Source organism: Desulfofustis glycolicus DSM 9705 (assembly GCF_900130015.1).
Classification (GTDB): domain Bacteria; phylum Desulfobacterota; class Desulfobulbia; order Desulfobulbales; family Desulfocapsaceae; genus Desulfofustis; species Desulfofustis glycolicus.
The window spans coordinates 1-41369 of the sequence record NZ_FQXS01000035.1 but is presented as its reverse complement, the minus strand read 5'-3'; the positions used below and the strand labels follow the sequence as shown (position 1 = coordinate 41369).

The window sequence follows — 41369 nt, the reverse complement described above, 5'->3', positions numbered from 1 at the left end:
ATGATTTGCACGCTTTTTTCCTGCTCGGCATCGAGGACTCGCTGCGCTCCGTGTCGGCGGCCTCGCTTGCCCGGTTTGATCGCATCTATGCCTCCTCGCAGATACTTCTGCCAGATCGTACTGGCATGAGAGGCAGAGATACCGACCAATTCGGCGGTTTCTTTGGTGGACAAACCACGTTTGCGCAAGCGGACAACCTGCTTGCGCAACTCATACTGAGTCTGCTGATTATGTGTTCGGGCATCTATCTTTTCCATGCCCAGAATTATACTCGAAAGTGCATCATTAAGGTATAAAAATATTAACTATTTACACACCGCGGCAATAAGGTCGATCACCTTGGGCGACACCGTCTGCCGGCGAGCAAAAGCCAATAATTGTCCGGTCAGATTGGCCGAGCGCTGCGCCGCTTTCTCAATCTCCCGCAGCGCAGGATACAACGGCTGGTGTTCATCAACCTGATCGAGAATCATCTCCGTATAACCGAGAATGACCCCGAGCATATTGTTGAAATCGTGGGCCACCCCGCCGGCCAACCGGCCTACCGATTCCATCTTCTGGGCGTGCAGCAGTTGTTTTTCCAGGGCAACCCGCTCACTGATGTCACGAATATTGCCGATAATTTTTTCGGGTCGTCCCCGGGAATCGCGCTGAATTTTTGCCGAAACCGAACAGATGACGATAGCCCCGTCACGGTTTTTCAGGGTGATCTGATACTCCGCAACGCTGCCGTCTTTCTGAAGGTCCGCGAGAAATCGCTCGTGCTCGGTCGGATCGGCGTAAAAGTCGAACAGAGATCTGCCGATCAGTTCCTCCCGGTGATATTGCCCTTTTGAAATTTCCCGTATCGACGGACTGATATCGACAATGCGGCCATCCATGGTTACCGAATAAACGGCATCCTGGACGTTCTCAAACATCGTGCGATAGTTCTCTTCACTCGTCTTGAGTGCATCCTCGACCTTACACCTCTCGGTAATATCGCTGCAAAGAACGGCAAACTGACCCTTGTCCGGCGAAAAAGCCCAGACATCGAAATATCGGCCGACTTCTCGTGAATAATTCTGGTATGACATCGGCGTGCCGGTCAACGCCACCGTTCCGTAGGCCTCTATCCAGTAGTGCTCGGTCTCGGGCATGACCTCGCTGACCGTTCGGCCGATCAGGTTTTCGGCCCGGGTTCCTGTCAACTGTTCAAAAGCCGGATTCACCTCTATATAGCGATAATCGACGGGGCGGCCGTCCCGGTCGTATATCATCTCGTGCAGGGCGAAGCCCACCGTCAGGTTTTCAAAGAGCAGGCGGTACTTTCTCTCCGACTGCTGCAACCGGTGCTCCGCAACTTTTTTCTTGCTCACATCGGAAAAGGAGATAATGACCGCATACGGGGTTGAGGCCCCGGTGGCAAAGAGCGGCCGGGTATTGACCTCGATCCAGGTCGCCTCCTGACCAGCCCTGACAATCCCCATGACAAGGCCGCTACACGGCTCACCGGTTCGCAGGGTATGCAGCGAAGGATGGTTCTCGGGTGGGAAAGGCGTTCCGTCCTCATGGATGGTATGCCAATCGCGGCCCACCGCCGGCCGACCGACAACCTCCTCGGAACCGAGGCCGAATATCGCGGCAGCCGTCCGATTCCACAACAGGATCCGCTCCGACGCGTCCTGGAGAATTACCCCTTCCCCGATGCTCTCGATCAATTCCTCCAAGCGCTCCTCGCTTTCCCGCAACGAGTTGTGCGAGCGCATCAGCCACTGCCGCGAAAGCCAGATGACCACCATCCCGACCATGCCGATCAAGGCATGGGACACCGCGAGGAAGGTTTTTTGCCGCTGCTCGATCTCGAGATACGGCGTAAACGGAACCGAAACGCTGATGCCGCCGCGGATATCGCCTTTCCGATATCCCTGCTCGGCGTGGCATTTCAGGCAGCCGCTCTCGGTTATCATCGGTCGCATGAACCGCACCACATGTTCGCCGTCGACCACTTCCAGTGAGCTGACCTCTTTGACCCCGGCGGTAAAGGACTGCAACGCTCCGGTTTCCCAGGCATCGGCAGCATTTGCCGGCCGCAGGGGCGTCAGACTGGTGATATGCCCCTTGATCCCGTAGGATTCCTGTCCCAGTTCATGTACCTGACGGGTCATGTAGGCGGGATTGACCAGTGTCAAACGATCGCCGTCGGCCGTGACCACATCTCGTTTCGGAATCCCCGACAAATAGGGGTTGGGTGGGGTATTATCGGAAACCGGCACGTACACGCCGCCATGCATGGTCGCCCAACGCCGATACACCAGATCCTTGGCAAAACTCGCCCGCGCCTCGACAACCGCCAGGGAAAAAGAGGTATTCCGCACATGCTGCCAGGCAAAGGACAGGGAAACCAGGATCAGACTTACCCACAACAGGCCGATGAGGAAAAATATGGCGTCCGGTCGGTGCAGCCAGCCGGCACGTCGGCCTCCGGAGTGGAGGAAAGCGTCGACTGACGGTTGGGCAACAGGCTTGTGCATCGAACTCACCAGATTGTACATTAGGATATCGAACCACCAGACATCCGGACGATTTACACGCTCAGTATACCGCAGAGTCGCATAGAAAGGAAATGACCAGGCAAAAAGCGACCAGCCGTCGCTGCATAATCGTTCGGCAGAGCGCGGCAGGCGGTGCGACAGCGATCAGAAATAACTGCTGCCGTCCCAGCAATGGGTGCAGAGCTGCTCCCGGGGCAGGCCGATGGCGGCAACTAGATCGTCGAGGCGCTGGTAGATCAGCGAACTCAAATGCAGCTGCTCCCGAATGTGTTCTATCATCTCGAGGTTTTTGGCCGACCCGGCCCGCGCGTAGTCGTCAAGGTTTCTGTCTTCCGCTCCTTCCAGCTTCTTGATGATCTTGCGCCCTGCCAGGTCAAGAGTCGAGCGGGAAGAGGAGAAATTGAGGAACTCGCAGGGAAAGATCAACGTCGGGCAGGCCAGTCGCATGTGCACCTGGCAGGCGCCGCAATCGAAGAGGACCTGGACATTCTCGCGGAGCTGGGTGCCGCGCACGATCGAGTCGTCGCAAAACAGCAGGCGGCGCCCCTCGATCAACCGGCGCACCGGGATCAGTTTCATCCGCGCGACTAGATCGCGCATCTCCTGGTTCTGCGGCATGAAGCTGCGCGGCCAGGTCGGGGTATATTTGACGAACGGGCGCCGGTAGGGCAGCTTGCGCTCACCGGCATACCCGAGGGCATGGCCGATCCCCGAATCCGGGATGCCGGCGACAAAATCGGCCTGGACATCATCGCGACGAGCCAGCGCGGCACCGCAGCGGTAGCGCACCTCCTCGACGTTGATGCCCTCATATTCCGAGGCCGGATACCCGTAATAGACCCAGAGAAAGGAACAGATCTGCATGCGTGGTCCCGGAGCGCACCGCTGCTCATAACCGTCGGCGGTCAACCGCAGGATCTCACCGGGTCCCAGGAAATAATCGACACCAAACCCCAGATTGGGAAACGCAGAGGACTCCGACGTCACCGCGAAGGCGCCCGGCCGTCGACCCACCACCAACGGCGTCCGTCCGAGCCGATCGCGGGCCGCATAGATACCCTTCTCGGTCAGCAATATTAGTGAACACGAGCCCCGGATGGCCTCCTGGGCGGCCTCGATACCGGCCTCGAAACTGTCCTGCTGGCAGATCAGTTTGGCCACCATTTCAGTCGGGTTGGCGATGCCATCCGAGGTCCCCGAGAAATTTCCTTTGCGGGCGAAGGCCTGATCGACAAGTTCGTCCAGATTGTTGATTCGACCGACGGTAACGATGCCGAAGGTTCCCAGATGGGAGCCGATGATCAGAGGCTGCGGATCGGTATCGCTGATCACCCCGATGCCTTGTCGGCCATGGAAGCTGGCCAGTTCCGCTTCGAACTTCGTCCGGAAATAACTGTTTTCGATATTGTGGATGGCACGGTGGAAAACGTGCGCGTTGCGCACCGCCATGCCGCCGCGTTTGGTCCCGAGGTGGGAATGATAGTCGGTGCCGTAATATAAATCCGCCACGCAATCCGTCTGCGAGACGATGCCAAAAAGACCACCCATAGTGCCCCCTAGAGTGATGAACCTTTATCTACGAAAATCATATACCCGGGCTGACCGGTCCGTCCGACCATGACGCCGATTTTAATCCTCCGTTGTACCCGCCAGGCTGTGGCATCAGCCCGTTGCCGCCTTGCTTGTTGCCTTGCGGCCGCGCGTTTCAGTCCTGCTGCGGAGCACGACGCAACTCCCGATGATAGCTCTGCAGGGGATACACCCTGGCCTCTCCTTCACGAATGGCCGCAATTCCCTTGGCCGCGGCAATGGCCGCCGCGGTGGTGGTAATGTAGGGGATTTTATATCTGATCGCCGTCTTGCGAATATTCGAGCTGTCCGCTGCGCCTTTCCTGCCGCTCGGGGTGTTGATCAAGAGCTGTATCTGGCCGCTTTTCATCGCATCCACCAGGTTCGGCCGCGCCAGCCCCAGCTTGGAGACGACAGTGGTCTCGATGCCTTTGCCGCGCAGAAAGCGATGAGTGCCTTCGGTGGCCACCAGCGTGAATCCCAGTTCACGAAAGCGCCGCGCCGGTTCCAGGGCCGCTTCCTTGTCACGATCGGCGATGGTGAACAGCACCGTTCCCTGCAGCGGCAGGCCCGCCTGCGCGCCATCCTGGGCCTTGAAGAAGGCCCGGCCGAACGAGCGCCCGAGGCCGAGCACCTCCCCGGTGGAACGCATCTCCGGTCCGAGCAGCGGATCGACCTCGGGGAACATGTTGAATGGAAAGACCGCCTCTTTCACCCCGAAATAGGGGATCTGCATATCGTGCAGGTCAAGGTCCCCGATGCTCTTGCCGAGGATGACCTGGGTAGCGAGACGGGCCATGGACAGACCGCACACCTTGGAGACGATGGGTACGGTGCGCGAGGCCCGCGGGTTGGCCTCCAGCACGTAGACGGTATTGTCCTGGATGGCGTACTGGATGTTCATCAGCCCTTTCACACCCAGTTCGATGGCGATGCGCCTGGTGTACTCGCGTATCGTGTCGATATGTTTGGGCGCAATGCTGATCGGCGGAATGACGCAGGCCGAATCGCCGGAATGGACGCCGGCCAGCTCGATATGCTCCATGACCGCCGGTACGAAGGCATCGACGCCGTCGGCAATGGCGTCAGCCTCGACCTCGATGGCGTTGTCGAGGAACCTATCGATTAACACCGGCCGCTCCGGCGTCACCTCCTCCACGGCCACGGTGAGATAGCGCTGCAGCATTTGGTCGTCATGGACGATCTCCATGCCGCGCCCGCCGAGAACGTAGGAAGGCCGCACCATCAGCGGATAACCGATGTTGGCGGCAATCTGCAGTGCCTCACCGGCGCTGGCCGCCATGCCCGACTCCGGCTGCGGGATGCCGAGACGACGCATGATTTGGTTGAAGTGGTCGCGATCTTCGGCCAGATCGATGGTCTGCGGCGAGGTGCCGAGAATCTTCACGCCCGCTTCGGCCAGTTCCCGGGCAAGGTTGAGCGGCGTCTGCCCGCCGAACTGAACGATCACGCCCTCCGGCTGCTCCTTCTCGTAGATACTGAGCACGTCCTCCAGGGTCAACGGCTCGAAGTAGAGCTTATCCGAGGTATCGTAATCAGTAGAGACCGTTTCCGGATTGCAGTTGACCATGATCGACTCGAAACCCGCCTCGCGAATGGCCATCGCCGCGTGGACACAGCAATAATCGAACTCGATACCCTGGCCGATGCGGTTCGGCCCGCCGCCGAGCACCATGATCTTGGGCCTCTCGCTCACCTTCACCTGGTCTGCTTCGTGATAGGTCGAGTAATAGTAGGCCGCATCGGCGACACCGCTGACCGGCACCGGCTGCCAGCCCTGCACGACGCCCAGACGCGTCCGCTGCTCACGAATGCTGCTCTCTGCAACACCGAGCAACATGGCCAGATAGCGGTCGGCAAAACCGTCCAACTTGGCCTGGCGCAGGAGTTCATCCGGCAATTCGGCACCCCGGCACTCGCGAATCTGCTCCTCCAGCATCACCAATTCACGCATCTGCTCGATAAACCAGGGTTTGATATGCGTCAATTCGTGCAATCGCTCGATGGTGGCTCCCTTGCGCAGTGCCTCATACATCAGGAATTGCCGCTCGCTGGTGGCCACGCTGAGGCGCTCGAGCAAGGTTGCCAGCGGGAGCTTGTTGAAGTCCTTGGCAAAACCGATTCCATAGCGATTGATTTCCAGGCTGCGAATCGCCTTGTGCAGGGCCTCTTTGTAGGTCCTGCCGATACTCATCGCCTCCCCGACGGCGCGCATCTGGGTGCCAAGCCGATCCTCGATTCCGGGAAATTTCTCAAACGCCCAGCGGGCGAACTTGACGACCACATAGTCGCCCGACGGCGTGTAGCGTTCCAGGCTGCCGTCGCGCCAATAGGGCATTTCATCCATGGTCAGGCCGCCGGCCAGCAGGGTGGAAACCCGGGCGATCGGCAAACCGGTGGCCTTTGAGGCCAGCGCCGAAGAGCGCGACGTACGCGGGTTGATCTCGATGACCACCAGCCGCCCGCTGTGCGGGTCGTGGGCGAACTGGACATTGGTGCCGCCGATTACCTCGATCGCTTCAACGATCGCGTAGGCGGCGTCCTGCAGCCGTTTCTGCAAGGCCTGGTCGATGGTCAGCATCGGCGCGGTGCAAAAACTGTCACCGGTATGCACGCCCATGGCATCGACATTTTCGATGAAACAGACGGTGATCATCTGGTTTTTCGCGTCGCGCACCACTTCCAGTTCCAACTCTTCCCAGCCCAGTACCGACTCCTCGACCAGTACCTGGTTGATCAGACTGGCCTTCAGGCCGCGCGGTACGATGGTACGCAATTCTTCGAGATTGAAGACCAGGCCACCGCCGGTGCCGCCCATCGTGTAGGCCGGCCGAATGACTACCGGATAGCCAAGTTCGACGGCCACCTGTTCCGCCGCTTCCAATGTTGTCACGGCGGTGCTGCGCGGCATCTCGATCCCGAGCCGATCCATGGTCTGCTTGAAGGCGGTACGGTCCTCGCCGCGTTCGATAGCCTCGATATTGACGCCAATTACCGTGACGTTGTATTTATCAAGAATTCCGGCACGATACAGCTCCGAGGAGAGGTTGAGACCCGATTGCCCGCCCAGGTTGGGCAGGAGCGCATCCGGCCGCTCCGCGGCGATGATCTTCTCCAGCGTCCTGACGTTCAGTGGTTCGATATAGGTCGCATCGGCCGTTCCCGGGTCGGTCATGATCGTTGCCGGGTTGGAGTTGACCAGCACCACTTCGTAGCCCAAAGAGCGCAGAGCCTTGCACGCCTGGGTGCCGGAGTAGTCGAATTCGCAGGCCTGCCCGATAACGATCGGGCCGGAACCGATGATCAGAACTTTATGGATGTCATCTCGTTTGGGCATAGCTGCTCCGTCACGTTGAAAATGATGCCGGTCAACCGGCTCCTCAAGCCAATTTTGCGAGCGGTTATTGTAACAGCGTTGAGCCACCTGGTCCATGAACTTTATCCACCAAGTAAAGCCACGCTAAACTGGTGGTCCCGGACCCCAAACCGTCGTACCGTCATTCGGCCGTAACTACTGGGAACCTTGAAAAATTGTCATTTCGCCCAATCTCATCGTTGCGCAATCAAATTTTATCCTCGGAATATCATATCTATGCCTGCGGTAAAATTTTCTTGCACGCCTCGATCTTGAACAAAATTCCGAATTTTTCAAGCTCCCCTACGGTGTGGTGCGTAAGAACTACCCATGGCAGTGATCCCTCTGCTCACTTTCTTTGCACCTGCCGTCCCGGCGTTGGTGGCGATGGACATCCGGCCCCGGCGGCAATCGTCACGGAATTCCTACCACTACTGATCTTTTCAGGATCAACCCGTTGATAGCATTTATCGGCACAACGCTTGCACAAAGGAAGAGAAAGACCTGCCGTTCGACCGCCCTCACGTTTACAGTTGTGACCGGTACCGGGAAGGTGTAATCATTTTCTTCAGGAGGAACTGTCATGGCCCTGGTTGAAGCCCGCGATCTGCACAAAAGCTATCAAGACGGCACCACCGTCGTGCATGCGGTCGACGGGGTCAGTTTTGCCATCGAGCCGGGCTCTCTCGTTTCCTTTGTCGGTCCGTCCGGCAGCGGCAAGAGTACCTTGCTCAATATGATCGGCTGTCTCGACCGGCCGTCAAGCGGCAGCCTGACCGTCGCCGGCCAGGACGTCAGCAGGCTGACGCCGCGGGAGTCGGCCCGCTTTCGCGGCCAGCATATCGGTTTTATCTTTCAAGACTTCAACCTGATCCCGATACTGACGGTCTACGAAAATATCGAATATCCACTGCTGATGGTACAGAACTGGGCGCCGGAACGGCGGCGCCGGCAGGTGGAAACGGTCCTGGCAGCGGTGGGCATGGCCGATCAGGGACACAAGTATCCGCAGCAGATTTCCGGCGGCCAGAAACAGCGAGTCGCCGTCGCCCGGGCCCTGGTGTCCCAGGCGCAGCTGGTGCTGGCCGACGAACCGACCGCCAACCTGGACAAGGCCACGGCCCTGCAGATCATCGCCCTGATGAAACGGATGCGCGATGACTTCGGGACCACCTTTATCTTTTCGACCCACGACCCGAAAATCGTCGGTACCGCCGAAATCATTTTGACCCTGGAAGACGGCCGGCTGGTATCTGCCGAAGGGCATGGAGGGACGCCATGAAGAAGATCCTGACCATCGCCTTTCGCAACCTGCGCCGCTACCGACGCCGCACCCTGCTCACCGCCTCCCTGGTCATGCTCGGCGTGCTGTCGGTCTTGCTGTTCACCTCGGTAACCGGCTCATTCAAACAAATGATGATCGGCCAGATCACCGATGCGATGCTCGGCCACATCCAAATACACCAGAAAGGATTCCTGGCCGCCATCGACACGCTGCCGCTCAACCGCAACCTCAAGGATACCCAGGTCGACAAGGTTCGCGCCGTGCTGGATAACAGTGATGCGGTCGCCGCCTACTCGACGCGGCTCAAATTCGGAGCCATGTTCAGCACCTTCGCCGAAACCACCAACATCCGGCTCAACGGGGTCGATCCCGATCGGGAACTTCAGACCGTGCCGTTGTTGGGTGATCGGATCAGCGGCAGAGACAAACCCGGCTTACTGGCAAAAGGCGAGATCCTGGTGCCGAAACTGCTGGCAACCGGGATGAAAGTCGGCGTCGGGGATACCGTCGTGCTGGTCGCCACCAACAAGGACGGTTCGGTCAACGGCCAGAATTTCGTCATCGGCGGCATCGTCGAAGCCTTGAGTGGCCCCGGCGGCCGCGACGGCTACATCCACATAGAAGATGCCCGGTCATTGCTGCGCATCGAGACCGACGAGGTCAGTGAAGTGGCCGTCCGCCTCAGCGATATCGGACTCCTGAAGAATACGACCGCAACCCTTGCAAAAGAGCTCGCCACACTACGCGGCAAAGAAGACAAACCACTCTTTGAAATCCACAGCTGGCAGGAGCTGACCCCGTTTTTCAACATCGTCAAGATGATCGACGTGATGACCTTTTTCATCAAGATCATGCTCGTGGCCATCGTGCTGGTCAGCATCATGAACGTGATGGTCATGGCGGTGTATGAACGGATCAACGAAATCGGCACCATTGCCGCGATCGGCACCGGACCGGGCAAGATCATGGCCTTGTTTCTCAGCGAGGGACTGCTGCTCGGCATCATCGGCGCCGCGCTCGGCATTGTCGTCTTCCTGGCGGCGGTTGCCGTGCTCAACGTGGTGCCGATCAGCTTTGATTTCGGCCAGCAAAAGGGATTGCTGCTCGAACCGGCGATCAGTTTTGCCGAAATCGTCTCGATCAGCCTGATCGTCGTCGCCATTTCCGTGCTCGGTAGCCTACAACCGGCCTGGAAAGCGGCGACCATGGACCCGATAACCGCACTTCGTCACGTTTAGGAGGTTTGTATGAAACCCCTGTTTTCTCTTCTACTCGGTTTACTGGTGGTGCTGACCGGTACTGCTGCCGGGGCGCTGGACGGCAATGCACTGCTGCTCCAGGTGGATCGCAAGATGAACCCGGAATCCTACGAGATGTATCGGAAATTGATCAATGTCGAGCCGGACGGCAGCAGCAAGGAGTTCGTTCTCTACACGGCCAAGAAAGGTCAGGACAAAATGGTCGCCCTGTTTCTCTCGCCCGCCAGCGAACAGGGACGTGCGACACTGCGGCTCGGGGACAACATGTGGCTCTATATCCCCAACGTCGGCAAACCGATCCGGATCACCAGCCTGCAATCGGTGATCGGCGGCGTCTTCAACAACTCGGATATCCTGCGCCTTGATTACTCCACCGAATATTCGGTCAGCAAGGCCGAGGAAACGGCGGACCGGTACCTGCTCCAGCTCAAGGCCAAGACCCCAACCGTCGCCTACGACACACTGAAAATGGAGGTCGACCGGGAGACCCTGCTGCCGCTGACCATCGAGGCCTACGCCGCCAGCGGCATGCTGATCAAGACCCTGCGCTACAGCGATATCGACGATTTCGGCGACGGCCTGCTGCGGCCGGCCCGGCTGGAAACGGACAGCCCACTCTACCGGGGATACAAATCGGTGATGCTCTTCGCCAAGATCCACAAGCGAGACTTTGCCGATGAGGTGTTCACCCTCAACTACCTGCCGAAGGTCGATGAACTCCGTTGATCCGGCGCCGCTACCTCTTCACCTGCTATCCATCCTGCTGCTCGGCACCGGCCTGGCCCTGTTGACCGGACCGGCCGCGGCCGCCGATACCTTCAGCTTCGATGTCGAGGAGTTTTCCAGGAAGCCTTATGATTTCAACGGTTACGCCGAGTTAAAAGCGGAACACGAAGCGATCGACGAGAGCGGCGCCCTGGGGCGCATAGACGGCTCGGAGCCACTCGACTCGACCAGGCAGCGGGCGACCGGGACGGTGCAGTTCAGCGGCACCTATCGATGGTCTCAAGCTTCTTTCAATTGGCTGCTGACGGCGGCGGGACAGCAAGCCAGCGACGGCTGGCACGACACGGCGGACGTCTATGAAGCCTTCTTCGACGTCACCCCGGCAACCAATACAACGGCAACCATCGGCAAAACATCGTACAATTGGGGAACCGGCTACGCCTGGAATCCGGTCGGATTCATCAACCGGCCCAAGGACCCGGGGGATCCGGAAGAAAGCCGGGAGGGCTACCTGACCATGGCCGCCGAAACGATCAAGAGTTTTGACGGTGCCCTGCGCAATGTGGCGGTTACCGGAGTCCTGTTGCCGGTCCTGTCGGGGGTGAACGAGGACTTCGGCGCGGCCGACCAGCTCGATCTGGCAGTCAAAGTATACCTGCTCCTGCTCGACACCGACATCGATCTCGTCGCGCTGATCGGCGATGATCAAACGAGTCGTTTCGGCATCGACTTCTCGCGCAACCTGACGACCAATTTCGAGGTGCACGGTGAAATCGCCTATCGCCACGAAACGACGAAAGTGGTACTCTCGCCTGACGGCAGCGTCGTTCGGCGCAGCGAATCGGCATCTTCCTGGCTGCTCGGCCTGCGTCACCTGAGCACCTTCGAGCTGACCACGATCATCGAATATTACCATAACGGCGGCGGCTACAGTGACGAAGAGCTGAGCCGTTTCTACCGCCTGGTCGACACCGCCCCGCAACAGGCCCGCTCGCTTGCCCGAAGCGGGTATGGACGGCCGTTTGCCGGCAGGGATTATCTCTACGCCCGCTTTTCCGTCAAAGAGCCCTTCGACCTGCTCTACCTGACACCGGCGCTGACGACCATCGTCAACATCGCCGACGGCAGTTTCTCACTGGCTCCCGAACTCATGTACACCGGCTTTACCAATTGGGAGCTGCGCCTCCGCGTCACCCTGCTGGCCGGCGAAGCGGGAACGGAATACGGCGAGAAAGCAAACGATGCGAGGGCGGAACTGCGGCTGCGTTATTATTTCTGACCTCTCTCGCAACCGTAGTATCGCCGTGGCCGGCGATGATGCTTATTCTTTCGGGAGACTCCTACGTTTTTCCTTGAAGGTAATGCGGTCTCAATGATAGTGCTGAGGGTTGAACCACGTATACCAAGTAAACCGCGAGAACCGGATTCCAGACCCGTACCGGCCCTATGACGCCCGAACAGCCAAACCAACCGATTTCCCTCCAGCCGCTGACGGCGCTGCGCCCCGCCGGCAACGCCGGCGGCTGCACCACCGGCGATGATGCGCCGTGTTGAGGCCCCAAACAACAACCCCGGTCCGGGGTTCATGAACGACCGGGATACCGGCTCGATCCGTTCGTCGTCGATTTTCTCGAAACGGCCGCCGGCCCCGTGCCGCAAGTGGCCACGAGACCCGATCGCCACGACCGGCTTGGCGCCTTTCTGACCCGGCTGGGTCCGATCAGGAATCATTACAAGGTGGTTCCCGGCCTGTACGCGGTTGGCACACCTACCGCCGAAGCGCCGGTGCTGGTGACGGGTAACTACAAGCTCTCTTTTGATGCGCTGCGTTTTTCCCTGACGGGTATCGACGCCTGGATCCTGGTTGTCGATACCCGCGGGGTCAACGTCTGGTGCGCCGCCGGCAAGGGAACTTTTTCCACCGCGGAAATCGTTCACAGCGTTAAGCACACCCGACTGGCGGACTTCATCAGCCACCGCCGGTTGATCGTGCCGCAGCTCGGGGCAACCGGCGTCTCCGCCTCCGAGGTCAAGAAAGGGTGCGGCTTTTCCGTCATCTATGGGCCGATCAAGGCCGACGACCTGCCGGCCTTCCTGAAACAGGGCGAGTCCGCCGGGGAAGCGATGCGAACCGTAACTTTTCCCCTGAAAGAGCGGCTCGTTCTCATCCCGGTGGAGTTGTATCTGCAGCTCAAGCAGCTGGCCTTGATCATGGTCATCGGTTTCGTCATCTCCGGGGTGTCACCGGAGATCTTCTCGCTGTCGGCAGCCTGGCGACGCGGGCTGCTGCTGTTCGCCGCCACGGTCATCGGCATGGTCTGCGGCTCGGCCCTGGTTCCGGCCCTGCTGCCCTGGCTGCCCGGCCGGCAATTCTGGATCAAGGGCCTATGGCCCAGCCTCCTCGCCGGTACGGCTCTTTTGCTGAGCACGGCCGTGCCGCCGGCGCCTGTTGACCAGATCGCACTTCTGCTCTGGATCGTCGCCGTCAGTTCTTTCCAGGCCATGAACTTTACCGGCTGCACGCCCTATACTTCACCGTCGGGAGTCGAGTTCGAAATGCGACGGGGCGTTCCGCTGCAGATCCTGCTCGCTGTCGCCGCAACACTGCTCTGGCTCGCCTCGCCGTTTCTCAATACGTGAGATGATGAGATGAAAGATTATCGCTACATTCCCGACACCGCAACCCTGCGCCTGGACACAGAAACATGCATCGGCTGCGGCCTCTGTCAAACGGTCTGTCCGCACCGGATCTTTGTTGTTGCCGACAAAAAAGCGCGAATAGAAGACCGCGATGCTTGTATGGAGTGCGGGGCCTGCGCCAGGAACTGCCCGGTCGAGGCAATCACCGTTACCCCCGGCGTCGGCTGCGCCGTCGAAATCATTGCCCGCTGGGTCAACGGTATTACCGGCCGCACCGTCATGAAAGGCTGCTGCTGATGCGCTGCACCAGTAGCAGTCTTTCAATTCAACAGCCTAATGTTCACTGAGTGACTGCACGCCCTGATACTTGGCGTAGAGATCGTGCAACCGGCGGCGCATGTTGCGCAGGGTTCGCGAATAATCTTGCGATACCCAGCGCGGCTCGCTGATCGAATACAGATCCTTGGCCAACTCATCGAGGGAAAACTCGATGGCCCGGCACCACTCTCCAGTGCAGATCTCATCAATTTCACGAGACTCCTCAAATTCCTTCTCGATCCTGTCCAGGCAAACGGTGAGATTTTTCATGTAATCACGGTGCGATAACTGAAAAGAATCAACCATATCTTTTTGCATTTTCATCGTAAGCCTCCGAAATGCAGTAGGAAAAGAATGAAAAATCCCCCTATCTCCAAAACCGACCACATCTTCTCTTCACGCAACAAGAATATAACCATTCCACTTTCTACCACAACGTGGCACTAATCATACTGTTCGGACAACCTGGCTCGTCCCGTCCTGCAGGGTTTTTATATGAAAATCGGCGGGACAGGTTTTAACCTGTCCCCCGCTCACTTTCAATCGCAACGCCGGCTGCGAAAAAATGAACGAGCCTTGTTTTTTAATGCAAATGATGCAACAATCCCGGGAAACGTTTTGTCCCCCCGGCCCGATTGATGCGGGATGAGAACAGCCACAGGAGGCATCATGCCGTTTCCCGAACAACCCGTCCTGCAAAATCGTTGGCAGCTGCGCCGCCACGACGGCGCAGCATATCTCGTCTATTATGGATTACGCAACCCACCCAGGCACACCCGATCGGTCATTGAACTGGCACCGGAGATCGCCGACTCCATTGGTGCACTCGACGGATCGCAACCGGGAACCGAGCCGGCCGCGGAACGAGCGGCACATCCGCAATTCGGCGAGCTGATCCGTAACGGCGTCATCGTCGACCGAGGGCACCTACGACCTGATGCTACCCCTGATGACCGGCGACAATGCATCCGCTGCGTGACCGACAACTACCTGCTGCCCGGTCTGGAGTTCGACGAGAACGGTCTCTGCGCCTTCTGCCAGTGCTATGCGCAAGCCGAGGCCACGGGCCAGTCCGCTGGTCCCCGCGAGAGCATTACGGACGAAGAATTGCAGCGTATCGCCGCCGACAACACCGACTCCCGTTTCGACGTCATGGTCTTGTGCACAGGCGGCAAGGACTCTACCTTTCTGCTCTGGTATCTGGCCAAGAAACTGAAGCTGCGGGTCCTGGCCGCTTCGTGGAACATGCCCTATACCAACGAGACCTGCCGGGACAACCTGCACCGATCGATCCGGCTTTTGCCCGATGTCGAATTCGTGGAACGAACCCTGCCCTGGAATCTGGTCCGCCAGGCCATGCACGATCAGTTTGCCGGCATCGGTCTACCCTGCCTCTGCCCCATGGCCGCCCATGCCCTGTTCTACCCCGTGGCCTTCCAGGAAAAAATCCCGCTCATTATGCATGGTGTGGAAGAGGTTCAACTGGCGATCATGAGCTACGTGATGTCCGAGCTCAAGACCGGTGGTTCAACGCAGCGGAGTGTTCCGGACTATCGCGCCGGCACCCTCGGGTTCCTGCAGACGATCACCGCAGCTCCAGTTCCAACTCACCCTTTCGCAATAAACGCCGACATGGTCCGCTACATGGGTTCGATCAGGGAGGTACTGGCACCGATCTACGGCCCCCTGGAAGAAATCATCGGTCAGGCAGAGCGGGAGCCGTCCCTGCCCATTCCGCACCTGCGCCGCCTGCAGACCAATACCAGCTACGGCTCGTGGGCCGAGGTCGCGGCGCTCATCAAGAAGGAGATGCAGTGGCAGATGCCGCCCGGACAAAAGGGCTTGCTCCATACCAGTTGCCGCATTGAAAAAGTCAAAGACTACTGTCAGTTCAAACGGTTCCAGGCCATGCGCAGCACGTCTTTTCCGCAGTCGGTAGTGGAATTGGGCGCCGGGGTCTATTTTGGGCTGATTTCCCGCGAGGCAGCCCTGGAGGAATTACAGGAACTCGGCTACCATCGGGAACCCGAGGTCCTTACCCCGCTGCTCGCCGACCTGGGTATCGATGATGCCCAGGCGGTATCACTCGGGGAAGTCCCCTGGTCGCTCGGCCGCTGCCGGGCATGTTCATGAGAGGAGCACTCTGAAATGCACGATTTTCTCAACCGCTGCCGGCCGTTTTTCCAGGAACAGGGGCTGCAGATTCTGGCTGAAAAGACTATTGCCATTTCCGGTTTGGGCGGTGTCGGCGGCGGCGCCTTCCTGGCGCTGGTTCGCTCCGGCTGCAGTTCCTTCCGCCTTGCTGAAAACGGGCTGTTCGACCCGCCGGACATGAACCGCCAGGCAGCTGCCTTCGGCCATACCATGGACCGCCCGAAACTCGACGTCTATGTGGAACTGGCCCGCTCCATCAACCCGGCCATCCGTATCCAGACCTGGCCGGAAGGGCTTCAGCCCGAAAACCTCGAGGAATTCATCGATGGCGCCGATGCCCATATCGGTGCCATCGACGTGGAAAAGGGGGCCGAGGTCAAACGAATGACCCCGGCCGTGCTGGAACGCTGCGGGGTACCCATGTTCACGGCCGGCGCGTTCGGTTTCGGCTCGCTGATGATCAACTATCGGCCCGGCGGCATGATGGAAGACGAGTTCGCCCGGCAGGTCAAAGACCGCTCCGAACATCGACCGGGCCAGCTGGCCTCTCTGATGGCGCAACAGTTCAACCCTGCAGCCATTGCGATATTCGACCGGGCCAGAGCCACCGGGCCGGCCCCGACAACGGCCATCGGCTGTCTGCTGGCCAATACACTGGTGGCCAACGAGGTTATCGTCCATCTGCTGCAGGGCACCGAGCTTATCGACCGGGAAGCCGTCTTCGCCCCGAGATTCGTGACCATTGATGCCCTCAGCCTGACTATGCAGGTGATCGATGCCGGCGGGCACTGACCGGCAACCAGCCGCCGTGACGAGACGGCATGCGCTGCTGACCTTCAGTCTGATTTCGGCCCTGTTTATCATCGGCCTGGATGCCGGTGTGGTCAATGTCATTCTGCCCGAGTTGCAGACCGTCTTCAACACCACGGTGTCCCGCGCCATGCTGCTGGCCACGGTCTACCTGACGGCCATGGCCGCCTTTCAACTGGTGTTCGGCCGCCTTGCCGACCTCTTCAACCCGCTCAGTATTTTTCTTGCCGGGGTGGCCTGTTTTTTCGCCGGTTCCCTCGGCTGCGTGCTGTCCCAGTCCATTGACCAGATCGTCGTCGGCCGGGCGATCCAAGGCCTCGGCGCGGCCATGCTCAGCGCCTCGTTCGGAGCGATTGTCCTGCGCCTGATGCCACGCGAGAAGACCGGTCGAATCATCGGCCTGATGACCATGGTCATGAGCCTGGGCAGCATCATCGGTCCGCCATTGGGCGGGTTTCTCGCCGAGCACCTATCCTGGCATTGGGTCTTTGCCATCAACCTGCCGATCTGCGTCGTCGCCGCCATTCCGCTGATCATCATCCTGCGCTCGCAACAAGCCGATGCCGAATCCCGCCCGGCAATCACCCTGGCCCGCCTGGACCCGGCCGGCGCCCTACTCAGTGTCCTGCTGTTCGCTTCCCTGCCGCTCTGCTTCAGCCAGGCCGCCCGGGACGGCTGGTCGTCCGGACCGGTACCGATCCTGCTGGCCATTTTCGTCGTCTCGGCCACCCTCTTTATCCTGCAAGAGCAACGAGCGCGTTGCCCGCTGCTTCGCCTGACGGTTATCTCCGATCGCCGGGTACAACAGGTTGTCCTGATCAAGGCCCTGACCTTCATCGCTATCAACGGGGTTATGCTCGTCTTTCCCTTCTTCCTGGTCAAACGGCTCGGACTCCCGGTCTCGGGAGCCGGCGTGATGATGCTGGCCTGCGCCGTGAGTATGGCCCTGCTGACCCCGCTGAGCGGCAGGTTGACCGACCGGATCGGCTCCAAACGGGTGCTGCTGGTCGGCGGATTGGTGCTGCTGGCAACCTCTATTTTGTCCGTGCTCGCCGGCCCGCTGTTCGGCAGGGCGCTCACCTTTCTCTCTCTGGCCGCCTTCGGCGCCGCCTTTGCCTGGCTGACCATCGCCGGTACCGTGCAGCTCCTGAAACTGGCACCGCCCGGTGAGGAAGGGGTCTTTTCCGGTCTCAACTCCTTGCTCATGCCGGTGGCCGGCTCGCTTGGCCTGGCCATTTTTTCCTATCTGTATGCTGCCGGGACAACACCGGCTCAAAACCCGGCCGACGCATCACTGGTTGGATTTCGGGCCAGCATGGCAGGGCTGGTGGTGTTCGCCGGGTTCCTGCTTGTCCTCATTCAACTCAGTTTTACCGACAAAAAGCCTCTTCCATAACCGGATTTTTCGATGCACCGAATGCAACTATCGTCCATTTCAGGTACCCAGCGGGACACTAATGTAGTGACGCCGCACCCCTTGGCCGCGCAACTCATCTATCGACAGAGCCTGACCATGGCGAAAAGCGTCACAACGAAAAACTCACCGGGAGAACACTGATGTTGACAGATCGGAAGCTGCAAGAAGGTTTTACCCTCGGCCTGTTCCGGCCCGAGGATGCCCCCGGCATCGTCGACTGTTACCGGGAAGTCTACGGCGACAGTTTCCCGGTTCGCTATGTCTACGACCCCGAGGCGATTGTCAAGCGCAACAGCGGAAGCGAACAGTACACCTTGGTGGTCAGAGATCCGGCAGGTCTGATCGTCGGTCTGGTCGGCCTGTTTGCCATCGATGGCAACCCGGGCAATTATGAGGTCGGGCAGCTCATGGTCCGGCGTCGCTATCGTCACCTCAAACTCGGCCAGGCGCTCAGCGTGGCCGCCTTGACCGAGTTGCCCCCGCTGGCCGGTGTCCGTGTACTGATGGCCGAAGCGGTCTGTAACACCACGATTTCACAGAAAATGGCTCTCGAACATGCTCTTCTGCCGACCGGCCTGCAACTTGAATGTTTGCCCAACCCGGAGGGAACGCCAACCTCGCTCCTCTCTCTCTTTAAGATATTCAGCGATACGCCCCACACCATTCACGTACCCGGCAAATACCTCGACTTTGTCGGCGGTTGCTGCGCCCGCCTCGGCCTGACCCGCAGCTATGGCAACGGCTCGCCGCCGCAAACAACTGCAGCCGATCCGGCCACGGAGAAGCTTGAATTCGCCGGGCTGATTCGCTGCCGCTTTGCCAAATCGGGAAACAATTTCGACTCATGGCTGGATGATTTTCTGGAAACCAACCAACGCTCCATCCTGCAGGCCCAGGTCAACCTGGGTGACCCGGCGGCGCCGTGGGCATTGGGATTGCTTCGGGAACGGGGATTCTGTCTGGGCGCCTTCCTGCCGTCCTGGTTCGGCACCGACGCCCTGATGGTGCAACGGCTGCCCTGCCGGCCGCAATTCGATGCGATCCGGCTGCTGGCCGGCGACGCCGAGGCGATCGGCAACGCAGTGCAGAGGGACCTGACCACAGTGAACAGGGAGTGGCCCGAGTGAACAGCGTGTTTACCGCCAACCTGGACCGAGCAGATACCCCGGACAAATGTGACGGTGGTGCCCGTTACGTGCACGATCTGCAGGTTGCCGGCATGCTCCACGCAGTGACCGTGCGTTCCTCGGTACGCCGTGGCACCATTACATCGATCACGGTCCCGGAATTGCCTGCCGGCTATGTTCAGGTCAGCGCCGCCGACGTGCCCGGGGTCAATCAGATCAGTTATTTCAAGGACCCCTGCCCGTTTTTCGCCCCCGGCAGCGTCCAGTACCGCGGCGAAGCGGTGCTCCTGCTGGTTGGCGGCGACCCGGCCAAGCTCCACCGGCTGGCCCGTCAGACGATCATCGAATACGACGAAATCCCGGCCATCCACACCATGGAAGAAGCACTGGCCGGCGACAAACCTCCGATTTTCGGCTCGGACAATATCTACATTGAAGAACGCTTCGGTCACGGCGATGTGGATGGTGCCATTGCCCGGGCTGCGGAGGTTTTTACCACGACCACCGAAACCGGCTACCAGGATCACCTCTACCTGGAGCCCCAGGGCGTACTCGCCTGTCCTGAAGTAGACCGGATGACGATATACGTCTCGTCCCAGGGCCCCCACGCCGCGCGCAAAGTGGTGGCGGCGGCACTTGGCTGGGACGAGGCATCGGTTCGGGTGATTCAGACCACGGTCGGCGGCGGCTTCGGCGGCAAGATCGAACCGCCGATGTTCCTGGCCGCCCAGAGCGCCGTCGCCGCACACCACTGCGGAAAGCCGGTACGCCTGATCTACACCCGGGAAGAAGACCTGCTGTGCACCACCAAGCGGCACCCGTCCCGTATCACCGTCACCTCCGCTCTGGCCGCCGACGGTTCCATTCTCGCCGTGGATATCGACAGTCTCTTCCAGGGCGGCGGTTATTCCCAATCCTGCGCCATGGTCCTGGACACCGGAACGAAAAAGGCCTCCGGCGTCTACCACTTTCCGGCAATCCGGGTGCGGGGCCGGGGGCTGGCCTCCAACAACCCGATGCCCGGGGCGTTCCGGGGCTTCGGCGCGCCGCAGAACTATTTCGCACTGGAAACCCACCTCAACGCACTGGCCCGCAAACTCGGCAGAGAACCACTGGAGATGAAACGCGCTCTGTTCATCAAGCAGGGAGACGCAACCATTACCGGCGGCCGCTATCACTTCGCCACCGGGTTGGACGAGACAATCAGTGCGGCGACGGAGGCCGCCGGCTATTACCGTCGTCGGAAGGCCCTGCCGGCCGGCCCGTCCACCCGTCGAGGACTGGGACAGGCCCTGGTCAAATTCGGCGCGCCGAACTCCGTCGATTCGAAGATTTCGCTGGATTCACGCTCCATCGGCCTGAGAAAACACTCTGACGGCCGGATCGAGATCCTCAGCGAACTGGTGGAAATGGGTCAGGGATTGCACACCGCGTTTCGCAAACTGGTGGCCAGGCACCTGGATCTGCCCGTCAAACGGGTGTCCCATGCCCCCGGCGATACGGATGCAGTCCCGTTCCTGTCCATTACCGGGGCCTCCATGTCGGTGGTACTGTTCGGCGCGACCCTGCTGGAAGCGGCCGACAAGCTCAAAGCACGACTCGATGAACCCGGTGAAGTGACCATTCTGCAACCCGCCCGACAGCCGGACCATGTGTTCTGGGATGCAACAGCCCTGCGCGGCGAACCTTTTCACTCGTATGCCTGGGGAACCTTTATCGCCGAAGTCGAGGTCGATATGATCACCTACCAGGTGCAGGTGGTTGACCTGTGGGTGGCTCTCGATGTCGGCTCGGTCATCGACCGGCGCCTGGTTCAGGGCCAGATTGAAGGCGGCGCCGTCCAGGGCCTGGGCTTCAGCCTGCTGGAATGTATGCCGCGGGACGGGTTTTCCTGCTCATTGACCGACTACCTGATCCCCACCTTCCTGGACGCCCCTCAGGTCCACGGCCTGATCGTGGAAACCCCCTATCCGCCGGGGCCGTACGGCGCCAAGTGTGTCGGCGAGCCGCCGCTGGTCGGGGTGGGACCGGCCATCGCCGACGCGGTGGCAAATGCCTGCGGGGTAGAAATCTATCAACTGCCGATCACCCCGGAATACCTGTTGCAGAGAATGACAAAGCGATGAACAGCCACCTGATTTCCTTCCAGCTCAACACCATGCCGGTCAGTGTCGAAACAACGCCCGATGCCCGGCTGATCGATGTGCTGCGGGAGCACTTCCGCCTCACCGGGACCAAAGAGGGATGCGGTGAAGGCGAATGTGGGGCCTGCATGATCCTGCTCGACGATCGTCCGACGCTTTCCTGCCTGGTGGCCATCGGTGCGATCGATGGCAAACGGGTGATCACCATCGAGGGGCTGCGGGAGACTCCCGGTTTCGCTATCCTGGCCCAGGCCTTCAACGACGCCGGGGCCGTCCAGTGCGGCTACTGCACGCCGGGCATGATCATGATTGCCTATGCGCTGCTCCGCGACCAGCGCGACCCGGACGAATCCTCAATCCGGCGGGCCATGGCCGGCAACCTCTGCCGCTGCACCGGTTATGCAATGATCGTCGAAGCGATCCGGCTGGCCGCAACCCGCCGGGGGCAGTCATGGTGAGCCAATTGCCTCTCCATCCGTGCACCGGCCGGGAGGCGGCCGCCGCAAAAGCCGCCGGAGCCGTACCGTACGCCGGCGGTACCGATCTGATGGTGCGCCGGGCGGCAGCCCGGCGTACCGGGCAAGAGCCACCCCTCGTCTTCCTCGACCGGGTGGCGACCTTCCGGGGCATTACCGCTCTCGACGGTGCGTTGCGGATCGGCTCATTGACAACCATGGCCGAATTGTGCAGCCATCCCGCCACGCCCGGTCTGCTCGGAGCGGCATGCGCTACCGTCGGTTCTCCGGCCTTGCGCAACGCGGCAACCATCGGCGGCAATATCTGCACCGCCTCCCCGGCCGGGGACAGCCTGCCGGCGCTCTATGCCCTCGATGCCGAAGTCGAATTGTGCGGCGTTGACACCAATCGCCGCCTGCCGATCGACCGGTTGATCATCGCTCCGGGACAGACCGCGCTGAAGCCGGATGAATTGTTGGCGGCGATCATCGTTTCGACCGATACCGCGGACCGTTTCTACTACCGCAAGGTCAGCCCGCGTCTGGCCAACGCGCTGGCCAAAGTCAGCCTCGCCGTAGCCGCCACGGTGCACGATCAGGTGCTGCTGGAGATGCGCATCGCCTTCGGCGCTGTCGGTCCCACCGTCATCCGCTGCAGCGAGATCGAGCGGCAGTGCCGGAACCGGAGCCTTGCCGACCTGGCCCAGTCAGCGCGCCGACTGGCGGACCTGGCCGCGGAAACCATCAGGCCCATCGACGACCTGCGCTCCTCGGCAGCCTACCGGCGCACCGTTGCCGGCAATCTGCTGGAGACCTGCTTGCACTCACTCTGCGCACCAACAACCTGATCGTCCGGTTCCAGTCGCCCCTTCTGCTGAGTCACACAAAAGAAGAGACCTCACCGCCACGGCCGACAGGGTCGGTTCTGCCGCAGGCCGCATCACAGAGGCCAGGCGGCACGGAAAATCAGGACAGAAGGACTGAGAGCAGTACATTCGTTCTCTCGAAAGCTCTCTGGATACCAACCGACTCGACCATGGGGCGGCGGTTGACACGGTCTCCTCGATGCCTACATTGTCAGACAGGTTGCCCTCGTCAGAGGCACCCGGTCATAAGGGAAAAATGCAGACCGACCGCAAATCATCCGCACCAATGGTGCGACAGTTCAAGGAGGTAAGATATGAGTGAGGACAATAAAACCTTGTGTGCCCACGTTGAAGAGGAACTCCACGTCAAAGATCCGCAGGCCTATATCCAGCTGATCCAGCCGGCTACCCACTATTGCCAGGGCTGTGGCCGTAGCGCCGCCAAGGCGGAAAATGTCTGCAAGCCGCAGAAACTGCCGTAACCTCCAGCTGATCGATAATTGCTCGCACCGCCCGGCGATTGGTGCCGGCTACGGCGCGAGCAACTCCCCTTATCCCGGCTCGGTTTGAAGAACCACGAGCCGGGAGTTTTCTTTTGATGGCTCCTCGTCTCAAGCCCTCTGATCGAAAATCTGGAACCTCATCCCTCTGCCACCAGGTATTTATGGTGCTCGCACAGCCAGTGCGAGAACCCGGTCCGCCTCGCGAAACATCAGCCGCTTGCGGCAGAGCTGATCGACAAACTTCTCGATCGCTGCCGGACTGAGCCGGGGGAAGGCGCTGCAAAGTGTTGCCAGCGATTGCGGCTGATCACAATACAGGTAGAGCTGCCGTGATACGCCGCGCAGCCGGTGCAGAAGCGAGGGCTGGTGAGGCTGTTCCTGACTGATGACCAGAAACGAAGCGCCGTCACGGTAACTGAGCGGCTGCCCTTCCCGGTCGCGCCGTTGGCGGTGAAACTCCTGCCAGGCGGCAATCTTGAGCCGCACCGGCCGCCACAGTTTTTTCTGCCGCAGCCGATCACCGCGGTACCCGGAGACGAGCATCATGCCCCGGTAGTGTTCGGGAAAGAGCGTTCGATAGTGCGGATGGGTCAGGATAGCGGTAATCCCGTAATCCCGGGGGTGACGATGCATCGGTGCCCCGTAACCGAGGAAGAATGAAGCTGTATCGAGCGGTGCAAAGGGCACCGCGTAGTCAAGGTTGTCCAGGGTTTCGGCAATCTCCGCCGGGCTCGTAGCCGGAAACTCGGTAATGAGATTGCCCATCAGCACCACCCCGGCGCTGGCACAGTTTTTCATCATCGCCAGGTTGTCCATGGCGGTGGTCCCCTTGCCCATGCGACCAAGCAACGATGTTGACAGCGATTCGATGCCGACCTGGACCGTACGCAGACCGCCACGCCGATAGAGGGTCAACCGCTCAAGAGAGGTCTTCGCCCGCAATTCACCAAAAAACGTCACATCACCAGGTGCTACCGCCATGGCCCGAAAAAATTCGTCCATTTCCCGGGCCGGCAGCACGTTGTCGGTAAAGGCGAAATGAAGCGATTCATTGGCGACCGACAACTCCTGTACCTCGGCAATCATCCGCTGCGCCCGTTTACAGCGATAGCCCCGCCATTGCAGGTTGAGATTGCAGAAGGTGCAGCGTTGCCAACTGCACCCCCGGGAAAACTCGACCGGCAGCGCCGGCAAAAACGGCAGGTCGGCAAAGGTTTTCTGCATCTCTTGAAAATACGGACGGTAGTCCGGCACCGGCAGATCGTCGAGGGGCGTGATATCGGGGCTACTCAGCCCGCCGCCCCGCCCCTTCGCGGTGATGATCCGGTCGGGCAACACGCCATCTCCCCGATCCAGGTAGTGACACAAGGCCAACAGCGGCCCCTCACCCTCGCCGTCGACCAGGTAGTCGATCTGCTCGAAGCGCTCGACCAGCGAGCGGCCGACCGCTCCGGCGCATGATGTCCCGCCGAAGACAATCGGCAGGTCGATCATTTTTTGTTTCAGGCGTCCGGCAAGATGGAGTGAGGCAAGCAACTGGTTGAAGCAGAGTGAAAACCCGACCAGCGACACCTGCTGCCAATCGATCCCGGCCTCCCAAGCATCGCAGCAGGACCGGATATCGGCCACCAGCGAAGTGAAATCCGGCACCGGACCGCGACCATCGCTGCGCAGTTGGGAATGAAACAGACGAGCCGCCGCATCTCCTTGCTCCGGAAACAGCAACGCGGCGAACAACGCTTCGCCGGCCCAGCCGGAGCGGGCGATGCGCGTATAGCAATCAATACCGATTCGTTTGGCGATTGCCAGATAAAGGTGATGGCAGTCGACCCGGTAGTCACTCTTCGCCAGCAAATAGCTGCGCAGGCTGGCCACCTGGATGGAAGGACGATGAAAGAGAGCCCACGGGACGGCGACGAGCTCTACCCGGAAGGAGGAGCGATCACGCTGGTCCGTCTGCCGATGTAGTGAATTTTCCGCCATCTCGTTTCCCACAGAAAGCATCCCATCGCCCAAGAAGGCAGTGCCCGGGCAATCTTCCGCCGCCCTGACCCCGCAGAGGCCACCTGCCCGTCTGCCCATCTGATCAGAAATGAAAGCTACACTAATCCCCGGCGATGCTCATCATCTATTTCTCCGCTCACCACCGCCCTTCAGCCTATACGCACTCCAACTCTCAGATAGCCCGCGGTCTGAAAAGCAACCAGCCATGCCCTGACCCACCGACATAAGCGGAAGAGCACCGAAAACCTAATCCGTGCCGGTTTTATCACAGCCCGAAACTCGTCGGGAAAATTTGTTTGTTTTGCAAAAGGCATTTTTCGACGTATCATGATGCACGCACGACTTGCTTCCCCACCGACAAACGGTAACGGCCAACGAGTTGGTAACCACGACGCCGCCTTTGCGGTCGGCCTTCACGCGGAGCGTCAACAGTGTGCAGCGTGGGCGGCAACGCCTGCGGTATCACCTGCCTTAAGCAATCATTATGGCCTCTCTTTTCTTGTCACTGCTGATCATCAGCGCCGGTATTACGACGGGGTTTTCGCTTCGTCGCTGGGCGAAATATCGTCACCAGAGGTTTTTCGCCGCTATCCCGCGACTGCGAAAACGTTTGCAGAAGATAGCGCTGCTCGGTTTTTTCTCGCTGGCCTTTCTCATCGCCATCTGGAAGGTCTCCTTTGCCGACACGGCCCTGCTGGTCCTGCCGCTGATCGGAGCCGGCATCTACCTGCTGGGCGGTATCCTCGGCTTTCTCGTCGCGCGCATCAACGGCTGCCGGCCGCGACAGACGGGAACGCTCATCTGTTGCGGCTCGATGACCAATACCGGGGCAATCGGCGGGCTGGTTATCTATATTTTCCTCGGCGAACTCGCTTTTGCCTTGATCGTGCTCTACAAACTGTTCGAAGAGGCCGTCTATTACGGAATCATCTTTCCCATCGCCAAAGGTTACAGCAAACATGCAGCCGGCACCTTCAAGCCGATACAGCACGTAATCGGAATCGTCACCGATCCGTTTATCGTTGTCTCCCTGTGTGCTTTTTTCGGCGGAATCGTCTTGAATCTTTCAGGTATCGAGCGGCCGCGACTCTTTGATACCGTCAGTCTGTTGTGCGTTCCGACGGGAACTTTTCTGCTGCTCGTCTCGATCGGTCTCGGCCTCGAAATCGGCAATCTGCGTCAGCATGCAAAATTCGGTGCCACCATCTCCGCTGTGAAATTCCTGGTACTGCCGGCCACCGCTTATTTCGTCAGCCGTCTTATCGGCCTGGACGAAGTTGGCAACGGATTGCCCATGAAGGTGGTACTCGTTGCCTCCTCGATGCCGGTCGGCTTCAACGCTATCGTCGCCGCCTCAATCTACGATCTTGATCTCGATCTCGCCAACACCTGTTGGCTTTTTTCAACCTGTCTGCTGATCGTCGTCTTGCCCTGGCTGTTTTTTCTCGTTCACTAACCCCCATGATTGGCAATCACAAAAAAGCATAAAATGTATAAATCTGGACTTGATCTGACAAAAACGGACGTCAAGTTTCAATTTGGCCTGACAGCCACCGCCACCACGAGTCAACGCTCCCAAGACGTACATGAATAAGCTAATCTCACCCCTGAATAGTAGTTCTGAGGATTGCCAGGGTGAATCTACCTTACAACTTGCTTAGCACTAGAAGCAGTTGATTGTCAAACACCCTTTTTTTGTCAGGCGCCATGCCATTGATCGCCATGACATTATGTATCGCAGACAGCAAATGTGCTGATGGCACTCCCTTGGTCAAAAACGCGGTCGCTCCAGCCTGTTGCATTGCCTGCGCCACTTCCTCATCCTGGAACATCGACAGACCAAGAACGATAGTTTCGGGATCATTCGCGACAATCCGGCTGGTGGCTACAATTCCATCCATATCACCCAGGTTGACGTCCATCAAAACAATATCGGGTTTGAGTTCCGAGCAGAGTTTTATTGTCTCCGAACCGTCAGCAGCTTCGCCGATCACCACGATATCAGGTTCAACGGTAAGGGACTTACCAGCCCTTCCCGCATGATCTTATGATCGTCCACAATCATAAGGCGACATACTTCTGACTTTTCTTGTGGCGTGACGACGGTTACTTTTGTTGTTCTGTTATGGGACCCTGCTGGTCCGTCAACAGCTGTTTGTCATCCAGCGGTATCGTAAGGGTGATTGTGCTGCCCTGCCCGAGTGAGCATTCTATAGCCATATACCCGCCGAAATGGTTCAGCCGTTCTTCGACGCTGAACAGCCCAAAGCTTGCACCCGCCTGTTGTGAATTGGACACCACGGGATGAAATCCATGGCCCTTGTCTCGGACAGCGATTTTGATGGCCGTGGGACCGGAAGGCAAGAGGTCAACATCAGCTTCTTTTTCACTTGAATGTTTGATGGCATTGAGCAGCAACTCGCGCACTGATTCGAAGAGCAGGATGACGATAGTTTCATCTGTCAGGTCGGTCTCAATGCCGGCGTGAAAATTCACCCGAAATTGATGCTGCTCCCACATCTGCGCAGCCAGCCAGGCAAGGCAGCCAGACAGCCCTGCTTTCTGCAGGATTGGCGGGCTTATTTGGACAGTGAGCGATCTTGATTCCTGCAGGGCCTCCCTCAGCACCCCATGAATGCGCTCCAGGACTGACCGAATCTCTTCTTGCGGTCGATCTGCCTTCTTCATGAGCCATTCCACCTGCATGCGCGCCGCGACGATGAGTTGCTGGATCTGGTCGTGAACGATCTTGGCCAGTCGCTTGCTTTCAGCCTGTTCGATTTGGCCCAGCTGAACGGCAAGGTGGCGCAGGCGGACGGCCTGCTGCCGGATCTTTTCAGTTCGGAGCAGAACAAGATGCTCAAGAGAATCATTCAGGGCTTCTAGCTTCTGCTCTGCAATTTTGCGATCGGTAATATCCATGAACGCGCCGATAGATCCCCGGACGTTGCCTTGCGAGTCGCGCAGTGACACTGCACTGCCCAGCATGGCCATCCGTTTGCCGGAAGAATGTTCCACATGCACTTCGGTATCCAGCACATCTTGGTTGATGGCGGAAGCCTTCCGCATCGGCAGATCCTCGGCTGAAATTTCTCACCCGTCCGGAGCAAAGAAGCGACTTGATTCGGGCTGAGTCGTGGCAGAAACTTTCTCTCCGGCCTTGATACCATAAAATTCGTTGGCCATACGATTACCGGTGATAGTCAGACTGTGTGGGTCATGGGCGACCCACACAGCCACAGGCACGGTCTCCAACAGACGTTCGAGCTCCTCGGCGCGTTGACGGAGCTCCTCCTCTATGCGCTTGCGCTCAGTGATGTCCTGGACGGTGCCGCGCATGCCGATAAATTTCCCCTCGGTGTCATACACCACTTCGCTGCGTGCTTGGATCCAGATGCGCTGGCCATTGTGCAGCGCCTGCTCCTCTAAAACGGCACCCTTCCCGGTCCGAGCGGACTCCTGGGCAGCTGCATCGAGCCTGTTCCATTCCTCTGGCGAATACCAAAGGCCACGCTGGTCTTTGAAATTGGGAATTGTTTGCGTCAGCGGATCAAAGCCGTAAATCTTCAGCAGTTCGTCCGTGCCGGTGATGCTATCCGTCTGCGCAACCCAATGCCAACTGCCAATATGCGCCAATCGTTGTGCCTCGCCGAGTTCCAGCTCCCGGGCCCGCAACATTTCCTCAGCATGAGTACGCTCACTGATATCGCGCGGTATTACAAATGAACGTTGCGGATCATCTGGCAGGATGAATGAGTCTACCTCGGCGGGAAATCTCTGGCCATTTTTGCGGATGTGGTACAGTTTAACCCCAGCGAATCGCCCTTCCTTTTCCCGCTCCTCAAGAGCGGCGTGATGTTTGGATTCATGAGGGTCGAGCAATCCCTTGCGACCGAGGCTAATTATCTCCTCTTCGGACATGCCAAAGATGGAGCAGGCAGCGGAATTGGCTGCCAAAATTCGCCCGTCCGGTATTGTCAGGAAAACGGCATCGAGGTTATTATTAAAGAGCGAGCGAAACATGGCCTCACTTTCGCGCAGGGCCTCTCTGCCTTATCTCTTCCGTTATATTACGAATAATTTGGGCGGCTCCGATCGGCTGGCCGCTGGAATCTAGAACCGGGTTGAGGCACAGGTCGTAAATCTGTCTTTCAGTGGACGATGTCCCAAATGCCACTATGGTTCGCAATGTTTCGCCCATCAGGGCGCGATTTCACAACTCCACAGGGGCGAATTCTCGGGGAAAATTGATACTGGCAAATCCGAGGCCTCGGTATGCTTTGGTGGCATTGAAAAAATCAGGGTAAAAGGCGTTGGTGGCGATGGTTTGGTAACCTGCCTCGCTGAGAATGTTGGGCAAGCAGAGGGTTCGCGAACCGGTAAAGACATCGAACTCAATGCCGGACAATTTACGTAGTGCGGGAACGCCGCACAGCACCTCAAACTCCGCCTGCGCCGTCGCCCCCCGAAAACAGGCGACCGGGAAAATCCACCCCGTTATAAGAGCGAGGAGCTGTTCCGGCAGTTAACTGCGGCTGCAAGCCTGGGCACCTATTATCTTGATTTCCGGTCCGGCAGGGATGAATATTCGCAAGTTCCTGGCGATATACGGAGGGGGGGTGGATGAGAAATTTCCGATAAAAGATAGGTTTCCCACAGCAATCCATCCCGATGACCTGTTGGGTAACACCTTGAAAAGCGCAAAATTGTCTGAGAGGACGGTTGAAAAAGTATGGGTTAATTGATAATGATGCCTGATGAAAATGAATTTGCGAAAATTTAGAACGGGCGTCATGGTTGAGGGTGAGGCGGCCGCGGCGCGCATGGCCTTCGGTCTTGATCAGGTCGAACCGGAACATGCGGTGAATTGTCGCAATAGGCGCTGTGCAGATGCTCTGCTAAGGCGGTGGCCGAAAGTGTTGGCCACATTGTCACATTCTGTTGGATTCAATTTTTCTTGTTACCGCATGTCTGTGTGCTTCATCGCCTTGCAGAGGCGTGGTCTAAATGGGAGTGGAGATGGTTGAGATCCAGACGCAAGCTGACGCATGGCGGAAAACAGATGCGCGCCGAAGGGCGACCCTCATCCGGGCGCTGGAGCCGCGGATGATGTTCGATGCGGCGGCCGTCGGGACAGCGGTCGAGGTACAGGCGCAGGCCCAGCCGGAAGTGGCACCGGAACCCGTCGAGGTCGAGGCCCCGGCGCCGGCACCGGCTCCGGCACCGGTCGCAGCAGACACGGAATCGGACCCGGATGCAGACGTTGCCGATGAAGCCGCGCTCCAGGCCGAACCCATTGATCAGTCGCCCGAGCCAGCAACTGCAGAAACTGAGCAGTCGGAAACCGACCCAATCGTGGATAACGAGTCTGCCCTGGATGTCACAGCGTCAGAGTCGGAGCCATCATCCACTCTTGCATCTGAGCTTCCGGAATCATTGACAACGGCAGTGCCTGGCCAGGAAGTCGTGTTCGTGTTGGACAACCTGCCGGATGTGGAGACGCTCACCGGCGGTATGCGCGAAGGCGTCGAGATGGTGATGCTGGACGCACAGGGTGATGGTCTGGCGCAGATGGCGGACCACCTGCAAGGGCGCACAGGGCTGAGCGCCATTCATGTGATCAGTCACGGAGACGAAGGCAGGGTGTCGCTGGGCAGTACCTGGCTCGACGCTCAGGGCGTCACGGAACGTGAGGGCCTTCTGCAGCAGATTGGGCAGTCGCTGACGGAGGAGGGTGACATCCTGCTGTACGGATGCTACGTGGGCGCCAACGGCCAAGGTGTTGATTTCATCACCGCCTTGGCCGCGTCGACGGGAGCCGATGTCGCGGCCTCCACCGACAACACCGGTTCAGCCGCCATGGGCGGCAACTGGGTGCTGGAAGCCACGCAAGGAAGTATCGAAACCGCATCCCTCCACTTGAGCAACTACTCAGATCTGCTTGTTGCATTTTCGGATGATTTCAGCACGAACACAGGCAGCGCCATTACCAATTTCACTCGTACCTTGGGCGGAGTGTCCTACACATTTACCTTTACGAGTGATGGGGATGGTGGCGACTTCGCTTGGGAAAATGCCAACGGCTTTGGAGGCTCAGCTTCCGTCAACATGCTCTCCGGCGTGGACACCGGCGCGATTGAGCGCGTGACGATTGCCCGCACTGACGGCGCAGACTTTTCTTTTGACAGCATATATATCAACAACACCGGTGGTGGCACAACGAATGTGCGCGGGTATCTCGACGGGATTGTAACAGGAGCCAATCAGACCATGGCAGTCGGTGCTTCCGGCACATTGAGTTTCGGCAGTCTGCACGTCGACCAGGTACAAATTATATCGACCAATTTCCTTTTCACGAACTTTGATAATTTCGCGGGCGACACCAACCCACCCAACACCGCCCCCACCATCACCAACCTCAATGGCGACACCGTTGCTTGGGCAGGGGTAGGCAACACCGTGACCCTTGACAGTGGTGGCAACGCATCCGTGACCGATGCCGAACTGGGGGCGCTCAATGGCGGCAATGGCGACTGGAGCGGTGCAAGTCTGACCGTGCAGCGCAATACAGCAGTTGGAGCAGACACGTTTGGCTTTAACACCTCGGGGGCGCTGTTCACTGTAAGTGGCGCCAACCTGCAGTCGGGCGGACAGACTTTCGCATCCTTTGCCAATACTGGAGGTGTGCTGACCGTTAACTTCTCCAGCAGCGACACCACCGCGACGACTGCGCTGGTCAATGACGTCGCCCGTCACATCACCTACCAGAACAATACACCCGCCGGTGATGCATCGATCCGCTTCACCTTGCATGACGGCACCGTTGCCGGCCCTGTCGCCAATGTCAATGTGACCAGCGACACCATCTACGTCACCAACACCACCGACACGGCCACCATCAACGTAAGCAACGGGGTGAGCTTTAGCGAGGCGGTGGCGATTGCTGCCGCGGATGCCACCGGTAGCCAGACCCTGGTCTTCAGCAACGGTTTCAACAACTCGATGACCCTGGCCGGTGCGCTGGCGATCAACGAGAGCCTGACCATCAATGGCGATGCCGCCAACGACCTGATTTTTACGGGCAGCAACATCACCCTGGGGGACGGCACCACCCTGAATTTCAGCAACTCCACCGGCGCGGTCACCATCGCCAGTGCGCTGGCGGGCGCCGGTTCGCTCACCAAGGCGGGCGCGGGCACGCTGACGCTATCCGCCAGCAACACTTATTCGGGCACCACCAACGTCAATGCGGGCACCCTGCTGGTCAATGGCACCTTGTCTGCCACATCGAACATAACCGTCGCATCGGCCGCGACCCTGGGCGGCATCGGCAGCGTCTCCAGCAACGTCACAGTCAACAGTGGCGGCACGCTTTCGCCGGGTAACAGCGGGGCGGGCGCCTTGGCCCTTAACGGCGACCTGACCATGGCCTCAGGCAGTACTCTGGCTGTGGAAATCAACGGCACCAGCGCCGGCACCCAATACGACCAGGTGATCGTCAACGGCGCGGTCGATGTCAGTGGCGCCACTCTGTCCGTAACACACGGATACACGCCGGGCAGTGGCGACAGCTACACCATTATCGTCAACGACGCGACCGATGCTGTCACAGGCGCCTTCACTGGCATCGCGGAAGGCGCCAGCTTCGCTGCAGGCGGCAATTCAACCCAACTCACCGCCAGTTACGTCGGCGGCACCGGCAACGACTTCACCCTGACCGCGCCGAACAACCCGACGGTTACCTCGGTGTCCTCGATATCGGCCGATGGCACGTACAAAATTGGTGACACAGTCACCGTGGTGGTTAACTTCAGCGAAGCCGTCTTCCTGAGTACCGGCACCCTCCAGTTGACGCTGGAAACTGGCACGACGGATCGCGTGCTCAGCTACCTCGCCGGTAGCGGCAGCGCTACCCTGTACTTCAGCTATACAGTGCAGGCCGGCGACACTGCGGCGGATCTTGATTACACCAACACCACTGCTCTGGCCGCCAATGGCGACACCATTCAGAGTGGTAGCTTCATTGACGCCAACCTCACGCTACCCACACCGGGAGCTGCCGGTTCTCTTGGCGCCAATCAGGACATCGTCATTGATGGCGTGCGCCCGACCGCCAGCATCGTCGTCTCCGACACTGCACTTGCTGTCGGTGAAACCAGTACCGTCACCATCACTTTCAACGAAGCCGTCACCGGCCTCGCCATCGCCGACTTCACAGTGGCGAACGGCGTATTGAGTGGATTGAGCACCGGTGATGGCGGCATCACCTGGACGGCTACGCTGACGCCAACCGCCGGCACCACCGACACCAGCAACCTGATCAGCCTGGACAACACCGGCGTGGCGGATGCTGCAGGCAACACCGGCACGGGCACCACCGACTCCAACAACTACGCTATCGACACCCTGCGCCCCACGGCCACCATTGTGGTGGCCGATACCGCGTTGGCCGTCGGAGAAACCTCCACTGTAACTATTACCTTCAATGAAGCGGTGAGCGGTCTCGCCCTAGGCGATTTCGCGGTGGCCAACGGTGCACTGAGCGGCCTGTCGAGTTCGGATGGCGGCATCACCTGGACCGCTACGCTGACCCCGACCGCCGGCATCGCCGACACCAGCAACCTGATCACACTGGACAACACCGGCGTGGCGGATGCCGCCGGCAACACAGGTACTGGCACGACAGACTCCAACAACTACATCATCGACGGCCTGCCGCCGTCGGTCGCATCGGTCACCGTGCCGGCCAACGGCACCTACGGGGCCGGGCAGAACCTCGACTTCACCGTCAACTTCAGCGAGACGGTGGTGGTCGACACCAGTGGGGGCACGCCCCGTGTCGCGGTCACGCTCGACACAGGTGGCACGGTGTACGCCGAGTATGTTTCCGGGTCCGGCAGCACGGCACTGTTGTTCCGTCTCACGGTGACCAACGGACTACAGGATGACAACGGCATCACCTTGGCCAGCAGCATCGAGCCCAATGGCGGCACCTTGCTCGACGCTGTGGGCAACTCGGCGCAAACCGCACTCAATGGCGTCGGTTCAACCAGTGGGGTGCTGGTTGCCGCCGCGTCCGAACCTGCCCCTGTGCCCGCCCCGGATCCTGCGCTGCCCACGCCTGCTCCAGTGAGCCCGGTGCCCACGCCTGCTCCAGTGGGCCCGGTGCCCACGCGCCCGTCCATCCCTTCCGCGTCACAGCCTTTACCCATGACACCTTTACCGGTGGGTGGTGGGTTTACCCTGCCTGCTTTTGCGCCGACTCCGTTGATCGTGTCCGGGTCACTCAACGCCTGGGCGGGGAGCAGCGGTGCCACGGCATCATCGCTGTCAGGGTTGATGCCTGTAGGAATCTCGGCGGTGCTTGGGCCCATGAATCTTGACGAGATGTCAGGCGCAGGATGGGACCGTGACGACCAGCCCTGGTCGGTGCCTTTTCAGGCGACTGACCTCGCAGGTGCCGCTTCCATGGGCATACCGGTGATGGGCGGGCAGGACGCGGTCTTGCTGCGCTCCGGGCAGCCTTTCGAATACACCGTCCCACTGGGTGCGCTGATGGGTGATGACCTGTTGCGCCAATTCTCGATGCTGATCGAGGTCCGGCAGGTTGATGGCAGCCCGCTTCCGGCGTGGCTTCGGTTTGACCCCGTGACCGGCAAGTTCTCCGGTGTGCCTCCGGTCGGCTTCAGCGGCACGCTGCGGCTGGAACTCAGTGTTCAGGATGCGCAGGGCGAGCGCAGAACCCTGATGCTGGAGTTTGAGGTCCAGGCCGGTCGCGCGGACCAACGCGGCGATGCCGGGCAGGAATCAGCCCATCCATTGCCTTCCGCGCAGTGGTTGTCGTTGCATTCACAGTGGGCTTCGCATGGCAGGGGTGCCCTGGAATCTCAGGCACATGCGTTGGTGACTGCGCTTCGGACGCCGGTTTCGCCAGCCTGAGGTTGGATGCCGCAACGCGTTTCATTTTGAATTTCACATACAAGGATCGATTCATGACAGACTGGTGTCTTTTTTTGCGTCCACTTGCGGCAGCATGTTCACTCATCATGTTGGCTGGTTGTACGACCAGCACGATGCCCATATCGATGGACGAGCGCCAGAAAGCGCTGCCTGAACAACGTCTGGCACTGGTACAGCATCAGGAGCCACTGAGCGGACCGGTCTCACTGGAGGAGGCCCTGGCCAGAGCGCTGAAGTATAACCTCGACTCCCGTGTTAAGCTGATGGAAGAGGCGCTGGCCATGCGTCAATTCGATCTGTCGCGGGTCGATCTGTTGCCCAGGTTGACTATGGCGGCCGGGTATACCTCGCGCAACAACGATCTGGCCTCGTCCTCCGAGGACTATGCCACGGGAGAGCAGTCGCTTGTGCCATCGATCTCTTCGGAGAGGCAGCGATCGGTGGTAGATCTTGGACTGTCGTGGAACGTGCTCGACCTTGGCGTGAGCTACTACCAGTCTCGGCAAAATGCGGATCGCCTGCTGGTCGCCCAGGAGCGGCGTCGCAAGACAGTGCACCAGGTGATGCAGCAGGTGCGTCAGGCCTACTGGCAGATGGTAGGTGCGCAGATGATGGAGAAGCCCCTTCAGGGGATCATCTCGGATGCGCGCAAGGCGCTGGCCGATTCCCGCAAGGTTCAGGCGGAGCGTCTTGTTTCGCCCATGGAGACACTGGGGTACCAGCGTCAGCTGCTTGAAATCATCCGCCAGTTGGAGTCGGTCAACGACGAGTTGTCGCAGGCCCGTCCCCGGCTGGCCTCGCTGATGAACATGGAGCCAGGGGTGTCATTCGAGGTGGTGGTGCCAGAGAACAGACAGATTCATCGGCTCACCATGTCCCTGGAGCAGGTGGAAGAGGCCGCGCTGCTGAACCGCCCCGAACTGATGGAGGCGCGCTACAACGAACGCATCGGTGTGCTGGAAACGCGCAAGGCGATGGCGCGCCTGATGCCTGGCATCGAGTTTTCGGTTGGCACCCACTACGACAGCAACGATTTCCTGGTGAACAAGAGTTGGCGTGACGCTGGCCTGCGCGTGAGCTGGAATCTACTGAATGTGCTCAATGCGCCCGCCATCATGGGCGCGGCAAAGGCACAGGAAGAGCTGGCTCACCACCAGCACATGGCGCTGTCCATGGCCGTGCTCACCCAGAGTCATGTGGCGTACCGGGACTACCGCGGTCGACTGGGTCAGCACGAACTGGCCCAGGAACTCAACCAGATTGAACAGCAGATCCTGGAGCAGACCAGAAATGCCACGCGTACCGACATGCAGAGCCGTCTGCAGGAGGTCCGGGCGGCCGCCAGTGCGCTGGTCGCCGAGCTGCGGGACCACCACAGCTATGCCTCATTGCAGGTAGCCTATGGTCAGTTGCTGGCCACCATCGGCTGGGATCCTTTGCCTGCCGAGGTGGAACGCCGCGACCTTGCAGGGCTTAGAGAGAGCCTCCATGAGACCGATGCCAGGTGGGTTCGGCAGCTGGGGGGCGGTCCCTGATGGTGGCAGCGGTTTTTCGGCGGCGATGGATGACCAGTTTACTGGTGGGCGGCTGCCTTCTGACTCAGGCACCGGCTCTGTTGGCGCAGTCGGAGGCTGGAACCGATCAGGACGGGCGCATCAGGGTTCAGCTGACGGCCCTGAATGATCTGGTTGTCTCCAGCGAGGTGGCTGCCCGAATCGAGCGCATTTTCGTGCGCGATGGCGACGCTTTTCGTTCGGGAGCGCCCCTGGTGTCTTTTGACTGCCGAACGCTTGAAGCACAGCTCGAAAAGACCAGGGCCACCCGGGACGGCGCTAGGCACCATTTGGAGACCGTGCAGCGTCTGGCAGAACTGAACTCAGTGGGCAAGCTTGAAGCCGACCAGGCCGAGGCCAAGGCGCGCGAAACGGCAGCCGATGTGCGAATGGTCCAGAGCACGTTGGCCAAATGTCAGATAGTCGCGCCGTTCTCCGGGCGGGTGGTTCAGCGAATGGCATCGGATCATCAATTTGTCAACGCCGGTACGCCGTTGCTTTCCCTGGTGGACACGAGCGCCATCGAGGTGCGTCTGATCGTTCCGTCCCGCTGGCTTTCGTGGCTCAAGGCCGGCGCACTTTTTCAGATTCGACTGGAAGATCTGGACAAGACCGTCGAAGCGAAGGTGACGCGCATCGGCGCACGTATTGACCCCATCAGCCAGTCGGTCGCACTGGTTGCCGTCGTCACGGGATCGAGTGCCGGGTTGCTGCCTGGCATGAGCGGTTGGGCCACCTTCCCCGGCGTGCGGTGAGTTCCACGGTGGATGCCAGCCGAGTGCTGGCGGAAATTCTTCAGCTGGTTCGCCGTGCCGCAGGGGCATCCGATCTGGAAACGCTCGGCTTCGTCATGGTCAACGAGAGCCGACAGGTGCTTGAGTACCAGTTGGCTGTTTTCTGGCGTCAGGCGGGCGCATTCACCGACACAGCCAGGCTTTCTGCTGTGTCCGGCCAACCCCGACCAGATCCGAATTCGCCGTTTTCACACTGGGTTTCCGGTCTGTGCCACCGCTTGAGTGAGCCGGCGTCCGAGGTATCGAAACAGCCCCGCCTGATACATTCACAGGATCATCCCGATCTGTCTCAGGACTGGGCGCAGTGGTTACCGCCCCATGTGATGTGGGTGCCCTTGCTTGCCGTTGACGGGGAGCAGCTCGGTGGCTGGCTGTTGGCGCGAGCGGCCCCCTGGCAACCGCATGAACTGGCCGTGGTGCAGGAGCTCGGGACACACTACGGCCTAGCGCTCGCCAACAAGCTGCATAGACGTCGCGGGAAGACTGGCGGCACGAGGTGGTGGTGGCAGCACTATCGGCGGTGGGTCTGGGGCGCCGTCCTGGTGTTCATGTTCATCCCGATCCGCCAGAGCGTGATCCTTTCAGCCGAAGTTCGGCCAGACGACCCCTATTTTGTGCGGGCTCCAATGGATGGCGTGATCGACCGGCTGCTGGTCAAGCCCAACCAGACAGTGGAGGCCGGCGCAGCCCTGCTGACGCTGGACGAATCCGCCCTCAAGGCGCGCCATGAGGTGGCACGCAAGGTACTGGATGCGGCGCGAGAGGAGTTTCGGCAGTCGGCTCAGCTCTCGGTGACCGATGACAGGGGGCGCCTTGAGATGGCCCTTCGTCGGGGCGTGCTGGAAGAGAAGTCGATTGAATTCGACTTCCTCACAGAGCAACTGGGTCGTGTTCAAATCCGTGCCCCGCGTGCAGGTGTCGTGGTGTTTTCAGGTGCCGATCAGTGGCTGGGGCGTACAGTGGTGCAGGGGGAGCGAATCCTGTTGCTCGCAGATCCTGCCAGGATTGAACTGGTCGTGCGACTTCCTGTGGGCGAACGATTCGACATCACCGAAGGCACGGTCGTCACGCTGTACCCGAATGCCAGTCCACTGTCGTCCTATGGAGCCACGGTCAAGCAGGTCGCCTACAGCGCGGAACTCGATCGTGAGGGGCTTTGGAGCTACCAAATACAGGCAAACTTCGACCCGGATCAGCCGCTTCCCCGGATTGGTACGACGGGTTCTGCTCGCATCCGTGGCGACTGGGTACCCCTGTCATTCTTTGCACTGCGGCGCCCGTTGACGGTTTTGCGCCAGACGCTGGGAATCTGACCCATGGTGCCCACCGCGCCGGCAAGCTTGCCCCCCTTGAGGCAGGACTTGCAGCTTCACGCAGGACCGCCGGATACCGGTGGTGCGCCTTCCTGGGTGTTGCACGATCCGGTCGCCCACCGGTTTTTCGAGATCAGCTGGCCCGCCTTTGAAATTCTTTCTCGTTGGTCCATGCGGGAGTCGAAGGCGATTGTGGCTGACGTCTGCACGCGGACAACGCTGCACATCGGAACGGAGGACATCGAGGAACTCTGGAGGTTCCTGGAACAGAACTTTCTCCTGGACCAACATGGACCCGAGCACACCGCACGTTTGCAGCGGGCAGGCTCCATGCACCGCATGGGTAAGCTGTCCTGGGTGCTCAAGCACTACCTCTTTTTCAGGGTGCCTCTGTTTCGACCCACTTCACTGCTGAACTGGTTGTCACCCAGGATGACGTGGTGCTTCCACCCCATGTTCTGGAAGCTGCTGGTCTTCCTGGGCCTTGCGGCACTCGTTGGCGTGTCGTTTCAATGGGACGCCTTTGTGGGCACTTTCGTTGCGTACGCGGGCTGGACTTCTGTGCTGGGCATAGTGGTTTCATTGGGGTTTGCCAAGGTCGCTCACGAAATGGGTCACGCGCTCGCTGCCCATCGGCACGGCTGTCGGGTGCCGCAAATGGGAGTGGCCTTCATGGTCATGATGCCGGTGCTCTATACCGACACGACCGATGCCTGGAAGCTGCCGTCTCGCAAAGCGCGGATGCAGATCGCCGCAGCGGGTATGGCCACCGAGTTGATGCTCGCTGTGGTGGCCACATGGGCATGGATGTGGCTGCCTGATGGACCTGCGCGTGCCGGCGCATTCATGCTTGCAACCACGACCTGGGTACTGACACTCGTGGTCAACCTGAGTCCATTCATGAGGTTTGATGGCTACTACCTGCTGTCAGATGCGGCAGGGATTTCCAACCTCCACGAGCGTGCATTCGCGCTGGGACGCTGGAAACTGCGGCGGGTGTTGCTGGGGTGGAGCGATCCGGCGCCAGAGGAGTTGAGCCGGCGAGCGACAGGACTCCTCATTGTTTTCGCCTACCTGACCTGGATCTACCGCCTGGTGCTGTTTTTGGGCATTGCCTTTCTTGTCTACCACCTTTTCTTCAAGGCGCTGGGCCTGCTGCTGCTGGCCGTGGAGCTGAGCTGGTTTGTGGTGATGCCCGTCAGCCGGGAACTCAGTCTATGGTGGCAGGGGCGATCAAACCATCGCTGGACGGGAGCATCCATCCTCAGCACCGCGGGGCTGTTGTTGGGGGTGCTGGCGCTGTGCGTGCCATGGCCGAGAGGGGTTCAAGCTCCGGCCGTTCTGAGCGCAGAACAATCCCAGTGGTTGTTCGCGCCGATGGCTGCCCAGATCAAGCAGCTGGACACGCGGCATGGCCATTCGGTGAGCCAAGGACAGACTGTGATTGGCCTGACATCCCCGGATCTTGAGCAGCGCCTGGCTGCGGCCAGCGTCCGGGAGCGGTCGATGCAATGGAAGCTTGCGCAGCAGCCATTGAATGCCGATCTGCTGGGACTTGGACCTGCATTGCGGGAGCAGTGGGCAGCGGCAAAGGCGGAACTGACAGGTCAGATGGCGCTGCGTGACCAGCTTGAGGTCAGGTCGGGTATCAGTGGGCGCGTTACGAGGGTTGCCCCGGGTCTTCAGCCAGGTGTGTGGGTACGTCAGGGGGAGCCCCTGGTGCAGGTGGTGGCTGACGGCCCCACCCGGATCGACGCCTATGTCGTCAATGAGGACATGCCTCAGATACAGGTGGGGGACACGGCCCGCTTCGTGCCTGAGGATTGGCGGTTTTCAGCGGTGAATTGTCAGGTGGGTTCTCTGGACCGCGTGGCACTGCCGCACTTGGAGCATGCATTTCTTGGCAGTCCGCATGGCGGCCCCTTGCCTGCCAGCGTCGACGCACAAGGCCTCACTGTGCCGTTGCATGCCGTCTTCCGCGTCCGCCTGGATCGCTGCGACGGCGAGGCCGCAGCCGTTTTGCAGGAAAAGCCCGGAGTGGTGGTGATCGGATCTTCCAGTCGCAGCGTGGTAGGTGACTGGATCGGGAATGCCGTCGACCTGTGGAACCGGGAGTCAGGGCTTTGAGTGCTTTCCCGCCAGCTCCAGGCGACCCGTATGCCGGCATGGTTTCAGGCAGGGCGAGCTTGGTGGATGGCACCACCGTCACCGCCTTCAGCACGCTCGGGCGCGGCAATTACTTTGATGTTTTTGATGCATTTTCTTTCCAAGTGGTTGGTGCGGCTTTAAGCATTTCTTCAGCTTGTATTGCTATTTAGAATTTGCCGCAGTTAGAGCACTTAAAACCTGAGTTCCCGGTAAATTTGTAACGATACCCACGTCGAAGGTCTGCATTTTATGTAATGTTAACGGGTTAACACTACTACTATGATGGTAAGGCTACCCTTAAGCTTGGGCGGCTTCACCTTATTCCTGTCTATACGTAACAAAATTCAGACCCCATAAATGATATACTGAGGTCATTAACGTTCTGTTTTTTCTGAAAAAGAAAAAGGAGGCGAT

General features: G+C 59.6%; 32 protein-coding genes and 2 pseudogenes. 22 read left to right on the top strand and 12 right to left on the bottom strand.

Going from position 1 to position 41369, the window contains the following annotated elements; genetic code table 11:
* From BUC26_RS19745 to carB, 4 genes are all read right to left on the bottom strand, one after another.
* The coding region (locus tag BUC26_RS19745) for a helix-turn-helix domain-containing protein (protein ID WP_143166093.1) at positions 1–257 on the bottom strand (257 nt) is incomplete at its 3' end.
* A 48-nt stretch (positions 258–305) separates the two neighbouring features.
* Positions 306–2513 (bottom strand): PAS domain S-box protein, encoded by a 2208-nt coding sequence (locus BUC26_RS23935; protein WP_143166092.1) that lies wholly within the window; start codon positions 2511–2513, stop codon positions 306–308.
* A gap of 165 nt (positions 2514–2678) precedes the next feature.
* Positions 2679–4082, bottom strand: coding sequence for an amidophosphoribosyltransferase (locus BUC26_RS19735; protein ID WP_073378903.1), 1404 nt, complete (start codon positions 4080–4082; stop codon positions 2679–2681).
* A gap of 157 nt (positions 4083–4239) precedes the next feature.
* Positions 4240–7461 (bottom strand): carbamoyl-phosphate synthase large subunit, encoded by a 3222-nt coding sequence (gene carB, locus BUC26_RS19730; RefSeq protein ID WP_073378901.1) that lies wholly within the window; start codon positions 7459–7461, stop codon positions 4240–4242.
* 601 nt (positions 7462–8062) lie between these two features.
* Between carB and BUC26_RS19725 the strand changes: the two genes are divergently transcribed.
* The 6 genes from BUC26_RS19725 to hgcB all read left to right on the top strand — a co-directional run bounded on the left by BUC26_RS19725 (position 8063) and on the right by hgcB (position 13686).
* The gene (locus tag BUC26_RS19725) at positions 8063–8761 is read left to right on the top strand and encodes an ABC transporter ATP-binding protein (RefSeq protein WP_073378899.1); all 699 of its coding nucleotides are present in this window, start codon (positions 8063–8065) and stop codon (positions 8759–8761) included.
* The gene (locus tag BUC26_RS19720) at positions 8758–10002 is read left to right on the top strand and encodes an ABC transporter permease (protein WP_073378898.1); all 1245 of its coding nucleotides are present in this window, start codon (positions 8758–8760) and stop codon (positions 10000–10002) included. The genes BUC26_RS19725 and BUC26_RS19720 overlap by 4 nt, the downstream gene beginning before the upstream one ends.
* A 9-nt stretch (positions 10003–10011) precedes the next feature.
* Entirely contained in the window at positions 10012–10749 is a 738-nt protein-coding gene (locus BUC26_RS19715) for an outer membrane lipoprotein-sorting protein (protein WP_073378897.1), read from the top strand.
* On the top strand, positions 10736–12028 hold the full coding sequence (locus BUC26_RS19710; RefSeq protein WP_073378896.1) for a hypothetical protein: 1293 nt from the start codon (positions 10736–10738) through the stop codon (positions 12026–12028). The genes BUC26_RS19715 and BUC26_RS19710 overlap by 14 nt, the downstream gene beginning before the upstream one ends.
* 167 nt (positions 12029–12195) lie before the next feature.
* A complete protein-coding gene (hgcA, locus tag BUC26_RS19705) occupies positions 12196–13389 on the top strand; it encodes a mercury methylation corrinoid protein HgcA (protein ID WP_334314425.1) in 1194 nt (397 codons plus the stop codon).
* Between the two features lie 9 nt (positions 13390–13398).
* A complete protein-coding gene (hgcB, locus tag BUC26_RS19700; RefSeq protein ID WP_073378894.1) occupies positions 13399–13686 on the top strand; it encodes a mercury methylation ferredoxin HgcB in 288 nt (95 codons plus the stop codon).
* Positions 13687–13722: 36 nt separating this feature from the next.
* Here the strand turns inward: hgcB and BUC26_RS19695 are convergent, their stop codons facing one another.
* The gene (locus tag BUC26_RS19695) at positions 13723–14031 is read right to left on the bottom strand and encodes a hypothetical protein (RefSeq protein ID WP_073378893.1); all 309 of its coding nucleotides are present in this window, start codon (positions 14029–14031) and stop codon (positions 13723–13725) included.
* Between the two features lie 345 nt (positions 14032–14376).
* Between BUC26_RS19695 and BUC26_RS19690 the strand changes: the two genes are divergently transcribed.
* The 8 genes from BUC26_RS19690 (at position 14377) to BUC26_RS23480 (ending at position 23162) form a co-directional block, all read left to right on the top strand.
* Positions 14377–15840 (top strand): adenine nucleotide alpha hydrolase family protein, encoded by a 1464-nt coding sequence (locus BUC26_RS19690; protein ID WP_073378892.1) that lies wholly within the window; start codon positions 14377–14379, stop codon positions 15838–15840.
* A gap of 15 nt (positions 15841–15855) precedes the next feature.
* Positions 15856–16653 carry a ThiF family adenylyltransferase gene (locus BUC26_RS19685; RefSeq protein ID WP_073378891.1) on the top strand — a complete coding sequence of 266 codons (798 nt, stop codon included), beginning with the start codon at positions 15856–15858 and terminating at the stop codon, positions 16651–16653.
* The gene (locus BUC26_RS19680; protein ID WP_073378890.1) at positions 16637–18067 is read left to right on the top strand and encodes an MFS transporter; all 1431 of its coding nucleotides are present in this window, start codon (positions 16637–16639) and stop codon (positions 18065–18067) included. Before BUC26_RS19685 ends, BUC26_RS19680 begins: the two co-directional genes overlap by 17 nt.
* 161 nt (positions 18068–18228) lie before the next feature.
* On the top strand, positions 18229–19215 hold the full coding sequence (locus BUC26_RS19675) for a GNAT family N-acetyltransferase (protein ID WP_073378889.1): 987 nt from the start codon (positions 18229–18231) through the stop codon (positions 19213–19215).
* The gene (locus tag BUC26_RS19670; protein WP_073378888.1) at positions 19212–21341 is read left to right on the top strand and encodes a xanthine dehydrogenase family protein molybdopterin-binding subunit; all 2130 of its coding nucleotides are present in this window, start codon (positions 19212–19214) and stop codon (positions 21339–21341) included. The genes BUC26_RS19675 and BUC26_RS19670 overlap by 4 nt, the downstream gene beginning before the upstream one ends.
* Positions 21338–21817, top strand: a complete 480-nt coding sequence (locus BUC26_RS19665; protein WP_073378887.1) for a (2Fe-2S)-binding protein — start codon at positions 21338–21340, stop codon at positions 21815–21817. The genes BUC26_RS19670 and BUC26_RS19665 overlap by 4 nt, the downstream gene beginning before the upstream one ends.
* Positions 21811–22662 (top strand): FAD binding domain-containing protein, encoded by an 852-nt coding sequence (locus BUC26_RS19660; RefSeq protein WP_073378884.1) that lies wholly within the window; start codon positions 21811–21813, stop codon positions 22660–22662. Before BUC26_RS19665 ends, BUC26_RS19660 begins: the two co-directional genes overlap by 7 nt.
* Before the next feature lie 332 nt (positions 22663–22994).
* Positions 22995–23162 (top strand): hypothetical protein, encoded by a 168-nt coding sequence (locus BUC26_RS23480; RefSeq protein WP_153307095.1) that lies wholly within the window; start codon positions 22995–22997, stop codon positions 23160–23162.
* Positions 23163–23342: 180 nt separating this feature from the next.
* Here BUC26_RS23480 and BUC26_RS19655 read toward each other — a convergent pair whose 3' ends face one another.
* Positions 23343–25166, bottom strand: a complete 1824-nt coding sequence (locus BUC26_RS19655; protein ID WP_161949894.1) for a RiPP maturation radical SAM C-methyltransferase — start codon at positions 25164–25166, stop codon at positions 23343–23345.
* Positions 25167–25671: 505 nt separating this feature from the next.
* On the opposite strand from BUC26_RS19655, the gene BUC26_RS19650 reads away from it, so the two are divergent.
* Positions 25672–26643 carry an AEC family transporter gene (locus tag BUC26_RS19650; protein ID WP_073378880.1) on the top strand — a complete coding sequence of 324 codons (972 nt, stop codon included), beginning with the start codon at positions 25672–25674 and terminating at the stop codon, positions 26641–26643.
* Positions 26644–26833: 190 nt separating this feature from the next.
* Here BUC26_RS19650 and BUC26_RS19645 read toward each other — a convergent pair whose 3' ends face one another.
* The 6 genes from BUC26_RS19645 to BUC26_RS23150 all read right to left on the bottom strand — a co-directional run bounded on the left by BUC26_RS19645 (position 26834) and on the right by BUC26_RS23150 (position 30046).
* The gene (locus BUC26_RS19645) at positions 26834–27184 is read right to left on the bottom strand and encodes a response regulator (RefSeq protein ID WP_073378878.1); all 351 of its coding nucleotides are present in this window, start codon (positions 27182–27184) and stop codon (positions 26834–26836) included.
* Between the two features lie 109 nt (positions 27185–27293).
* Positions 27294–28256, bottom strand: coding sequence for a PAS domain-containing sensor histidine kinase (locus tag BUC26_RS19640; protein WP_073378876.1), 963 nt, complete (start codon positions 28254–28256; stop codon positions 27294–27296).
* Positions 28257–28280: 24 nt separating this feature from the next.
* Positions 28281–29228 (bottom strand): PAS domain-containing protein, encoded by a 948-nt coding sequence (locus BUC26_RS19635; protein WP_279626317.1) that lies wholly within the window; start codon positions 29226–29228, stop codon positions 28281–28283.
* Positions 29215–29388 (bottom strand): PAS domain-containing protein, encoded by a 174-nt coding sequence (locus tag BUC26_RS24570; protein ID WP_084540789.1) that lies wholly within the window; start codon positions 29386–29388, stop codon positions 29215–29217. Before BUC26_RS24570 ends, BUC26_RS19635 begins: the two co-directional genes overlap by 14 nt.
* Positions 29389–29400: 12 nt before the next feature.
* A complete protein-coding gene (locus BUC26_RS19625; RefSeq protein ID WP_073378872.1) occupies positions 29401–29625 on the bottom strand; it encodes an alkaline phosphatase family protein in 225 nt (74 codons plus the stop codon).
* 1 nt (position 29626) lies between these two features.
* Positions 29627–30046, bottom strand: coding sequence for a hypothetical protein (locus BUC26_RS23150; protein ID WP_143166091.1), 420 nt, complete (start codon positions 30044–30046; stop codon positions 29627–29629).
* Positions 30047–30194: 148 nt separating this feature from the next.
* Between BUC26_RS23150 and BUC26_RS24630 the strand changes: the two are divergent.
* The 7 genes and pseudogenes from BUC26_RS24630 to BUC26_RS23145 form a co-directional block, all read left to right on the top strand.
* A pseudogene (locus BUC26_RS24630) lies at positions 30195–31097 on the top strand (DUF4347 domain-containing protein); the annotation flags it as partial.
* A gap of 1047 nt (positions 31098–32144) precedes the next feature.
* Positions 32145–33903, top strand: a pseudogene (locus BUC26_RS24625) (Ig-like domain-containing protein); the annotation flags it as partial.
* 1369 nt (positions 33904–35272) lie between these two features.
* Complete coding sequence (locus tag BUC26_RS19615; RefSeq protein WP_208609840.1) at positions 35273–36682, top strand: TolC family protein; 1410 nt, start codon at positions 35273–35275, stop codon at positions 36680–36682.
* Positions 36652–37455, top strand: a complete 804-nt coding sequence (locus BUC26_RS19610) for an efflux RND transporter periplasmic adaptor subunit (RefSeq protein WP_143166089.1) — start codon at positions 36652–36654, stop codon at positions 37453–37455. The genes BUC26_RS19615 and BUC26_RS19610 overlap by 31 nt, the downstream gene beginning before the upstream one ends.
* 8 nt (positions 37456–37463) lie before the next feature.
* Entirely contained in the window at positions 37464–38807 is a 1344-nt protein-coding gene (locus tag BUC26_RS19605; protein ID WP_073378907.1) for an efflux RND transporter periplasmic adaptor subunit, read from the top strand.
* Between the two features lie 48 nt (positions 38808–38855).
* A complete protein-coding gene (locus BUC26_RS19600) occupies positions 38856–40934 on the top strand; it encodes a site-2 protease family protein (RefSeq protein WP_208609839.1) in 2079 nt (692 codons plus the stop codon).
* Entirely contained in the window at positions 40931–41125 is a 195-nt protein-coding gene (locus tag BUC26_RS23145) for a hypothetical protein (protein ID WP_143166088.1), read from the top strand. Before BUC26_RS19600 ends, BUC26_RS23145 begins: the two co-directional genes overlap by 4 nt.
* Positions 41126–41369: the final 244 nt, after the last annotated feature.

Excerpts from the sequence above, each read along its gene's own strand:
- BUC26_RS19725 (WP_073378899.1), top strand. The coding sequence starts at position 8,063 with ATGGCCCTGGTTGAAGCCCGCGATCTGCACAAAAGCTATCAAGACGGC.
- BUC26_RS19720 (WP_073378898.1), top strand. The coding sequence starts at position 8,758 with ATGAAGAAGATCCTGACCATCGCCTTTCGCAACCTGCGCCGCTACCGA.
- BUC26_RS19685 (WP_073378891.1), top strand. The coding sequence starts at position 15,856 with ATGCACGATTTTCTCAACCGCTGCCGGCCGTTTTTCCAGGAACAGGGG.
- BUC26_RS23150 (WP_143166091.1), bottom strand. The coding sequence starts at position 30,046 with ATGTTCCGGTTCGACCTGATCAAGACCGAAGGCCATGCGCGCCGCGGC.
- BUC26_RS24570 (WP_084540789.1), bottom strand. The coding sequence starts at position 29,388 with ATGGGCGAAACATTGCGAACCATAGTGGCATTTGGGACATCGTCCACT.
- BUC26_RS19695 (WP_073378893.1), bottom strand. The coding sequence starts at position 14,031 with ATGAAAATGCAAAAAGATATGGTTGATTCTTTTCAGTTATCGCACCGT.
- BUC26_RS23935 (WP_143166092.1), bottom strand. The coding sequence starts at position 2,513 with ATGCACAAGCCTGTTGCCCAACCGTCAGTCGACGCTTTCCTCCACTCC.
- BUC26_RS19650 (WP_073378880.1), top strand. The coding sequence starts at position 25,672 with ATGGCCTCTCTTTTCTTGTCACTGCTGATCATCAGCGCCGGTATTACG.
- BUC26_RS19615 (WP_208609840.1), top strand. The coding sequence starts at position 35,273 with ATGGACGAGCGCCAGAAAGCGCTGCCTGAACAACGTCTGGCACTGGTA.
- BUC26_RS19655 (WP_161949894.1), bottom strand. The coding sequence starts at position 25,166 with ATGGCGGAAAATTCACTACATCGGCAGACGGACCAGCGTGATCGCTCC.
- BUC26_RS19640 (WP_073378876.1), bottom strand. The coding sequence starts at position 28,256 with ATGCGGAAGGCTTCCGCCATCAACCAAGATGTGCTGGATACCGAAGTG.
- BUC26_RS19660 (WP_073378884.1), top strand. The coding sequence starts at position 21,811 with ATGGTGAGCCAATTGCCTCTCCATCCGTGCACCGGCCGGGAGGCGGCC.
- carB (WP_073378901.1), bottom strand. The coding sequence starts at position 7,461 with ATGCCCAAACGAGATGACATCCATAAAGTTCTGATCATCGGTTCCGGC.
- BUC26_RS19690 (WP_073378892.1), top strand. The coding sequence starts at position 14,377 with ATGCCGTTTCCCGAACAACCCGTCCTGCAAAATCGTTGGCAGCTGCGC.
- BUC26_RS19675 (WP_073378889.1), top strand. The coding sequence starts at position 18,229 with ATGTTGACAGATCGGAAGCTGCAAGAAGGTTTTACCCTCGGCCTGTTC.
- BUC26_RS19710 (WP_073378896.1), top strand. The coding sequence starts at position 10,736 with ATGAACTCCGTTGATCCGGCGCCGCTACCTCTTCACCTGCTATCCATC.
- BUC26_RS19735 (WP_073378903.1), bottom strand. The coding sequence starts at position 4,082 with ATGGGTGGTCTTTTTGGCATCGTCTCGCAGACGGATTGCGTGGCGGAT.
- hgcB (WP_073378894.1), top strand. The coding sequence starts at position 13,399 with ATGAAAGATTATCGCTACATTCCCGACACCGCAACCCTGCGCCTGGAC.
- BUC26_RS19665 (WP_073378887.1), top strand. The coding sequence starts at position 21,338 with ATGAACAGCCACCTGATTTCCTTCCAGCTCAACACCATGCCGGTCAGT.
- BUC26_RS19715 (WP_073378897.1), top strand. The coding sequence starts at position 10,012 with ATGAAACCCCTGTTTTCTCTTCTACTCGGTTTACTGGTGGTGCTGACC.
- BUC26_RS23480 (WP_153307095.1), top strand. The coding sequence starts at position 22,995 with ATGAGTGAGGACAATAAAACCTTGTGTGCCCACGTTGAAGAGGAACTC.
- BUC26_RS19680 (WP_073378890.1), top strand. The coding sequence starts at position 16,637 with ATGCCGGCGGGCACTGACCGGCAACCAGCCGCCGTGACGAGACGGCAT.